The 55865-nt window shown below is 61.8% G+C and carries 54 protein-coding genes and 2 pseudogenes (2 of these 56 running past the window's edge); 28 read left to right on the top strand and 28 right to left on the bottom strand.

Annotated features, from left to right (window positions below):
• The 3 genes from BLL36_RS23560 to BLL36_RS23570 form a co-directional block, all read left to right on the top strand.
• A protein-coding gene (locus BLL36_RS23560) for a DUF3156 family protein (protein ID WP_076954003.1) crosses the window boundary here: on the top strand, window positions 1–351 show its 3' portion. The gene continues 273 nt to the left of window position 1, outside the view; the window shows 351 of its 624 coding nt (coding positions 274–624); the start codon falls outside the window, past its left edge; the stop codon is at window positions 349–351.
• Window positions 352–462: 111 nt separating this feature from the next.
• Window positions 463–1425 (top strand): transcriptional regulator FeaR, encoded by a 963-nt coding sequence (feaR, locus tag BLL36_RS23565; protein WP_076954004.1) that lies wholly within the window; start codon window positions 463–465, stop codon window positions 1423–1425.
• Between the two features lie 15 nt (window positions 1426–1440).
• Window positions 1441–2046, top strand: a complete 606-nt coding sequence (locus BLL36_RS23570; RefSeq protein WP_076954071.1) for a TetR/AcrR family transcriptional regulator — start codon at window positions 1441–1443, stop codon at window positions 2044–2046.
• Window positions 2047–2681: 635 nt separating this feature from the next.
• On the opposite strand, the gene BLL36_RS23575 is transcribed toward BLL36_RS23570, so the two are convergent.
• From BLL36_RS23575 to BLL36_RS23600, 6 genes are all read right to left on the bottom strand, one after another.
• On the bottom strand, window positions 2682–3452 hold the full coding sequence (locus BLL36_RS23575) for an SDR family oxidoreductase (protein WP_076954005.1): 771 nt from the start codon (window positions 3450–3452) through the stop codon (window positions 2682–2684).
• Window positions 3445–4245: an SDR family NAD(P)-dependent oxidoreductase gene (locus tag BLL36_RS23580; RefSeq protein ID WP_076954006.1), complete on the bottom strand. Its 801-nt coding sequence runs from the start codon at window positions 4243–4245 to the stop codon at window positions 3445–3447. Before BLL36_RS23580 ends, BLL36_RS23575 begins: the two co-directional genes overlap by 8 nt.
• Complete coding sequence (locus BLL36_RS23585; RefSeq protein WP_076954007.1) at window positions 4238–5059, bottom strand: molybdenum cofactor biosynthesis F family protein; 822 nt, start codon at window positions 5057–5059, stop codon at window positions 4238–4240. The genes BLL36_RS23580 and BLL36_RS23585 overlap by 8 nt, the downstream gene beginning before the upstream one ends.
• Before the next feature lie 84 nt (window positions 5060–5143).
• The gene (locus BLL36_RS23590; protein WP_076954008.1) at window positions 5144–5803 is read right to left on the bottom strand and encodes a response regulator transcription factor; all 660 of its coding nucleotides are present in this window, start codon (window positions 5801–5803) and stop codon (window positions 5144–5146) included.
• A 58-nt stretch (window positions 5804–5861) separates the two neighbouring features.
• On the bottom strand, window positions 5862–6227 hold the full coding sequence (locus tag BLL36_RS23595; protein WP_076954009.1) for a cupin domain-containing protein: 366 nt from the start codon (window positions 6225–6227) through the stop codon (window positions 5862–5864).
• A 31-nt stretch (window positions 6228–6258) separates the two neighbouring features.
• The gene (locus BLL36_RS23600) at window positions 6259–7557 is read right to left on the bottom strand and encodes an NAD(P)/FAD-dependent oxidoreductase (protein ID WP_076954010.1); all 1299 of its coding nucleotides are present in this window, start codon (window positions 7555–7557) and stop codon (window positions 6259–6261) included.
• A gap of 238 nt (window positions 7558–7795) precedes the next feature.
• Here BLL36_RS23600 and hpaR (BLL36_RS23605) point away from each other — a divergent pair, with 238 nt between their 5' ends.
• A complete protein-coding gene (hpaR, locus tag BLL36_RS23605; protein ID WP_057722536.1) occupies window positions 7796–8218 on the top strand; it encodes a homoprotocatechuate degradation operon regulator HpaR in 423 nt (140 codons plus the stop codon).
• Between the two features lie 201 nt (window positions 8219–8419).
• Here the strand turns inward: hpaR (BLL36_RS23605) and hpaI are convergent, their stop codons facing one another.
• From hpaI to BLL36_RS23645, 8 genes are read right to left on the bottom strand one after another with little or no spacing between them, the layout of a single operon-like run.
• Window positions 8420–9223, bottom strand: coding sequence for a 4-hydroxy-2-oxoheptanedioate aldolase (hpaI, locus tag BLL36_RS23610; RefSeq protein WP_076954011.1), 804 nt, complete (start codon window positions 9221–9223; stop codon window positions 8420–8422).
• Between the two features lie 15 nt (window positions 9224–9238).
• On the bottom strand, window positions 9239–10042 hold the full coding sequence (hpaH, locus tag BLL36_RS23615) for a 2-oxo-hept-4-ene-1,7-dioate hydratase (protein WP_076954012.1): 804 nt from the start codon (window positions 10040–10042) through the stop codon (window positions 9239–9241).
• Between the two features lie 12 nt (window positions 10043–10054).
• On the bottom strand, window positions 10055–11359 hold the full coding sequence (locus BLL36_RS23620; protein ID WP_076954013.1) for an MFS transporter: 1305 nt from the start codon (window positions 11357–11359) through the stop codon (window positions 10055–10057).
• Between the two features lie 51 nt (window positions 11360–11410).
• Window positions 11411–11803 (bottom strand): tautomerase family protein, encoded by a 393-nt coding sequence (locus BLL36_RS23625; RefSeq protein ID WP_076954014.1) that lies wholly within the window; start codon window positions 11801–11803, stop codon window positions 11411–11413.
• A 45-nt stretch (window positions 11804–11848) separates the two neighbouring features.
• Complete coding sequence (gene hpaD / locus BLL36_RS23630) at window positions 11849–12706, bottom strand: 3,4-dihydroxyphenylacetate 2,3-dioxygenase (protein ID WP_076954015.1); 858 nt, start codon at window positions 12704–12706, stop codon at window positions 11849–11851.
• A gap of 47 nt (window positions 12707–12753) precedes the next feature.
• On the bottom strand, window positions 12754–14214 hold the full coding sequence (gene hpaE, locus BLL36_RS23635) for a 5-carboxymethyl-2-hydroxymuconate semialdehyde dehydrogenase (protein ID WP_076954016.1): 1461 nt from the start codon (window positions 14212–14214) through the stop codon (window positions 12754–12756).
• Between the two features lie 5 nt (window positions 14215–14219).
• Window positions 14220–14990 carry a fumarylacetoacetate hydrolase family protein gene (locus tag BLL36_RS23640; RefSeq protein ID WP_076954017.1) on the bottom strand — a complete coding sequence of 257 codons (771 nt, stop codon included), beginning with the start codon at window positions 14988–14990 and terminating at the stop codon, window positions 14220–14222.
• A complete protein-coding gene (locus BLL36_RS23645) occupies window positions 14987–15661 on the bottom strand; it encodes a fumarylacetoacetate hydrolase family protein (RefSeq protein WP_076954018.1) in 675 nt (224 codons plus the stop codon). Before BLL36_RS23645 ends, BLL36_RS23640 begins: the two co-directional genes overlap by 4 nt.
• A gap of 173 nt (window positions 15662–15834) precedes the next feature.
• Here BLL36_RS23645 and hpaA point away from each other — a divergent pair, with 173 nt between their 5' ends.
• From hpaA to BLL36_RS23675, 6 genes are all read left to right on the top strand, one after another.
• A complete protein-coding gene (gene hpaA, locus BLL36_RS23650; protein WP_076954072.1) occupies window positions 15835–16740 on the top strand; it encodes a 4-hydroxyphenylacetate catabolism regulatory protein HpaA in 906 nt (301 codons plus the stop codon).
• Window positions 16741–16903: 163 nt separating this feature from the next.
• Window positions 16904–17326, top strand: a complete 423-nt coding sequence (gene hpaR / locus BLL36_RS23655) for a homoprotocatechuate degradation operon regulator HpaR (RefSeq protein ID WP_076954019.1) — start codon at window positions 16904–16906, stop codon at window positions 17324–17326.
• A 163-nt stretch (window positions 17327–17489) separates the two neighbouring features.
• Window positions 17490–18482: a helix-turn-helix domain-containing protein gene (locus tag BLL36_RS23660; protein ID WP_076954020.1), complete on the top strand. Its 993-nt coding sequence runs from the start codon at window positions 17490–17492 to the stop codon at window positions 18480–18482.
• 68 nt (window positions 18483–18550) lie between these two features.
• Window positions 18551–19483 (top strand): SphA family protein, encoded by a 933-nt coding sequence (locus tag BLL36_RS23665; RefSeq protein WP_076954021.1) that lies wholly within the window; start codon window positions 18551–18553, stop codon window positions 19481–19483.
• A gap of 10 nt (window positions 19484–19493) precedes the next feature.
• On the top strand, window positions 19494–20726 hold the full coding sequence (locus BLL36_RS23670) for an MFS transporter (RefSeq protein WP_076954022.1): 1233 nt from the start codon (window positions 19494–19496) through the stop codon (window positions 20724–20726).
• A gap of 16 nt (window positions 20727–20742) precedes the next feature.
• Window positions 20743–22191 carry an amidase gene (locus BLL36_RS23675; protein WP_076954023.1) on the top strand — a complete coding sequence of 483 codons (1449 nt, stop codon included), beginning with the start codon at window positions 20743–20745 and terminating at the stop codon, window positions 22189–22191.
• Between the two features lie 109 nt (window positions 22192–22300).
• Here BLL36_RS23675 and BLL36_RS23680 read toward each other — a convergent pair whose 3' ends face one another.
• From BLL36_RS23680 to BLL36_RS23690, 3 genes are all read right to left on the bottom strand, one after another.
• Window positions 22301–22864, bottom strand: coding sequence for a cytochrome b (locus BLL36_RS23680; RefSeq protein ID WP_076954073.1), 564 nt, complete (start codon window positions 22862–22864; stop codon window positions 22301–22303).
• Window positions 22865–22962: 98 nt separating this feature from the next.
• Window positions 22963–24417 carry an aldehyde dehydrogenase family protein gene (locus BLL36_RS23685; RefSeq protein WP_076954074.1) on the bottom strand — a complete coding sequence of 485 codons (1455 nt, stop codon included), beginning with the start codon at window positions 24415–24417 and terminating at the stop codon, window positions 22963–22965.
• A gap of 38 nt (window positions 24418–24455) precedes the next feature.
• Complete coding sequence (locus BLL36_RS23690; RefSeq protein ID WP_076954024.1) at window positions 24456–25832, bottom strand: aspartate aminotransferase family protein; 1377 nt, start codon at window positions 25830–25832, stop codon at window positions 24456–24458.
• 214 nt (window positions 25833–26046) lie between these two features.
• Here BLL36_RS23690 and BLL36_RS23695 point away from each other — a divergent pair, with 214 nt between their 5' ends.
• Entirely contained in the window at window positions 26047–27009 is a 963-nt protein-coding gene (locus BLL36_RS23695; protein WP_076954025.1) for a helix-turn-helix domain-containing protein, read from the top strand.
• 66 nt (window positions 27010–27075) lie between these two features.
• Here the strand turns inward: BLL36_RS23695 and BLL36_RS31775 are convergent, their stop codons facing one another.
• Both BLL36_RS31775 and BLL36_RS31780 read right to left on the bottom strand, forming a co-directional pair.
• Window positions 27076–27831, bottom strand: coding sequence for a methyl-accepting chemotaxis protein (locus tag BLL36_RS31775; protein WP_408003752.1), 756 nt, complete (start codon window positions 27829–27831; stop codon window positions 27076–27078).
• Between the two features lie 102 nt (window positions 27832–27933).
• Window positions 27934–29214: pseudogene (locus BLL36_RS31780) on the bottom strand (HAMP domain-containing protein); the annotation flags it as partial.
• Window positions 29215–29598: 384 nt separating this feature from the next.
• Here BLL36_RS31780 and BLL36_RS23705 point away from each other — a divergent pair.
• The 3 genes from BLL36_RS23705 to BLL36_RS23715 all read left to right on the top strand — a co-directional run bounded on the left by BLL36_RS23705 (window position 29599) and on the right by BLL36_RS23715 (window position 33973).
• Entirely contained in the window at window positions 29599–31047 is a 1449-nt protein-coding gene (locus BLL36_RS23705; protein WP_076954027.1) for an APC family permease, read from the top strand.
• Between the two features lie 90 nt (window positions 31048–31137).
• Window positions 31138–32559 carry an aldehyde dehydrogenase family protein gene (locus tag BLL36_RS23710; RefSeq protein ID WP_076954028.1) on the top strand — a complete coding sequence of 474 codons (1422 nt, stop codon included), beginning with the start codon at window positions 31138–31140 and terminating at the stop codon, window positions 32557–32559.
• A 91-nt stretch (window positions 32560–32650) separates the two neighbouring features.
• Window positions 32651–33973: an alginate export family protein gene (locus BLL36_RS23715; protein ID WP_197678465.1), complete on the top strand. Its 1323-nt coding sequence runs from the start codon at window positions 32651–32653 to the stop codon at window positions 33971–33973.
• A gap of 26 nt (window positions 33974–33999) precedes the next feature.
• Here the strand turns inward: BLL36_RS23715 and BLL36_RS23720 are convergent, their stop codons facing one another.
• Window positions 34000–34758, bottom strand: coding sequence for an IclR family transcriptional regulator (locus tag BLL36_RS23720; protein ID WP_076954029.1), 759 nt, complete (start codon window positions 34756–34758; stop codon window positions 34000–34002).
• A gap of 303 nt (window positions 34759–35061) precedes the next feature.
• Here BLL36_RS23720 and BLL36_RS23725 point away from each other — a divergent pair, with 303 nt between their 5' ends.
• The 9 genes from BLL36_RS23725 (at window position 35062) to BLL36_RS23765 (ending at window position 44628) form a co-directional block, all read left to right on the top strand.
• A complete protein-coding gene (locus BLL36_RS23725; protein WP_076954030.1) occupies window positions 35062–36603 on the top strand; it encodes an acetolactate synthase large subunit in 1542 nt (513 codons plus the stop codon).
• A gap of 11 nt (window positions 36604–36614) precedes the next feature.
• Window positions 36615–38105 carry an aldehyde dehydrogenase family protein gene (locus BLL36_RS23730; protein WP_076954031.1) on the top strand — a complete coding sequence of 497 codons (1491 nt, stop codon included), beginning with the start codon at window positions 36615–36617 and terminating at the stop codon, window positions 38103–38105.
• 27 nt (window positions 38106–38132) lie between these two features.
• Window positions 38133–38927 carry an SDR family NAD(P)-dependent oxidoreductase gene (locus tag BLL36_RS23735; protein ID WP_076954032.1) on the top strand — a complete coding sequence of 265 codons (795 nt, stop codon included), beginning with the start codon at window positions 38133–38135 and terminating at the stop codon, window positions 38925–38927.
• A gap of 12 nt (window positions 38928–38939) precedes the next feature.
• On the top strand, window positions 38940–39980 hold the full coding sequence (locus tag BLL36_RS23740; protein ID WP_076954033.1) for a VPS10 domain-containing protein: 1041 nt from the start codon (window positions 38940–38942) through the stop codon (window positions 39978–39980).
• A gap of 11 nt (window positions 39981–39991) precedes the next feature.
• Window positions 39992–40450 (top strand): VOC family protein, encoded by a 459-nt coding sequence (locus tag BLL36_RS23745; RefSeq protein ID WP_076954034.1) that lies wholly within the window; start codon window positions 39992–39994, stop codon window positions 40448–40450.
• 15 nt (window positions 40451–40465) lie between these two features.
• Window positions 40466–41068, top strand: a complete 603-nt coding sequence (locus BLL36_RS23750; protein ID WP_076954035.1) for an amino acid synthesis family protein — start codon at window positions 40466–40468, stop codon at window positions 41066–41068.
• A 159-nt stretch (window positions 41069–41227) separates the two neighbouring features.
• Window positions 41228–42835 (top strand): bifunctional 3-(3-hydroxy-phenyl)propionate/3-hydroxycinnamic acid hydroxylase, encoded by a 1608-nt coding sequence (locus BLL36_RS23755; RefSeq protein ID WP_076954036.1) that lies wholly within the window; start codon window positions 41228–41230, stop codon window positions 42833–42835.
• Window positions 42832–43611, top strand: a complete 780-nt coding sequence (locus BLL36_RS23760) for a 2-keto-4-pentenoate hydratase (RefSeq protein WP_076954037.1) — start codon at window positions 42832–42834, stop codon at window positions 43609–43611. The genes BLL36_RS23755 and BLL36_RS23760 overlap by 4 nt, the downstream gene beginning before the upstream one ends.
• Before the next feature lie 75 nt (window positions 43612–43686).
• On the top strand, window positions 43687–44628 hold the full coding sequence (locus BLL36_RS23765; protein WP_076954038.1) for a helix-turn-helix domain-containing protein: 942 nt from the start codon (window positions 43687–43689) through the stop codon (window positions 44626–44628).
• Here BLL36_RS23765 and BLL36_RS31505 read toward each other — a convergent pair.
• From BLL36_RS31505 to BLL36_RS23790, 5 genes and pseudogenes are all read right to left on the bottom strand, one after another.
• A pseudogene (locus BLL36_RS31505) lies at window positions 44617–44748 on the bottom strand (ABC transporter six-transmembrane domain-containing protein); the annotation flags it as partial. The gene BLL36_RS23765 and the pseudogene BLL36_RS31505 overlap by 12 nt on opposite strands.
• A gap of 34 nt (window positions 44749–44782) precedes the next feature.
• On the bottom strand, window positions 44783–45145 hold the full coding sequence (locus BLL36_RS23770; protein ID WP_076954039.1) for a hypothetical protein: 363 nt from the start codon (window positions 45143–45145) through the stop codon (window positions 44783–44785).
• 300 nt (window positions 45146–45445) lie between these two features.
• Window positions 45446–46537, bottom strand: a complete 1092-nt coding sequence (locus BLL36_RS23780; RefSeq protein WP_076954041.1) for an ATP-binding protein — start codon at window positions 46535–46537, stop codon at window positions 45446–45448.
• The gene (locus BLL36_RS23785; RefSeq protein WP_076954042.1) at window positions 46534–47262 is read right to left on the bottom strand and encodes a response regulator; all 729 of its coding nucleotides are present in this window, start codon (window positions 47260–47262) and stop codon (window positions 46534–46536) included. Before BLL36_RS23785 ends, BLL36_RS23780 begins: the two co-directional genes overlap by 4 nt.
• Window positions 47263–47431: 169 nt before the next feature.
• Window positions 47432–48259: an AraC family transcriptional regulator gene (locus BLL36_RS23790; protein WP_076954043.1), complete on the bottom strand. Its 828-nt coding sequence runs from the start codon at window positions 48257–48259 to the stop codon at window positions 47432–47434.
• A 184-nt stretch (window positions 48260–48443) separates the two neighbouring features.
• Here BLL36_RS23790 and BLL36_RS23795 point away from each other — a divergent pair, with 184 nt between their 5' ends.
• From BLL36_RS23795 to BLL36_RS23815, 5 genes are read left to right on the top strand one after another with little or no spacing between them, the layout of a single operon-like run.
• Window positions 48444–49583: a tyramine oxidase subunit B gene (locus BLL36_RS23795; RefSeq protein WP_076954044.1), complete on the top strand. Its 1140-nt coding sequence runs from the start codon at window positions 48444–48446 to the stop codon at window positions 49581–49583.
• A 33-nt stretch (window positions 49584–49616) separates the two neighbouring features.
• Complete coding sequence (locus BLL36_RS23800) at window positions 49617–50039, top strand: RidA family protein (RefSeq protein ID WP_076954045.1); 423 nt, start codon at window positions 49617–49619, stop codon at window positions 50037–50039.
• Between the two features lie 58 nt (window positions 50040–50097).
• Complete coding sequence (locus tag BLL36_RS23805) at window positions 50098–51390, top strand: NAD(P)/FAD-dependent oxidoreductase (RefSeq protein WP_076954046.1); 1293 nt, start codon at window positions 50098–50100, stop codon at window positions 51388–51390.
• A gap of 34 nt (window positions 51391–51424) precedes the next feature.
• Entirely contained in the window at window positions 51425–52273 is an 849-nt protein-coding gene (locus BLL36_RS23810; RefSeq protein ID WP_076954047.1) for an alpha/beta fold hydrolase, read from the top strand.
• Window positions 52270–53478, top strand: a complete 1209-nt coding sequence (locus BLL36_RS23815) for a multidrug effflux MFS transporter (RefSeq protein ID WP_076954048.1) — start codon at window positions 52270–52272, stop codon at window positions 53476–53478. Before BLL36_RS23810 ends, BLL36_RS23815 begins: the two co-directional genes overlap by 4 nt.
• Window positions 53479–53816: 338 nt before the next feature.
• Here the strand turns inward: BLL36_RS23815 and BLL36_RS23820 are convergent, their stop codons facing one another.
• The 3 genes from BLL36_RS23820 to BLL36_RS23830 all read right to left on the bottom strand — a co-directional run.
• Window positions 53817–54521 carry a helix-turn-helix transcriptional regulator gene (locus BLL36_RS23820; protein ID WP_076954049.1) on the bottom strand — a complete coding sequence of 235 codons (705 nt, stop codon included), beginning with the start codon at window positions 54519–54521 and terminating at the stop codon, window positions 53817–53819.
• Between the two features lie 2 nt (window positions 54522–54523).
• A complete protein-coding gene (locus tag BLL36_RS23825) occupies window positions 54524–55456 on the bottom strand; it encodes an NAD(P)-dependent alcohol dehydrogenase (protein ID WP_076954050.1) in 933 nt (310 codons plus the stop codon).
• Window positions 55457–55672: 216 nt separating this feature from the next.
• On the bottom strand, window positions 55673–55865 hold the 3' portion of the coding sequence (locus tag BLL36_RS23830) for a carbohydrate porin (RefSeq protein ID WP_076954051.1). The gene runs 1130 nt beyond the window's last position; the window shows 193 of its 1323 coding nt (coding positions 1131–1323); the start codon falls outside the window, past its right edge — the gene reads right to left on this strand; its stop codon occupies window positions 55673–55675.

Raw genomic sequence — 55865 nt, forward strand, 5'->3', positions numbered from 1 at the left:
CCTGCCCTGGAGCAGGGCGCCGCGCGCCTGGACCTGCACCACAGCGGGTCGATCAGGCGCACGGGCCTGGCGTGTCGCCAGCGCACTGGCGAAGCGGGCCTGCGCGCCAGGCTCATGGCCGCTCTGGAGGCTGATCAGGCCTTGTTCCCGGCGCTGATGGTGCTGGACTTCAAGCGCTTGCGCATAGACCTGGACGGGCAGCACTGGCAGGTGCGGCTTGAGCACATGGGCGGCAGTGAAGTGGTCAACCGCATGCCGGCGTTTCGTCGCTACATCGCCCTGAGCCCCGCCCAGCGAGCAGCCTTGTTCACGGTACTGGCGGGCTTGCAGCGGGTGTTGGGCGGGTTGTGATCGGTTGGCATCATTACTGCTTCTGCAGTGGGTATGACGTGCTTGTTGCGCCTATATAGATAACATGTTAACTATTGGCCAACAAAAACAAGAAGCCACTGTGGAGTTGCCATGAGCACCTATCAATCTGCGCACCCTGGATTGGAAACCTGGACTCGGGATTTGCGAGCCGCCTGCGGCCATTTCGACACGGAACTGGCGTTCAACCGCTCGCTGTTCATCGGTGAGGTGTCCAAGCTCGAGCGGGGCGGCCTGTCATTGGCCAGCCTGCGCACCAACGCCGGGCTGATCAAGCGCGAACGCCCCAACGCCGATCACGATATGGACCAGCATTGTTTCCTCGTCAGCCAACGCAGCGGTTATTGCCAGATCACCCAGAACGGCCAGGTGGTGCAACTGGCCCCCGGCGACATGTTGCTGATGGACTCCACCGGTTCGATCGAGATCAGCCCGTTTGGCCTGATCGAGCATGCATCCCTGTCGCTCTCGCGCAACGAAGTGTGCAAGCAACTGCGCGGCGCTTCGAAAACCTTCGGCAAGATCTCTTCGAGCAAGGCCTGTGGCCGCATGCTCCATGTGCTGATGGATCAACTGTGCAGGGACGGGCTGGGCGACCAGGATTCGAATGAGCAGGCGCAGGCCCTGCAAGCGGCATTTGTATCCTTGCTCGGTTCTGCCTTTGAAGTGCATGACGCCCCTGGTGAAAGCATCGCCTCCCTGCAGGGCAGCAGCCTGCGCAGCTATGTGCAGAAAGTCATCGACCAGTCCCTGACCCAGCCCGGCCTGAGCCCCGTGGGCCTGGCCAGCCGTTTGAACATCTCGGTGCGGCACCTGTACCGTTTGTTCGAGGAGCAGGACGACAGCGTTTGCCGCTACATCCAGCGTGCACGGCTCAAGCGCAGCGCGGATGATTTGACCAACCCGTTTCTCAAGAGCGAGTCGATCACCTCGATTGCCTATAAGTGGGGCTTCACCGACTCGGCTCATTTCAGCCGCTCGTTCAAGAAGCAATTCGAGCTGTCGCCCAAGGAATTTCGTTCTACCCACCTGCAACAGGCGGTGGGTGCGGCCTAGGTGATCCATCGCTCCCTGAAACCGCTCAGCCTGTCGGCCAGTAATATTTGCGCCGTCGCGGTCGAACACTTCGCCGATCACGGCTACGACGCCTCATCGCTCAACGAGATCGCGGTCGGGGCGGGCATGCGCAAGGCGTCGTTGTATGCGCATTTTGTCAGCAAGGACGCGTTGTTTCTGACGGTGTTCGAGATCGCCCTGGCGCACGAGCACGGCTGCATCGAACGTTGCTTCGGGGACGAGGCCGGGCATGCCGGTGTACCGGGGCAGTTGCACCTTGAGCGGTTGAGCGCACGCTATGAAGCGTCGGCGCACCTGCGCTTTCTGCTGCGCACGGCGTACTTTCCACCGGCGGATATCCGCAGCGTCATTACCACCGGCTTTGAGGGGTACCTGACGCGCATTCGCCATGACTTCCAGGGGGCTGCGCAAGCTCGGTATACGGCTGTACACCCTGAGGCGCTGGAGGTGTATTGCGACGCGTACCTGGGCATTGTCGACAGCCTGCATGTGGAACTTATCTATTCGACGTCGCAGGGTTACGTCAAACGGCTTGCAGCCTTGATGCGGGTGTTCCGTGATTCACTGGCGATGCTCGAAAGGGCCGACCGGTTCAACTGATGCACTGCGGTCAAAAAATGTGGGAGAAGGCAAGCCTCCCACAGCATAGGTATCTACACATTTTTTGTAGTGAGCGGGCTTGTCCCGCGCTGGGCTGCGAAGCGGCCCCAAACCAGGTGAACTGGGTTTGTCTGAAACCGCGCGGCGTCTTTATTGGGGCGGCTTCGCCACCCAGCGCGGGACAAGCCCGCTCACTACAGGGAATTGTCAGCCTCTGAAAGTTGTGTAGATACCTATGCTCCCCCAGGGGATCGGCTGTGTGGGTTGGATTTGCGGTTCAGCGACTGGCGCCATTTTCAGCAGCACCGCAGCTCAACTGTGGGAGCTGTCGAGCCCCGGCGAGGCTGCGAAGGCGGCGGCACCGCTGGCATTTACGTCGCCTGACACTCCGCTTTCGCAGCCTCGCTAAAGCTCGACAGCTCCCACAGGGGGTCGGCTGTGTGGGTTGGATTTGCGGTTTAGCGACTGGCGCCAATTTCAGCAGCACCGCAGCTCAACTGTGGGAGCTGTCGAGCCCCGGCGAGGCTGCGAAGGCGGCGGCACCGCTGGCATTTACGTCGCCTGACACTCCGCTTTCGCAGCCTCGCTAAAGCTCGACAGCTCCCACATCGATTCGGTTTACACCCCCAAAGACCTCACTTCACCTCTGGCAACGTCGAGCCGCCATCCACAATGATGGTCTGCCCGGTGATGTAAGTCGCCAGGTCCGACGCCAGAAACAGCATGGCCCCGGCAATATCCTCCGGCGCGCCGAGCCGGCCCAGTGGCACGCGGTTGGCAATGTCGGCATTGACCTGGCCATCGCCCAGGTTGCCCATGGCCGGCGTGGCAATCATTCCCGGTTCTACACCGTTGACCCTTACCCGGTCGCCGGCCAGTTCCAGCGCGGCACTGCGGATGAACCCGTTGACCCCCGCCTTTGACGCCGCGTAATGGCTGAGTCCCGGATAAGCGACCCGTGGCCCGGTGACCGAGGAGGTGACCAGCACACAGCCGCCACCTTGACGCTGAAACATCGGCAACGCGGCCTGGGTCAGCCAGAACAGCGCGCAGAGGTTGACTGCCAACGTGCGCTCCAGCACGGCGGGGGTGATCTGCTCGAATGCAGTCAGCGGGAAATAACCGGCGTTGTGCACCAGGATATCCAGGCGCCCCCAGTCTCGTTCGATGCCCTTGATCGCGTCGAATACCGCCGCCGCATCGGCCAGATCGAGCTCGATGGCTTCGACCTGGCACCCACGTCCTGCCAATTCGTCGGCCAACGCCTGGGCCTGCGGCCGGCGCAGGTCAACGATCATCACACGCGCGCCACGCAGCGCAAACGCTTCGACGATGGCTCGGCCGATGCCTTGCGCGCCGCCGGTGACCAGCACGCTTTTGCCGCTGAAATCGAGGTCTTCAGACATGGGGCTGCTCCATATGGGCATAGGCCAGGGTCGGCACATCGACGATGCTCGAACCGCCGTCGGCGACCAGGCTGGCGCCGGTGATGATCGAGGCGTCGGGGCTGGCGAGGAAACGGCACACCCTGGCGATTTCTTCGGCGCTGGCGGGGCGTCGCAACGGTACGTCGGCGCACACGCGGGCATAGGCTTGGCGCAGCGTATCGCCGTGGAAACTCATCAAAGGCTGCATTTCCTCGTCGGCCATCGGCGTAGTGACCCAGCCCGGGCATACCGTGTTCACTCGCACGCCACGTGGCCCATAGTCGCGCGCCAGTGAACGATTGAGCCCGAGCAGCGCATGCTTGGCGGTGGTGTAGCCGCACACTTCGGGCCCGGCGGCGAGCGACGCGATGGAGCCCAGCAGCACGATGCAGCCGGCGCTCTCGATCAGCAGCGGCAGGCAGGCGCGGGCGCTGTAGAACGCACTGTCCAGGTTGCTGCGCAACGCCGCCTCCCAGGTGGCCGGGCTGGTTTGGCTGGCGCTGCCCACGCCATGCCCGCCGGCACAGGCCAGCAGCACATCGAGTCGGCCGTAGCGCGTGCGAATCTGCGCAATGAAGCCTTCCCAGGTGTCCGGGCTGGCTGCGTCGCCGACCAGCACCAGGCCGCCGGTCTCTGCGCCGACCTGCTCCAGCGGCTCGCGCCGCCGGCCGATCAGCACCAGGTTGGCGCCCTCGGCGGCGTACAGCCGCGCGCAGGCGGCACCGATGCCGGTGCCGGCACCGGTGATGACCACGGTACGTGGATCAGGCATCGGGATACTCCGTGCGGTTGAGGACCTGGCAGTAGGAGCTGACCGGAAAGTTCGACAGCGCATCGAAGGACGCACCGGCATAACCGAAGATCTTGCCGTCGCTGCGGTGCTGTTGCAGGTCGATCAGCACCAAGCCGAGGGTCGGGATGATTTTTTCGCGCCAGACGAACAGGTACAGCTGGTCGGCAATCTTGTAGTAGTGGCAGCGATCGGTGTCGCACAGGCCCTGTTCGACACCCTTGAGGCACTGCCAGGAATAGAACTGATCGTTCAGGTAGATGTGCTCGTAGACTTCGCTGGGGCTGTAGCGATACAGGTTGCGCAACCCGGTCAGTTCCTGGGTCGGCGCGTGGGGGCAATGGCCGGCCTGCCAGGGTTGATTCAGGCTGCCATGCAGGAACTGCACTTCAACCGAGGTCAGCGCCTTGCCGGCCAGGGCGCGGCTATAAAGGCCTTGTTCGGTATGTTCGCGGCTCGGCATGCTGCCGATCACGGCGGTGAACGACGACGTGGCGGTATCCAGCACCAGGCTGATCGACCAGGCTTGCCCGGCTTCGTGCTTGATGAAGTCGACCAGGTACAGGCCCGGACGCACCGACGTGGCGCGGTACGCAGCCGAACCACTCGAGTGACCGTCGGCGGCGTTCCAGTGCAGCGTGGCGGCGTCGAAACGGTGTTCGATCTGCCAGCCGTTGGCGAAGTACAGCGTGAAGGTCTTGCCGTTGAGGTCGGCCAGGTTGGGCAGGATGAACGCTTCAGGCGCGAAACCGTCGGCGAGGGCGCCAACGGTGATCCAGTCGGATGGGGTGGTCATTGCAGGGCTCCAAGGGTTGAGTTGACAACCCGGAGCATGCGGCGGGGAAGGGCGCGCGCCTATCAACCGAATGGTTGAGCCCGCTTAAAGAAACAGCGCGGCCACCAGCTCGGTACGGCTGCTGACGCCTGCCTTGCGGAACAGGTGAATCAGGTGGGTTTTGACCGTAGGCAGGCCGACGTCCAGCTCCAGGGCCAGTTGTTTGTTGCTCGCGCCTTGGCGCAGCAACCAGGCGATCTGGCGCTCCCTGGGGGTAAGCCCGGCCAACGCGTCGTCAGCGGGCTGCATATTGGCCACGGCCATTTGCAGCAACGCCTGCAAGGCATTCAGTTGCGCCAATTGGTCGGGGGTGAACACCCCTTGTCCAGCGGTGCGCAGTAACGAGATGGCAGCCTGGGGCTGGTCGGCGCGATGGGCGACGATCTCCACCACATCGACCACCCCGTAGCGCGCCAGAAAGTCGCGATAGCGGCGGCTGTCACGCAGCGGCTGCCTGGCCATGGCCAACCCCAACGGCACTACGGCCAGCCCGGTGGACAGGCAATTGCGCGGCTGCAAGGGATCGAATTGGCGGTAGTTGTCCAGATAGTCGCGGTGCATCTCGCCGCTCATGCCCTGCAGCCTGAAATCACGGGCTTGCAGCTGGCGGTCAACACAATAGAACGCCGCCAGGCTGGCGGGTACGAGACGGGTGAAAGCCTGCAGGCAATGGCCGGCGACTTCCTGAGCGGGGATGGCGTGCATGGTCGGTTACCTGCGCCGGGAAAAAACGCTGCCGGCCCAAACCGGCAGCCAGGAGCGATCAGACTACCGCAAAATAGTGCTTCACGAAGCTGTCGCTGACCACCTCCCACAGCACCGGCGTGCCTTTGGTCACGAACCAGCTATCGCCCGCCTTGTAGCGGGTGCTCTGGCCGTTGCTTTCGTCGGTCAGGATCACTTCGCCGGTGACCACGGTGGCCTGTTCGGCGAACGGGTAGACCATGCGGAATTTGCCTTGGGTGGTGCCGAAATAGGCGCTGCTGACCGCGTCGGTGGGGGCGCCATAAGTCATCTTGCCGAAGGCCTTGACCTCGCCTTCGAGGATCTCGGAGCCGAGGTCGGCAACGGTGCCCCAGGCGTCGAGGTCCGACAGTTGGATATCTTTGTTGAGCGTTGTGACGGGCATGGCGGTGCTCCTGTGATGGATAGAATGGGAATCAACGGCGACCGTTGAAGTAGCCTGACAGTTGGTGGAGGCTTTTGCCGGCGGTGAGCAGTAGTGGACGGATATGGTCCTTGCCGAGAATCTGCGCATGCTTGACCGCGCTGATCAGGTCGTAGCGCGAAGAACCTTCGCTCATGCCCTCGGCCAGGACCTTGCAGATGATGTGGCTGGGCGTCACCCCAAAACCGGCGTAACCCTGTACATAAAAGGCGTTGGGGCGGCCACTGAGCGTGCCGATCTGCGGAAACAGGTTGGCGCCGGTCGCCATCGGCCCGCCCCAGGCCAGGTCGATCTTCACGTCCTTGAGGTACGGGAAAATCTTCAGCATCAAGTGACGGTTCCAGGCCTTGAGGTCCTGCGGGATGTGCTCGACAAACGGCGTGGCGGCCCCGAACAGCAAGCGGTTTTCGTTGGTGACGCGGTAGTAATCGATCACCGGGCGGATATCGCTGTAGGCGCCGCGTATGGGGCTGATGCGGTTGATCGTTTCGTCCGACAGCGGTTCGGTCATCAGCTGGAAGGCGTAGGTGTTGACGGTGGTCTTGTGCAACTCGGGTTCAAGCTTGTTGAGGAAGCTGTCGCAGGCCCATAGCAATTTGGTTGCCTTGACCGAGCCTCGACCGGTGCGCACAGTGATGCGCTCGCCATAGCTCACCTCCAGCGCCGGGCTGTGTTCATAGATACGCACACCGTGGCCGGCCAGTGCCTTGGCTTCGCCCAGCAGCAGGTTCAACGAGTGCACGTGCCCGCCGCCCATGTGTAGCAACGCGCTGGTGTAGGCGTTGGAGCCGATGATCTGCTTGACCTCGGAGCCTGCCATGAAGCGGATCTCGTCCTTGGTATTGATCGACTTGAAGTCTTTCTCCCAGGCGCGCAGGGTTTTTTCCTGGCGGGCGTTGAAGCCCATGTAGCCGTAGCCGTGGCAGAAGTCGGCGTCGATCGAGTATTTGGCGATGCGGTCCTTGATGATACCGGCGCCCAGCTCGCTGATTTCAAAGATCTGGCGCAGGCCTTCGTCGCCGACTTGTTTTTTGATCTTTTCCAGGTCATGGCCGATACCCGCCATAATCTGCCCGCCGTTGCGGCCGGTACCGCCAAAGCCCAGGTAACGCGCTTCGAGTACCACGATGTTGGTGATGCCTTTTTCAGCGAGTTCCAGCGCGGTATTGATACCGGAGAAACCGCCGCCAATCACCACCACGTCGGCTTCCACGTCGTGTTCGAGCGTCGGGAAACTGAGGTTGTATTTCTTGGTTGCCGAATAGTAGGTAGGCGTTTCGATAGTGATCATGGCGCAGCCTGGAAAAGTGAAGGAGAACTCACTGCAGAGCCGGGTTGAGGCTCTGTGCCTGTTGGGTGCTATTAAGTGCCTTCCGAGCGGTAGGTGTCTTGGTTCTGCGTGCCGCGGCTTTTGACCGTGGCTGCCACTATCAGCCATCAAGCCTGCCTGGATGTAAAGCGGCACACGGCGATCAGTTGCCAATGCTAGAATGTTGTTAATCTGTTAACTAATTGCGACGCCACTGCCCATGTCCAAGCCGCGCCAATCCTTGACCCTCACGTTGCTCCAGGCGCGTGAAGCCGCCATGGCTTTTTTTCGTCCTTCGCTCAATCAACACGGGCTGACCGAGCAGCAATGGCGAGTCATTCGGATCCTGAGCCAGCACGAAGAGTTGGAGATCAACCGCCTGGCGGAGCTGGCGTGCATCCTCAAGCCGAGCATGACCGGCGTGCTGGCGCGTATGGAGGCGGCGGGCATGGTTGAGCGGCGCAAGGCGCAACAGGATCAACGGCGCGTACTGGTGCGGCTGGCCGGGAAGGGGCAAGCCTGCTTCGACTCGATGAGTCAGAGCATGGAAGCCAATTACCAGCGCTTGCAGGCGGGGTTTGGCGAGGAGAAGTTGCAGACGTTGCTGACCTTGCTCAACGAGCTTAAAACCCTCAAGCGCTGAAGCGGGGGGACCGGATCAGACAAGCCTGTGGCGAGCGGGCTTGCCCCGCGTTGGGCTGCGCAGCAGACCCAAGACCTGACACCCTCAACTACCTGACACACCGCAGTGGCTTTACTGGGGCCGCTACGCGTCCCAACGCGGGGCAAGCCCGCTCGCCACCGGGGGCCTCCCTCTCTACAGGTCACTTTTCGTTCGCACTACCTAATAGATAGCACCGGCCGCGCTTGCAGGCGCCAGTGACCCCTTGAACGCCGCCGCCAGGCTTTGCAGCCCGCGCATCAGCACCGTGGTGTCTACGCCTACCGCGACAAACGCGGCGCCCAGCTCGATGTAACGCCGCGCCAATACCGGGTCGGCGCTGAGAATGCCGGCGGCCTTGCCCGCTTTGCGGATGCGGGCGATGGCGTCTTCGATCGCCGCCTGCACCTCAGGGTGCCCCGGGTTGCCGCGAAAGCCCATCGAGGCGCTCAGGTCCGCCGGCCCGATGAACACACCGTCGACGCCGTCCACGGCCGCAATGGCGTCCAGGTTGGCCAGGCCCTCGCGGTTTTCGATCTGCACCAGCAAGCACATTTGCTCATCGGCGCGGTCGAGGTAGCCGGGGATACTGTTCCAGCGTGAAGCGCGGGCCAACGCACTGCCGACGCCGCGCACGCCGTTGGGTGGGTAGTGGATGGCCCTCACCAGTTCCTGCGCCTGCACTGCGCTTTCGACCATGGGCACCAACAGCGTCTGCGCGCCGATATCGAGCACTTGCTTGATCAGCGCGGTGTCGCCGATGACCGGGCGAATCACCGGGTGGCTGGGGTAGGGCGCCACGGCCTGGAGCTGGCCGAGCATGCCGCGCAGATCGTTGGGCGCATGTTCGCCGTCGATCAGCAACCAATCGAAGCCGGCATTGGCGGCCAGTTCCGCGCAGTAGGCATCGGCCAGCCCCAGCCACAGGCCGATCTGGGCTTCACCGCTGCGCAGGCGCTGTTTGAAGATGTTGACAGGCATATCCATCGAGACGTACTCCGCTTAAACAAAACGACAGGCAATCGACCCGAGCATGTCGTAGTCGACATGGAAGGTATCGCCAGGGTTGGCCGCCACGGGGCGGGTAAAGGAGCCGCCCAGGATGATCTGCCCCGGTTGCAGGGTGACGTCATAGGCGGCCAGCTTATTGGCGAGCCAGGCCACGCCCTTGGCCGGGTGGTTGAGCACGGCGGCCGACACGCCGGATTCTTCGATCACACCGTTGCGGTACAGCACCGCCGGCACCTTGCGCAGGTCGATCTCGGTAGGGCGCACGGCGCGACCGCCCATCACCACGCCGGCGTTGGCCGCGTTGTCGGAAATGGTATCGAACACCTTGCGGGTCGCCTTGGTGTGCGGATCGACCTGCTGGATGCGCGCGTCGATGATCTCCAGCGCAGGGATTACCCATTCGGTGGCGTCCAGCACATCGAACACGGTCACGTTCGGGCCTTTCAAGGGTTTGCCCAGGATGAACGCCAACTCGACTTCAACGCGCGGCACGATAAAGCGCTCGAAAGGAATATCCGTGCCCTCATCGAAGAACATGTCATCGAGCAGCGCGCCGTAATCCGGCTCGGTGATATTGGAGGACACCTGCATGGCGCGGGAGGTCAGGCCGATCTTGTGGCCGACCAGTTTGCGTCCGTCCTTGATTTTGCGGGCTACCCACGCGCGCTGGATGGCGTAGGCGTCATCGAGGGTGATTGCCGGATGCTCCAGGGAAAACTGGCGTACCTGCTCCCGTGAGCGTTCCGCCTGGTCGAGGCGTGCGGCGGCTTGTTGGATAAGCTGTTGATCAAGCATGGCAAGGGTCTCTTAGTGAGGGTTGACGACAGTTGCCTGGGTGCGCAGCACCAGCAAGCCGCCGAGTGCAATCAGCACTGCCAGGGCGTAGAGGGCCAGGCTGGCGCTGTGGGTGGTGTCGCGCATCCAGCCTATGAGGTAGGGCGCGAAGAACGACGCAATGCTGCCGAAGGAACTGATCAAGGCAATGCCAGCGGCCTGGGTGTGGTTGGACAGAAACGCCGGGGGCAACTGCCAGAACATCGGCAACGCGGCGCTGGCGCCCATGCCGGCGATGATCAGGCCGCCGAGCACCAGGGCCGGGTTGGCAGGGGCGAGCCCGGCGATGGCGATGCCGCCGGCGGACATCAGCAACGGCACGCACAGGTGCCAGCGGCGTTCGCGGTGCCGATCGGACGAACGCCCGCAGCCGATCATGAAAAAGCATCCGGCCAGGTACGGCACCGCACTGAGCAGGCCGACCTTGCCGTCGCTGCCGACCCCGGCGCCATGGATCAGCGTCGGCATCCAGAACGCCAGGGTGTTGACCGCCAGCATCACCGCGAAATACACCGCCACCAGCAGCCACACCTGTCGGTTGCGAAGAATGACGGAGAACGAGGTGATGGATTTGCGCTGTTCTTCGCTGTGCAGTTGCTCGCGCAGGTGTTGTTTTTGCACAGGTGTCAGCCAGCTGACACTCTCGAAGCTGTCCGGCAGGCACTTGAGCACCACCAGCCCGAGCAGAATGACCGGCGCGCCCTCGATCACGAACATCCACTGCCAGCCGCGCAGGCCGCCCAGGTCATGAAAGTGCTCCAGGATGCCGCCCGAGAGCGGCCCGCCGATCACCCCGGCCATGGGCACCGCAATCGCAAACAAGGCGGTGATTTGCGCACGCCGACCGGCCGGGTACCAACGATTCAGGAACACCAGGATGCCCGGGAAAAAACCCGCTTCGGCGACCCCGAGCAAAAAGCGCAGCACATAGAAGCCCGTCGCGCTGTCGACCAGGAACATGCAGGTCGACAGCGCGCCCCACACCACCATCAGCGTGGCGATCCAGCGCCTGGGGCCGACGCGCTCAAGGGCCATGTTGCTGGGCACGCCGAACAGTGCGTAGGCGACGAAGAACAGGCCGGCACCGAAGCCATAGACGGTGTCGCTGAAGTTGAGGTCGGCGCTCATCTGCATCTTGGCGAAGCCGATGTTGATGCGATCGAGATGGGCGAACAGGTAACAGATCAGTAACAGCGGCATCAGCCGCCAGGTGATGGCGCTGTGGGTGCGGTCGCGGGCGACGGCAGTGCAAGTGTCGGCGGTATTGGCTGTGCTCATGGTTTTATACTTTTTGTTTGAGAGGCCGATGGAACGAACGGGCAGGGCGGGTTAGTTCACCTGTGCCTTGAGGAAGGCATGCACATTGTTCTGCTTGAAATTGAGGTGTTCGTGCAGTTCGATCATTTCAAACGACAAGGCCAGCAGGCGTTGGGCTTGCAGCTCGGCAAAGTGCGCGGTGATCACCTCGAAGAGTTTTTCGGCGACTGCCTGCCGTGTCGCCAGGTCGCGGCCATGGCCGACCTTGAGGGTCATGTGCACGAAGGCGTAGTCATGCTTGCCGTCGGCCATGCGCCAGGTGTCCAGGCGCACACCGCGGCTGCGGATACCGCCCAGAGGGAACACGCCGCTGTCGCTCAGGGTGGCGTGGACTTTTTCAAACAGGCCGGGCAGGTCGGCCTGCTGTTCGATATTGTCGGTGTACTCAGCGATAAAGTGGGGCATGAACGGCTCCTTCAGGCCGCGCGGGAAAGCCGTGCGGCCATGTGGTCAAACAGGGAATATGGCGTTGATCTGCCCGGTACCCGAGCTGCCGAAGGGTTCGGTGATGATCTCGGCCGGCTTGCTGTAATCCGGCCCGCCGAGCAAACCCAGGAGCATGGCGGTGTCGTGCATCTTGCCTTCACCAAAGCAATGCTCGGCGTAGTCGGGGAGCATGGCGCAGAACTCTTTCCAGCGGCCCTGGCGCCACAGTTCCACCACGTGCAGGTCGACCTGTTTGTCGAACTCGCGCGTCCAGTTATGGATATTGGCTTCGGCATTGCGATCATCCGAGAAGCGGTGCGACAACGACCCCGAGGCCAGCACCACGACTTTGCGGTCGCTTTTTTCGATGGCCCGGCGGACGGCGGCGCCGAAGGTGAAGCTGTCTTGCAGGCGATGCCAGGCGCACCAGGCGGCAATCGACACCACGTTGAGTTTCTGATCCTCCGGTACGCCCATGTGCATGTAGCGCATCGGCACCAGGGTGCCGTATTCCAGTTCCAGGCTAGGGATGTTATGGGCCAGGGTGCGCACATCGGCGGCGTTGGCCTCGGCCGCAATCAGCTCGCCCAGCTCAGGGCAGCCGGGGTACTCGTACGCCATGTTCTTGATGAAATGCGGCAGCTCGTTGCTGGTATAGATGCCCTTGAAGTGCTCGCCGCTGTTGACGTGATAGGCGCTGTTGACCAGCCAGTGCACGTCGAACACCACGGCGGTGTCGGCGCCCAGTTCGCGCGCGCGCCGGCCGATTTCCTTGTGGCCGGCAATCGCCGCCTCACGGCAGCCATGGTGTTTGCCGGGCAGCTCCGACAAATACATCGAGGGAACGTGGCAGATTTTCGCGGCCATGACGACTTCGCCCATGATGATTCTCCTGAAATTGTTGTTGTCTTAGGGAATTTTGGTGTTGCTCAGACGCCCCAGCGTGGAATGTGATGACTGCCCATCGAAATGCACACGTTCTTGATCTCGGCGAACACCTCGAAGCTGTATTGGCCGCCTTCACGGCCGGTGCCGGAACCTTTCACCCCGCCGAACGGCTGGCGCAGGTCGCGCACGTTCTGACTGTTGATGAACACCATGCCGGCTTCGATGCCATGGGCCAGACGATGCGCCTTGCCGATGTCCTGGGTCCAGATGTAGGACGCCAGGCCGTACTCGGTGTCGTTGGCCAGCTGCAGGGCTTGCGCTTCGTCCTTGAACGGAATCAGGCACACCACCGGGCCAAAGATTTCTTCCTGGGCAATGCGCATGTTGTTGTTCACATCGGCGAATACCGTCGGCTGAATGAACTGCCCTTTGCTCAAGTGCGCCGCCAGGTTGTCCGGGCGCTCCAGGCCGCCGGCCAGAAGCGTAGCGCCTTCTTCGATGCCGATCCTGATGTAGCCAGTGACCTTGTCGTAGTGGGCCTGGGTGATCATCGAGCCGACCTGGGTCTTAGGGTCTTGCGGGTCGCCGACGATCAGGCGTTTGGCGCGCGCGGCAAATTCGGCGACGAATTGCGGGTAAACGCTTTCCTGGATAAAGATCCGGCTGCCGGCGGTGCAACGTTCGCCGTTGAGCGAGAAAATCGTGAACAGTGCCGCGTCCAGCGCACGTTCCAGGTCGGCGTCTTCGAAGATCAGCACCGGCGACTTGCCGCCCAGTTCCATGGAGTATTTTTTCAGGCCGGCGGTCTGCATGATCTTCTTGCCGGTGGCCGTGCCGCCGGTGAAAGAAATTGCCCGCACGTCGGGGTGGCGCACCAACGCATCGCCCGCCGTGGCGCCGTAACCCTGGATCACGTTCAACACGCCGTTGGGGATGCCGGCTTCGACGGCCAGGCGCCCCAGCTCGTTGGCGGTCAGCGGCGACAGCTCGGACATCTTCAGCACGGCGGTGTTGCCCAGCGCCAGGCACGGCGCGGTCTTCCAGGTGGCCGTCATGAACGGCACGTTCCATGGCGAGACCAGCGCGCACACACCCACCGGCTGGTACAAGGTGTAGTTGAGCATCTGGTCATCGACCGGGTAACTGTGCCCGTCCATGCGTGTGCAGACTTCGGCGAAGAAATCGAAATTGTGCGATGCGCGCGGGATCAATACGTTTTTGGTCTGGTGAATCGGCAGGCCGGTGTCGAGGGTTTCCAGTTCGGCCAGGCGCGGCACGTTCTGTTCGATCAGTTCACCGAGCTTGCGCATCAGGCGCGCGCGTTCTTTCGCCGGTGTGCCGGCCCACTTCGGAAAGGCTTCCCTGGCCGCCGCCACGGCCTGCGCCACTTCGTCGGCACCGCCGCTGGCGACTTCGCCGATGGCTTCGCCGGTGGCCGGGTTGTAGTTGACGAACACGTCTTTGCTTTCGACCTCACGGCCGTTGATCCAATGTTTGATCATGCTGTTCAAGCCTCTTTACGGGCGTTGAAGAACGCCGTTTCGCTGACAATCCGATTGACCAGGCGGCCGACGCCTTCGACTTCCACCACCACTTCATCGCCGGGCACCACATCGGCCAGGCCCTCGGGCGTGCCGGTGGCGATCATGTCGCCGGGCTGCAAGGTCATGAAGCCGGACAGGTATTCGATGAGGTAGGGAATGTCGAAAATCATGTCGCGGGTGCTGCCTTCCTGGCGCAGTTCACCGTTGATCCAGGTGCGCAGCTTCAGGTTGCTCGGGTCCGGCACATCGGCCACATCAACGATCCAGGGGCCGACGGGCGTGGTGGCGTCGCGGTTTTTCACGCGCAGATTGGGCCGGTAGTAGTTTTCCAGGTAATCACGAATCGCGTAGTCGTTGCACACCGTGTAACCCGCCACATAGTCCAGGGCGTCTTCGCGCTTGACGTTGCGCGCCGCTTTGCCGATGACGGCCACCAGTTCGCACTCGTAGTGCATGTAGGCGACGTTATCCGGGCGCCAGCTCACCTGGTTGTGGCCAGTGTAGGTGCCTGGGGATTTGATGAACGCCAGCGGCTCGGTGGGCGGTTTGAACGCCAGTTCGGCGGCGTGGTCGGCGTAGTTCAGGCCCAGGGCGAACATGCTGCCGGTGGCCGGTGGCAGCCATTGCACCTGGTCTTCGGCCAGCAGGCGGCCGTCAGCCAGGCGCACGGCGTTGTTGTCTTCGACTTGAACGCGGTGAATTTCGCCTTCAAAGCGGATACGGGCGTGTTTCATGAGTGCTCCTGCGGCTGGGCCACGATGTGATTGACGAGACGCCCCAGTCCGCTGATTTCAACGGCGACGCTGTCACCCGGCAGCACATCGACGCGACCTTCAGGGGTGCCGGTGATCAGCACATCGCCCGCGTGCAGGGTCATGAACTCGCTGATTTCGGCGATCAACAACGCAATGTTGCGCACGAAGTTAGCGGTGCTGTTTTGCTGGCGAACCTCGCCGTTGACGTACAGCGTGATCGCCAGGCTGTGCGGGTCGTTGATCTGTGCAGTAGGGATCAGCTCAGGCCCGACGGCACAGAAACCATCCCGGCATTTGGCTTTGACGGCAGGGCGGTAGTAGCTGTCTTCCGGCAGGCTGAATTCATTGACGATGGTATAGCCGGCCACGTAATCGAGGGCTTCGGCCGCGCTCACACGGCTGGCGCTCTTGCCCATCACCACGCCCAGGGCCGGGCCGGGTTGCAAGCGTTCGCCCGGGCCTGGGTGCACAACCTCGGCACCGTGCTGATTGCGCGTGTTGGGCGTCTTGATGAACAGCACCGGTTTGACCGGCGGCTTTTGATACGGCGGCTGTTCGAATTCGGCGAGGCGCTGCTTGAGCAGCCCCTGATAGTTCAGTGCGACACCGAACAGAGTGCCGGTCGCGACGTCATGCAAGGCACGGCTCATGCTTTCTCCTGGCAGAGCCATGGGGCGGCTCCGGATATTGTTAATGTGTTAACAGTTATAATTAAGATGTTAACTATCGTCAAGCGTGGCACACTCATTTCGCGGTGGTTGCGCTGTGCGAATCGGTGCAGGATGAGCGCCACCGCCATCACAAAAACAACGAGCAGCGTGCGATGACCGACCGTCAACCCATCCCGAACATCAACATCGGCCAGGTCTATGACCAGCGCTACAGCGACGCGCAGGTGCATTACGACCGGCTGGCCAACCTGGCGGGTTTCTTCGGACGCAACATGCCGGTGCACCGGCATGACCGGTTCTTCCAGGTGCATTACGTCAAAAGCGGCGCAGTGCGGGTGTACCTGGACGACCAGCAGTACGTCGAGTCGGGGCCGATGTTCTTCCTTACGCCGCCCACCGTGCCGCATGCCTTCGTGACCGAGGCCGACAGTGACGGACACGTGTTGACGGTGCGTCAACAACTGGTCTGGCAATTGATCGAGACCGACCCCAGCCTGGCACCGGCCGGCGCGCAGCTGCCGGCGGCGTGTGTCGCGCTGGCGCATTTGGGGCCGCACAACGCGGGTGAAATACGCCGGCTGGATTTTCTGTTCGACGAATTGAGCGAAGAGGTGGACGCCAAGCGCCCAGGGCATGGCGCCGCCCTGGACAGTTTGACGCGCTTGATCATGGTGAGCCTGTTGCGGCTGTGCTCCCATTCGTTGAAAGCCACGCCGGCGCGGCACGAAGACTTGAAGATCTTCCACCGTTTCAACGAGTTGATCGAAGCGCACTATCTGCAGCATTGGCCGTTGTCGCGTTACGCGCAGGGTATCGGCGTGACGCAGGCGCGACTCAACGATGTGTGCCGACGCATCGCCGACCTGCCGTCCAAGCGCCTGATCCTGGAGCGCCTGATGCAGGAGGCCAAGCGCCTGTTGTTGTTCACGGGGGGCTCCGCCAACGAAATCTGCTACCAGCTCGGGTTCAAGGACCCGGCCTATTTCAGCCGTTTTTTCCAGCGCTACGCACAGCTCACTCCAGGGGAGTATCGCCAGCGGCAATTGGGTTTGCGTTGAGCCAGGCATGGGGGATTTCGCCTTGATCTTGTAGGGGTCAGCATGACCGGCCCGGCAAGCCGGCAGAATGGCTTTTACGCGGAACCGATTGCACTTTTCACAGGCTTGCGCGCGCTGTCCGGCGACACTAAGCTGCCGACTCGCTCATCCACGTGGTGCCGATATGACCAACCCTCGACCTTCGTTGACCCTGACCTTGCTGCAAGCCCGTGAAGCGGCCATGGCGTTTTTCCGTCCTGCGCTGAACCAGCATGAACTGACCGAACAGCAGTGGCGGGTGATTCGCATACTGCGTCAGCAGGGAGAGCTGGAAAGCCATCAACTTGCCCAGCAGGCGTGCATTCTGAAGCCGAGCATGACGGGTGTATTGAACCGCCTGGAGCGCGATGGCCTGGTGCGTCGGCAGAAGTCCAGCCAGGATCAGCGACGGGTGTTCGTCGGCCTCACCGAGCGCGGCCAGCAGTGCTTCGTGTCGATGAGTGAAGGCATGGAAAGCAACTACCGCAAGATCGAGGAACAGTTTGGCGCGCAAAAAATGGAGCAACTGCTGGGCCTGCTCAACGAGCTGAAGAATATAAAGCCTTGATGCGAAAAAATTAGTTAATAGGTGAACGTTTTCATCTGTAGACGGTGTGCGATCGCCTGCTCCACTATCCATTTTCGGCACACATTCACGACTCACCCTGAGTTCGGAATGAAACTTGCGTTGTAACTGACCCGTTAGCCTTGCAACTGAAAAAGGTCGGGTCATGAACAACAATAATCAGCTGATACCTGCGGTCTCCAAGCGCGTGTGGTCGACGTCGCCCCTCCAGCGTTTCCTGACGAGTGATATCGATGAACACGCGCGCAACATGCGCGGCTGGCAGGTCCGCTACGATCAGTTATCGCCGGGCGCCTTTGAAGGCGAGTTGATCGAGTTCCGTTCGGACTGGATGCAACTGGCCCGCGACCGCTCTAATCAAGCCATGATCAAGAGCGGAACGGCCTGGGACGGCGCAATCACCTTCAGCTTGCCGTTGAGTGCGCAAGGCCCGGTGTACTGCGCGGGGCATCCGATTCACGAGCCCAGCCTGTTGGTCGCCCACGGGCACAACCTGCCCGAGCTGCACACGCCCCAGCACCTTGACCTGCTCAGCGTGGCGATTGACGAGCGTGTGCTGGAACATGTGCTGGAACGTCAGGGCAGCGCTTTTCGAATTACCGATCTTCCCAAGTGTTACCGCTTGGGCGACTCGTCCGTGCAACATGAACTCGCGGCATTGTTCGATGAACTGGCGCGCTGCGACCAGGGACGGGATGCGTTGCTTGGACACGACTCGATCCGCCGCGGCATACGCGATACGGTGATGCTGCACATCCTGGAATTGATTGCGCCGGATCAAGCGCCACCGCTCAACCCCACCGCGCGTAAAAGAATGGTCGACCGCGCCCGCGAATATGCGCTGGGCCACCTTGACGAGCCTTTGTCGATCCTCGACCTGTGCAACCACATCGGCGCCAGTCGGCGCAAACTCCAGTACTGTTTCCAGGAAACCCTGGGGATCAATCCGGTGGCCTACCTGCGTGCATTGCGCCTCAATGCGGTGCGTCGTGAACTGCGTACGAGCACGCAGTCCCAGGGCGTACAGGAAGTGGCGGCACGCTGGGGGTTCTGGCATTTGAGCCGGTTCTCGGGCGATTACCGCACCATGTTTGGCGAAAGCCCTTCGCAGACCCTGCGGCGTACTCAACTCTGCTGAAAACGGATAACCCGCTCACGAGGCTGCTCCATAGGATGGCCCACACCACTTGATGGGAGGGGCATTCGATGATTCATAACAATAATGCAAACGCCGCACGCATGACGCTGTTCACCCTGGGGCTGCTTGGCTGCTGCGCCGGCGCCCAGGCCACCGAGAACGGTGCGCCGACCACCGCCGTCGGGGTCTACGATTTCGGCGCGGGGATGATGCCGCCGGCCACACCGTTCGGCACACTGGGGCTGCGAACGGCGTTTTATTCGGCCAACGTGCAGAAGGACCGCCACGGGCGCACCGTCGACAACCACTTCTCGCTGGATGTGTTGTCTATCGGCGTCGCCTATATGCGCATGACGGATCACACCGTGCTGGGCGCCCAGTATGGTTTCGGCGCGGTGGTGCCGTTTTTCAAGATGGACGCTTCCGTCAAGGTGCCGACGCCGGTCGGGCCGCTGAGCCTGGAGGCCGATCCATTCCGAATGGCCGACGTGCAGTTGCTGCCGGTGATCCTGCAGTGGAACCTGTCGCCGAATCTGTTCATCAATACGCAATTGCAGATCCAGATGCCCACCGGTGACTACGACAAGAATCGCCTGATTTCCCCAGGGCTCAATCACTGGACGTTCTCGCCGATCGTCAACGCCACCTACATCACCGACAGTGGCTTGGAGGTGTCTTCAAGCTTTGAAGTCGACGTCAATACCCGCAACCCCGCGACCGACTACAAAAGCGGCGTCGAGTACCGCCATGAATTCGCCGTGGGCCAGCATGTGGGGCCATGGACCCTGGGCCTGGGCGGTTATTACTACCGCCAGTTCAGCGACGACGACGCGCCGGGGTTGCAGTCCGGCAATCGCGCACGGGTTTTGGCCGTCGGGCCGGCGGTGAGTTACTTCAAGCCCGGCCTGCCACCCATCTGGCTGCATGCCTACAAGGAAACCGACGCCCGCAACCGTGCCGAGGGTTACACCGTGGCGCTGCGCATTTCTCATAGTTTCTAAGGGGCTGACCATGAACCCATTACGTTCTGATTCCGTACACCCTCGCCAAGCCACCGGGCGCCGTGAAGGGCTGGTGCTGATGCTGGGCAGCAGCCTGACCATCATGGGGGCGGTCATGGTTGCACCGGTCCTGCCCAAGCTTGGCGCCGAGTTCGGCCCGCTGGACGCGCACGCCGACTTGCTGGTGCCGCTGGTGGTCACCGGGCCGGCACTGGCGATTGCGGTGTGCGCGCCGTTGGCCGGGTGGTTGGCCGACCGGGTCGGGCGCAAGGCCTTGCTGATCATCGCGACCCTGCTGTATGCCGTACTCGGCGCGCTGCCGGCAGTGCTGGATAACTTGTCGACCATCGTCGGCGTACGCCTGTTGTTCGGCTGCGCCGAAGCCGCGGTCATGACCTGCTGCGCCGCGCTGATCGCCGACTATTGGCACGGCGAGGAACGCATGCGCTACATCAATCGGCAAGTGGTGACCATCGGCCTGGTGGGCGCGCTGTTCTTCGTGGTGGGCGGGGCGCTGGGTGAGCATTCCTGGCGCCAACCGTTTCTGCTGTACCTGCTGCCATTGCTGCTGGTGCCGGTGATGATGAAAGTGCTGTGGGAACCTGCGGCCAGCCGACAGCCAATCGACGTGCCGGACGAGGGGCGGGTGGCGATCCTGCCCCTGGTGCTTGGTTACCTGCTGATTCTCAGCGGTATGGTCCTGACGTTTGTCGTGCCGATCCAGGCGCCGGTTCTGCTGGTCGGCCTGGGCGTGACGTCCAGCACCATGATCGGGCTGTCGGCGGGCCTGAGCCTGCTGTCGACCCTGGGCGGTTCGTTGGCCTGGCCGCTGCTGCGCCGTCGCATCGGTATTCCCGGTTGCAATGCAGTGTTGCTGACGTTGATGGGCCTGGGGCTGTGGCTGCTGATGCGCGGGCAAAGCTACAACGCGCTACTGCTGGCCATATTGATTCACGGTTTGGGTGCCGGGCTGCTGGTGCCCAACGCGATGGCGCCGGTCATGAATGCCCTGAGCGCCAGCACACGCGGGCGCGGCCTGGGCGGCTTCACCGCTTGCCTGTATGTCGGGCAATTTGTCAGCCCACTGGTGGTGGCGCTGATCACTGTCTACTCGGGCGACCTGCGTCTTTCCATTCAGTGGCTGGCGTTCGCCAGTGTTCTCTCGGCCCTGGTCTGGGCGCTGGCCGGCCTGCAAGCGCGACGCAAGGCGCTCACCCGTGTCGTCGGCACAAGTCATTCATAATCAAGAGGAGATGAACATGAGCATCCAGAACCTACTGAACAGCGAGGACGCCACGGGGTTGGCCGAGTGGATCCGGCGCGGCGAAGTGCAGCCCGGCGAGTTGCTGGAGGCGGTGATCGATCGTATCGAGCGGGTCGAACCGCAGCTCAACGCCGTGGCCGAGCGCCTGTACGATTCTGCCCGTGAGGCCGCCCGCACAGCGCGGCCCGGTGAAGGCGTATTTGCCGGGGTGCCGACCTTGGTCAAAGACTTGTTCTCGCCGGTCAACGGCGCGGCCATGACCAATGGTTCCCTGGCCCAGGGAAGCTTTCGCGCCGACTTCGACGCGGAGCTGGTGACGCGTTTGCGCCGTGCCGGTTGTGTGATTGTCGGCACCAGTACCTCGCCGGAATTTGGCACCTCGTACTCCACCGAATCGAGCCGCTTTGGTGCCACGCGCAACCCGTGGAACACCCATCACAGCGCGGGCGGTTCCAGCGGCGGCGCGGCGGCCCTGGTGGCGGCGCGTGTCGTGCCTTTCGCCCATGGCAACGATGGCGGCGGTTCCTTACGCGTGCCGGCGTCCTGCTGTGGCGTGTTCGGTTTAAAACCCAGCCGTGGGTTGCTGCCTTCCGGACCGATGATCGGCGAGGGCTGGGCCGGGATGGGCACTCCCCATGCCATCACCTTGTCGGTACGCGATAGCGCCGCGCTGCTGGATGCCACCGCAGGGATCGACCTGGGCGCACCGTATGCCGCGCCCACGCAGATGCAGCCCTATGTCGCGGCGCTGCAGCGTGACCCTCGGCCGCTGCGTATCGCGTTGGTTGAACAACTCGGGCCTTGGCCGACCTCCCGCGCGAGCGTCGACGCCGTCCGCCAGGCCGCCATGTTGTGCCAATCCCTGGGCCACCACGTTGAGCCGGTCAGCTTGCCCGTTGCGCTGCCGGAATTTCTCGACCAGGTTTTCACGATCATCGGTGCAAGTACCCGCCACTATGTCGACGTGCTGGGCCAGATGCGCGGTGTCGCGGTACAGCCTGAGGAACTGGAAGCCCGAACCCGGATTATCTTGCGCAGCAAGGGCGATGTAACGGGTGCTCAGTACGCCGGTGCGGTGGAGTGGATTCATGCCTTGGGTCGGCAGTTGGCAGTGTTCATGCAGGATTACGACCTTATTCTCACGCCAACCCTGGCACGCGAGCCGGCTCCCATCGGTGAGCTGGACCTGCAAGACGATAGCGTGAGCCTGGAAGAGCTGATTGAACGGTTCCACAGCTACTCACCTTTTACGGCGCTGTTCAATGCCAGCGGGCAACCGGCGATGTCGGTGCCGTTGTTCTGGAGCGCTGCCGGCTTGCCGATGGGGGCACACTTCGCCGGTCGCTTTGGCGAAGAAAGCACGTTGTTTGCACTCGCCGCGCAACTGGAGCGCGCCCAGCCCTGGCGCGGGCGTGTGCCGCCGGTGAATGCCTGCGGGTTGTGAGTCTGGGTGGTGTAAGCGGTAGCGCCGTAGGGGGAGTCAAGGCGTTTGTGCCCGCCCGCTCGCACCGGATGGCCGCGTGACCACGAACGGGGATCAGCGGCCTATCCATTCACAACATGCGGCGCAATACATTGTTGCGAGGGTCGCGGTCGAAGAACCGGTGCTTGAGCGCGCCCGCGATATGCAGCACGATCAACACCAATAAGGTATAGGCCAGCACTTTGTGCAGCCCTTGGAACACGACGAACCAATCGTCATTCTTCGCCAGCAGCTCCGGCAGGTTCACACCGAAAAAGAACACACCGTCGCTCATGGTGTAGGTGCTTGACATCGAGTACCCCATCAACGGGACGGCCACGATCAGCACGTACATGGAGCGTTGTACAAAACGTGAGAGAAAACGCTCATGCGCCGCCAGTGTTTGCGGTGGCTGCGGAAGCGCGGGGGTGCGAACGCGCAGGGCGATCTGCACCAGCACCAGCAGAAACGCCAGCACCCCGAACGATTTGTGCCACGGATAATAGAGTGTGTATTTACTCACCACTTCATCATCAAGCCCGGTCATGTGCCAGCCGGCCCAGAGCAGGCCGGCGATGACCACGGCGCGCACCCAGTGCAGGATGCGCAGGGCCACGGGATACCGATCAATTGTCGCTTGTTTTTGAGTGTTCATCGCAGTCTCTTCATTGATCATCAAGGCATCGAAAACGCACGATTGAATGCCACCCTCGGCGGCCATGGCCGCGAGGATGGCAGGTGCAGTGACTGTTCTCAGGCGGGCAGCAGCACGGTGATCACTTTCTCCTCGGTGTAGGCCAGCGCGCCGCCAAGCCCGCCTTCACGGCCAATGCCGCTGGCCTTGACGCCACCCCATGGCAGGTTGGCATCCAGCGGACTCCAGCAGTTGACGCCAATGGCACCAGCCTTTACGGCCGCAGCCACGCGGTGCGCGCGCGCCAGGTCGGTGGTCCACACTGTGGCTGCCAGACCGTAGGCAGAGTCGTTGGCCAGTGCCACGGCCTCTTCTTCGCTATCAAATGTGATCACCGTACCGACGGGGCCGAAGATCTCGTCCTGGGCGATCGCCATGTCATTGCGGGCGTCGGCAAAAATCGTCGGGCGTACGAACCAGCCCTGGTCAGGGGTTGATACGCCGCCGGCCAGCAGCGAGGCGCCCTGGTCGATGCCCAGCTGGATGTAACGGTTGACGCGATCGAATTGCGCTTTCTTGGCCACCGGCCCCATCTGCACGTCAGGCTGGCGAGGGTCGCCGACCTTGACCGCGCGCGCGGCGTCGGCCAGTGCACCAGCGAATCTCTCGGCGAGGCTGCGCTGGACCAGGATGCGCGAGCCGGCGGCACAGATCTGCCCCTGGTTGGCGAACAGGCCCAGGGTGCAGCCGAACAGCGCTTCATCGAAGGGCGCATCGTCGAACACGATCTGCGGGCTCTTGCCGCCCAGTTCCAGTGCCACGCGCTTGAACAGCACACCCGCGGTGCGCTGGATCTCACGCCCAGCCTCGGGACTGCCGGTGAAACTGATCTTGGCCACATGCGGGTGTTCGCATAAGGCGCGGCCCACCTGCGCACCGTAACCGGTGACCACATTGATCACGCCGTCAGGAAAGCCCGCTTCCTGCGCCAGCGCCGCCAGATGCAGGGCCGATTGCGGGGTTTCTTCCGAGGGTTTGATAACGACGGTGCAGCCTGCCGACAGCAATGCGGCGAGCTTCCACACAGTGATCATCAGCGGTGAGTTCCACGGCACGATGGCGCCCACGACGCCCACTGGCTCGCGTACGGTGTACGAGAGGGTCTTGCGACCGAAGTAGCCGCCGGTGGGAATGGTGCGTCCTTCAAGCTGGTTGGCCCAGCCGGCGGCGGCGCGCAGGTTGGCGATGGCGTTGGGCAGGTCCATCCGGCGCGGTTCGAGCGGTGAACGGCCGATGGCGTCGGCGTCCATGTCGGCCAGTGATTCGCTGTCGCGCTCCACCAGGTCAGCGAGTTTGGATAACAGCCGGCCGCGCTGGGCGCCGTCAAGCCGGCTCCAGGCGCCACCTTCCAGCTGGGCGCGCGCCGCTGTCACGGCCCGGTCCACATCCTCGGCGGTGCCGCTTGCGCAACTGCCGTACACCTGTTCGGTCACGGGGTTGATAAGGGGGATGCGCGCGCCGTCGCTGGCTTCGAAGGACGCGCCCTGGATAAAGTGGTTCAAATGCTGAGTCATGTGGATGTCCATGCGTGATGGGTCGGAGGCGACGGGCCTCATGCCTTGAGGGAAGCCAGGGCATCGCCGAAGATGTCCAGCGCCTTGAAGAACAGCGAGCGAGTGATCGTCAGCGAGGGCATCACACGCATCACGTTGCTGTAGCGCCCGCAGGGGATCATCAGTACGCCGTGGTTCATCAGGTAGCCCATGAGTTGGCCGATCTTGGCGCCCTCCAGCGGTGTCTTGGTGGCGGCGTCTTCCACCAGTTCGATACCGATCATCAAACCGCGGCCGCGGACTTCGCCGACGAACGGGCTGTTGAACCCACGGATACGTTCCTGAGCTTCCAGGCCCAGGGTGTGGGCGCGACCGAGCAGGCCGAGTTCCGGGTCCTGCAAGATACTGATATTGGTCAACGCCACGGCCGCAGACAACGAGTTGGCGGCAAAGGTATTGGGCATCGAACCGTCGGGAATCTGGGCGGCGAGGTCCGAACGCATGATCAGCCCGGCCATCGGCAAGTCGCTGCCAATACCCTTGCCGAAGGTGAGCATGTCGGGTTTGACCCCGGAGTGTTCGACCGCCCACATCTTGCCGGTGCGGCCCGCACCGGACTGTACTTCGTCAACGATCAGCAGCGCGCCGGCGCGGTCGCAGGCCTTGCGCAACAGTTGCAGGAACTCGGGGGAGGGCGGCACGTAGCCGCCTTCGCCCTGCACCGGTTCCACAATCACGGCAGCCACGTCATCGGCGGCGGTGTAAGGACTGTTCAGCAGATAGTCCACATAGTCGCCGGCAATTTGCTCGGCACTTTTTTGCGTGGTATCGAAAGGAAAGCGGTAGGCGTATGGGTAGGGGGCGTGAATCACGCCGCCCATCATCGGCCCGTAGCCCTTGCGATAGGCTGTGCCGGTGGTCAGGGCGCCGGAGGCGTTCCACACGCCGTGGTAGCCGCCGTGGAAGGCGAGGATCTGGTGGCGTCCGGTGATGCGCTTGGCAAACTTGATCGCAGCTTCCAGCGCATCGCTGCCGCTTTGCGTGAAGAACGTGATGCAGTCGCCGCGCAGCCCGTCGGGCGCGATCTCGGACATCTTGGCGGCCAGTTCGGTGCGGCGGGTGCTGTTGATTTCCAGGGCGTGCATCAGCACTTCGGACTGTTCACGGATGGCTTGCACCACCTGTGGGTGGCAGCGACCGACGCTGCTCACGCCCACGCCCGCGGACAGGTCGATGAAGGTGTTGCCGTCGGGATCCTTGAAGGTCGCGCCGAACGCGCGGTCCATGGCGATAGGCATGCGGCCGCCGCCGCGCGCCATCGATTCGGTATTCGCCGACAACGCCAGGGCCTCGCGGGTCAGGGGGCCGGGCAGGGTGCTGGAAATAATGCGCGGGGCATCCGCGAAGTGCAGGGATTCTAGTGTGGACTCAATCATGACGCACTCTCTGGGGTAGCGGTTTCAGTGTGTGGATCATTCTCATGGAGTGTCCTTGACCGTTAGCCCGAATCGGCAAGTAGATGAATCGGCCCGTGCGCAGTTGTCGACAAAGAGGATGTTGAGAAGAAATTTCGCGGGGTTTGATCTTTGTGCGAATATCGCAAAGGAATGCGAACTAAAAACAAAAATTGGCAGAGGCTTTTCGCACATCATGAGAAACCACCACATAAGCCATTTTCGCGATATCCATGTCCATGCGGCCACCGTCCAGGAGTGGAACCAGGATTACAGCCAGTTAACCGCCGGCCTGGCCGAGAGTTCGCTGATGCAGCTGACCACTGCGCGTTGCCACGTTTTCCGCGAGCAGATCAACCAGAGGGTGGTGCAGCGCGGTGTGGCGCCGCGCGGCAAGATGTGCTTCGCCGTGCCGATCAGCGTGCCGGGTTCGACGCGCATGCAGGGGCGCGAAGTGGATGACAGCAGCCTGTTCTTTCTGCAGGGGGGCGAGGAGTTCATGTTCCATATGCCGATGGGCATGGAGCTGCTGTCCATCACCTTCGAGCGCGAATGGTTCGAGCAGGCGCTGGCGCAAACGGCGTCGGCCAGTGAGATCAGTCGGTTGCTGCGCCAGCCAGTGATCCGCGTGTCCGCCCAGCGCTTCACCCAGGCTCGGCTTCGATTGCTCGCGGTGCTTTCCCTGGCTGAGGTCGACGACGAGCTCGACAGCGTGCGCGAGCAGGGGCTGGAACGGGCCTTGCTCGGTGAGTTGTTGCAATTGCTCACCGACCCGGCTTGCGACAAGCAGCAACGCAGTCCGAGTTCCACGCGCAGCTTCATTGTCGAGAAATGCCACCGGCTGACGACTGCCGAAATGATCAACGTGCCCAGCGTTAACGAGTTGTGCCAACGCCTGCAGGTGAGTCGGCGCACCGTGCAAAACAGTTTCCGCTCGGTGGCCGAGACCACGCCGCTGAACTACTTGCGCTCGGTCCGGCTCAACGGTGTGCGCCGCACCCTGATGTGTACCCTCGCGTCCCACCTCTCGATTGGTGATGTCGCCGCTCAATGGGGTTTCTACCACCTCAGCCATTTTGCCGAGGAGTACCAGGCGCTGTTTGCAGAGTTACCCTCCCATACCCCTCGCGCCTCCATCCCCGTCTGCGCACGCGCCTGAAGGCCTGCATGGCGGCGCCACGTAGCGCACGCCTGGCCGCGCAATGCGGGCGATACCCGCCATGCCCTAAGCGCGGAACTGGTCCATCAGCTTCATTTGCTGGTTGGCCCGTTCGTTGAGCTGACTGCTGATCTGCGCCGACTCGGCGGCCTGTTCAGTCAGTGTCTCGGTCACGCCGCGGATGGTCGACACGTTGCGATTGACCTCCTCGGCCACCGCGCTCTGCTCTTCCGCCGCGCTTGCAATCTGCAGGTTCATGTCATTGATCACCGTAACCGCGTCGCTGATCTTACCGAGCGCCTCTACGGCCTGATGGATCTGGCTGGCGTTGCTCTGGGCCTGGGTCTGGCTTGAGTGCATGGTTGCCACTACGCCACGCGTGCTGGTCTGGATACGCTCGATCACCAGGCGAATTTCCTCTACCGAATCCTGGGTGCGCTTGGCAAGGTTGCGGACTTCGTCGGCAACCACCGCGAAACCTCGGCCGCTTTCCCCGGCCCGCGCGGCTTCGATCGCAGCGTTGAGGGCGAGCAGGTTGGTCTGTTCGGCGATGCTGCGGATCACCTCCAGCACCGAGCCGATCTGTTCGCTGTTGACCGCCAGCGCTTCGACCTCCGTCACGGCCTTGCTGACTTCGCTGACCAGCGCATTGATGTCACGGGTGCTTCGCTCGATGATGGTGATGCCTTCCCTGGACGCCTGGTCTGCGCCCCGGGCCGCCATCGCTGCGCTTGATGCACTGTTGGCGACTTCGTGGGCTGTGGCGCTCATCTCGTTGGAAGCCGTTGCCAATTGATCGATCTCGCGAAATTGCACCTGCATCCCTTCGCTGGTCTGGCGCGCGATGTGCGAAGACTGGTCGGCGGTGCCGCGCGCAGCGGTGATGCTCTGCTTGAGTTGCGCAATGGTGGGTTGCAGTTTGTCGAGAAACCGGTTGAACCCGTTCACCAGCTCGCCCAGTTCATCTTTCTTGCGGTAATCCAGCCGTTGCGTCAGGTCGCCGTCGCCGCTGGCAATCGCCTTGAGCATCCGAGCGACACTGTTGATCGGGCGTGTCACACCGGAGGCGGTGAACCAGATGAGTAGCAAGCCCAACAGCCCTGCGCCGACGGCGACCAACAGCGACTCCAGTGTGTCGCGGGTTTGTGTCTGGTCAAGCAAGGCCTGAAGCTTCATTGAGTCTGCCAACAGGACGCCCTTTGGCAGGTCGATAGCCACTCCCCAGGCCGCCGCTTCGGGCATGGGCGCAACGGGGTAGACCGCGCGAATCAGTTCATTACGTGCCAGCACTACTGGCTTTTGTTGCTTCAATGCCGTGAGCACCGCCTTGCCTTCCTCTGCCAAAGGAACGCTGATGTCTTTGCCGATCTGGCTCGCGTCCGCGCTGTAAGCGGCAAGTACACCACTGTCGGAAACAATCAGCATGCGCCCTGAACCATTGAACAGCGTACGTTGAGCATCGCTCGCGGCAGCTTGCAGAGCGCCGAGCGCGAGGTCGACCCCGAGGGTGCCGACGACCTTGCCATCGGCGATCAGAGGCATCGACAGCGTGGTCATCAGTTGAACCTGGCCGGCCTGGGTGTCTGCGTAGGGTGCCATCAGGCAGGTGCGTCGCGTGTCTCGCGGGCAGGTGTACCAACTGTTGTAAGGCGTACCGCTGATGCTCAGTTCGGTTTTCTGCAAGTCGCCTTCAGGGATCAGAATATTCATCGCTGCGCCTGCGCCGCGATTCCAGGCGCTGGCAAACCGTCCGGTTTCGTTGGAGGCGCGTGCGGCGTCGTTGGCGAACTCACGGTCTTTTCCATCCAGTGCATCCGGTTCGTAAACCAGCCAAAGCCCCAGAACCTGCGGGTTGCGTTCGAACGTCGTCTTGAGTGCCAGGTTAAGTTCTTCACGCAATGTAGCGGCCGCCAACCCCCGCTGGGGGGCCATGGTGCGTAGGTTGGCCGCCTGGTCGGAAAAAGCGCTGATGATCTGCAGGCTGTTGCCGAAGACGCTTTGCAGGTTCGTCGCCTGCTCCGCGGCCCTGGCCAGCAGCAGGGTTTCGCCACTTTGGGTCAGCATCCTGCTGCTCGAGGTGCTGATCAACCGGTTGTTCTGGTTGCCCTGGTAGAGATTCATGCCGACGATCAGGCCGATCACGCCAAGCAGGCACAAACCGGACAAGAGGACGATTTTCAAGCGGATGGAAAGGGCGTCGAGCATTGGGCTATCTCACAGATGAACAGCGTGTTGATCGATCATCGGTTGGTTTGGGGCCACCGATTTTTTATTGGAGGTGTCATGACAAAAGCTTGCGCGAGTATGACCAGCAGCGCGAAAGGGCATGGCTGGCAGCCGGGAACAGGGCTGACCTAGCATGCCTGACTGCGCAAGCGCCTCGTTATCCCAAATCGGCCAGGAGGGTAGGAACCGGTCGGTTTGGTGCGATGCCGGCGATGTTACCGATTTGGGATAGCGAGTTGTTCGTGGGCGGGCATAGGATCGAATACGGCGTGCAATCTCAAGAATAAAAGCGCTACCTGGTACCGATAGAGTCTTGATCGGACCAGCCCACCAGCGACTGCCTCATACAATAAGGTCAAGAACATGAGTCTATCTATCCCGGTCAACAGCTCCACGGAGCTCAAGCGTGGCGCCTTGGGTGTCGGCTTTATCATCTTCTTCGTGATTTCGGCGGCGAGCCCACTCAGTGTCATCGCCGGTGGCTTCCCGATTGGCATCATGCTGGGCAACGGTGCCGGCACCCCGGCGTTGCTGTTGCTGGCGTTGTTGGTGCTGGTAGCGTTCTCGGTCGGCTACACCACCATGGCTCGCCACGTTACCAACGCCGGTGGTTTCTACGCCTTTACCTCACGTGGTTTGGGCGGGCTGGCCGGAGGCGCGGCGGGCGTGTTGGCGATGTTTGCCTATAACATCCTGCAAGTTGGCCTCTACGGGATGTTCGGCGGCGTGGTCAGTGGCACCATGGAGAGCGTGTACGGCTTGGTGTTGCCGTGGTGGTCCTACTCGCTGATGGCGATGGTCAGCATCGCGATCCTCGGCTATCGCAAGATCGATCTGTCGGCCCGCGTATTGTCGGTGGTGGTGATTGCCGAATACCTGGCGATCCTGACCCTGGATATTGCGATTCTCAAGAGCGGCGGCGACAGCGGTGTCAATCTCGACTCGTTCAGCAGCCAGCATGTGCTCAGCGGTACCCCGTCGATCGGCCTGCTGTTCTGCTTCGCGGCGTTTATCGGCTTCGAGGCCACTACGATCTACGGCGAAGAAGCGAAAAACCCGCACCGCACCATTCCGATTGCCACCTACAGTTCCGTGCTGTTGATCGGCGGGTTCTACGCGCTGTCAGTCTGGTCGATGGTGGTGGGGGTAGGCGCGGATAAAATCGTGCCGATGCTGCAGGCCTTGCAGGACCCGACCACCTTTATCTACGGCATGTCGGACCACTTTGTCGGCCCATATCTGACGCAAATCATCCGGGTGCTGTTCATGGTCAGCATCTACGCCGGGCTGCTGGCGTTTCATAACGCCGCGGCGCGCTATTTCTATGCCATCGGGCGAGACGGTCTGCTGCACAGTTTGTTGGGCACCACCCACCGTGTGCATCAAAGCCCGCATATGGGTTCGGCGTTGCAAAGTCTGATCGCCGCGGTTGTGGTGCTGATCTTCGCCGCCATGGATGCGGATCCGATCCTGCAGCTGTTCGCCTGGTTCTCCAACCTTGCCACGCTGTGCGTCATTTTGCTCATGGCGATGACTTCGATTTCCGTGTGCGTGTATTTCCACCGGCACCCTGAACTCAATGTCGGCCTCTGGCGGGGGCGCATTCTGCCGGTTTTCTCCTGCCTGGCCTTGCTGATGGTGCTGCTGCTGGCGGTCGTGCATTTCGATGTGCTCACCGGCGCCAGCCAGCTCTTGTCCTACGCCTTGTGTGCCGTCATTCCAGCGGCGCTGCTGGGCGGCGTTTTTCTCGCCGCGCGACTGCGCAAGGTTTCGCCGCAGCGCTTTCTGGCGCTGGGCAGCCACAAGCTCTAACACATTGAGCGATACCGCCCCACTGCACCCAACTGACTGTTCGCTTGCCGGTGTCCGGCAAGGCTTGCCAGCGTTAAAGGAAGATGACACATGCACCACTACAAGATGCTTATCAATGGGGTTCAGGTTGCCGGTGAAAACGGGCAGTTCGAGGTGATCAATCCGGCCACCGGCGCCGCATTCGCCCAATGCCCGGCCGGCTCGCTGGCTCAATTGGACGATGCGGTGGCCGCCGCCCAGGCGGCGTTCAAGGGGTGGCGTCACGTCTCGCACGCTCAGCGTTGCGAGCGTCTGTTGGCGATAGCCGAGGGTATCGAGCAGGGCGCCGATGAATTGGCCCGATTGATCGTGCAGGAACAAGGTAAGCCGCTGGAACTGGCATTTTCCGAAGTCATGGGCGCCGCCGCCTGGACCCGCTATGCCGCCGAACAGCACATTGGCGTGGAGCTGGTGGAAGAAACCCCAACCCAGCGCATTGAGCTGCACCGCAAACCTTTGGGCGTGGTGGCTTCCATTACGCCATGGAACTGGCCGTTCATGATTGCCGTGTGGCACATCATGCCGGCGCTGCGGGCCGGCAACTGCGTGATCAGCAAACCGTCGAGCCTGACGCCGCTGAGTACCCTGCGCCTGGTGGAAATCATCGCGCGGCATGTGCCCAACGGTGTGATCAACTGCGTGACCGGCGAGCAGGGGTTCGGCAGCGCGATCACCTCGCACCCGGGGATCCAGAAGATTGTCTTCACCGGTTCCACCGCCACTGGCCAAAGCGTGATGCGCGGCGCGGCCACCAATCTCAAGCGCCTGACCCTTGAACTGGGGGGCAATGATGCCGCGATCGTATTGCCCGGCACGTCGGTGGAGGAGGTGGCCGAGGAGATTTTCCAGGCCGCTTTCCTCAACATGGGCCAGACCTGCGCTGCCCTCAAGCGGTTGTACATTCACGAATCCCAGTACCAGGCCTTTGCCGATGCGCTGACGCTGATCGCCGAACGCCAGGTGGTGGGCGATGGCCTGGAGCCTGGCGTCAACTTCGGGCCGGTGCAGAACCTGGATCAATTGCAACTGGTTGAAGCCTTGGTCGCCGATGCACGGGCGCAGGGCGCACGGGTGTTGTGCGGCGGCGCACGCCTGGACCGTCCTGGGTTCTTTTACCCACCTACGTTGGTCGCGGATGTGACCGATGGGCAGCGTCTGGTGGACGAGGAACAATTCGGACCGGTGTTGCCGCTGATCGCTTACAGCGACGTCGAGGATGTGCTGCGGCGTGCCAACGCCGGTGACATGGGGCTGGGCGGCTCGGTATGGGGGCCGGATGTCGAACAGGCCCAGGCGTTGGCCAGTCGCTTGGAAAGCGGCGTGGCCTGGGTCAACTGTCATGCCCGAATCCAGCCGAACACACCGTTCGGCGGCAGCAAGATGTCCGGATTCGGCGTCGAGTTCGGCCTTGAAGGTCTGTTGGAATTCACCGGCCAGCAATTGCTGTTCGTCAATAAGCGCGCCGGCGAATAACGCCTCGACGAACCAGGTGCAGCGCGGCTGCGCCCCTGTAATGCCAATACCTGAGACAGCCTTTAAAGGCGCACTTCAAGGAGCTTCGATCATGCGGTATCCCTCCACTTCATTTCTCAGCGGCACATTGGCCTGTACCTTGACGCTCTGCGCCATCAGCCAGGCCCAGGCCTATGAGCTGTACGGCGACGAGAGTCGCCATCTCAACGCAGACATGACCGCCGTGTTCGGCATGTTCAACAGCCGCAAGAACTATGACGGCACGTCGGGCGGCTCAACTTGGCGCGAAGGCTTTATCAAATACGGTTTGAGCGGCGACCAGTCCCTGGCGGGCAACGGCACCGCCTATGGTGCATTCGCGCTGGTCAGCTCAGCCACCTGGGGCGATGGCGACCCGGCCGGCAACACCCTGGGCACCGAACGCACCACCAAAATCGAAGACGCTTACCTGGGGTGGCGCTCCGGCGATCTGTTCCCGGCGTTGGGCCAGGATGGTGTGGATATTTCCGGTGGGCGCCAAGTGGTCAAGCTCGGCAGTGGCTTCCTGATCAACGACGACGGGCCGAACCTGGGCAAGGGCCCGGCTGATGGCAAGCTGAACCGGGGTGGTGCGTACTACCTGGCGGCGCGGCATGCTTTCGATCAGACCGCGTTCCTGCGTCTGGGCGGCAAGGATGGCCTGCATGGCAGCCTGTTGTGGCTCAAGTCCGACAACCGCGCTCAGGCTGAAACCGAAGTGGCCGCCGGTACGCTCGACTACACCACCAAACCCGGCACCCTGGGGTTGACCTGGGTGCATGGCATTGATGTGAATGATCGTTGGGCGAGTGATTTTCAGCGCCAGCGCAAGGGCATGAATATCTACAGCGTGCGCGGCGAAGGCGATGCGGGCCTGCCGAACGTCAGCCTGGCATTTGAATACGCCTGGCAGGACAAAGACAGCGGGCCGGAAAAAGCCTGGTACGGCGAAGCCGGTTATACCTTTGCCGATGTGGCCTGGGCACCGAAGGTCACCTACCGTTATACCCGTTATTCCCAAAAATGGGATTCGCTGTTCACCGGTCTGAGCTCGGGCTACGGCACCTGGCTGCAAGGCGAAGTCGCCGGCAACTATGCCGGGCCGTTCAACAGCAACACCCGTGTCCAGCATGTGGGCCTCAAAGCCATGCCGCTGGAAAACCTGACCCTGGGCGCGTTGTACTTCGACTTCGACACGCTGCGCAAAAGCAATGCGCTGAACCTCAGTGCGCGGGAGCTGGACGTATACGCCGAGTGGGCCGTCAACCCGCACCTGATCATCACGCCCCTGATCGGTCTCTACAAACCGAAACAGGACTCCACCACGGGCGGGAACCAGGCTGTCGGCAATGGCACCAACCTGTACAGCCAAGTGACCGTCGCCATCCCGTTCTGATCCACCCTGGCTGTCGCGCCTCAACTTCAGGACGCGGCGGCGCCCGGCTGATTGCGCATGTTCTCGGCAATCCGTCGCGTGGTGTCCATCACCATCTCGATCACGGTTTCCTGACGCAGCAGCTTGAAGCTCTGGGTACTGCCGACGGCGGACAAGCTGCCCACCACCTCGTCCATATCCGGCTGGATGATCGGCGCCGCGATGCCGGTCAGGCCCAGGTTGAGTTCATCGTGGGTCAGGCAATAGCCGTCCTTGCGAATCTTCTTCGTGGCCTTGGCAAAGCTTGCCCAGTCATAGGCACTTTCCGGGTCGCCGGCCATATGTTCTTCGAACAGGCGTTGCAAGCGCCGACCTTTCTGGTAGGCGATCAATACCTTGGATTGCGCACCGCGAAAAAACGGCAGCGGGTGCCCGCGCCCGAAGGAGAAGTGGTAAGTGTCGGTGGGTTCGGCGATGTAGGTGTTGATGATGCGTCCGTCATAGAAAACGCTGGCGAACACCGCAAGGCCGGTCTGCGCCGACAGTTCATGCATCAGTTCGCGCCCGGCGAGGAGGATGGGGTCGTACTGGCGCATCATCCAGTCCAGCTCGATCACCCGGGGCCCCAGGCCGTAGTTGCCGGCGTCCACGCGCGTCAGCAGCCCGGCGTCACACAGGTCCTTGACGTAGCGATACGCCGTGGCGCGCGACAGGCTCATGCGCTCGGCGATGGTGTCCGGGTCGATCTTCAACGTCTGTGGACCGAACAGGTCCAGGACACTCAACAACTTGCTCAAACTGCTCATTTCGTTCCTAGAGAAGGGGAGACGTGCGGGTAAGCACTATAGGCGAAAACGCCCCAGATCCACTGTAGGAGCGAGCTTGCTCGCGAAAAACTTACAGGCACCGCGTTCCTTCAGGAGGCACGCGTTATCGTTAACGTTTTTCGCGAGCAAGCTCGCTCCTACAGGTCGTCACACTAACTTGTTTTGGTTTAAATTTCGCATAAATCTCAACATAAGAGATTTGATGCAAATTAAATCTTGTGATGAATGTTTTTATGTGTGATAAATCTCACCAAAGAAAACGCTCAAGTGAGAGGGCTGAGAATGAATGGTGCACAACTGATAGTGAATGCGGCTGCGGCAAGCGGTATCGAATACTGCTTCGCCAACCCGGGAACCACCGAGATTCCACTGGTGGCCGCCATGGCCAGTGCACCTGCTCTCAAGCCGGTGTTGTCGTTATTCGAAGGGGTGTGTACCGGTGCGGCGGACGGTTACGGCCGCATCGCCGGCAAACCGGCAATGACCTTGACGCACCTGGGCCCGGGTTTTGCCAACGGCATCGCCAACCTGCACAACGCACGGCGCGCCAACACGCCCATCGTCAATGTGATCGGCGACCACGCGTCATGGCACGTCAATTACGACCCGCCTTTGGCCAGCGACATCCAGGCCCTGGCCGGGACTGTTTCCAGTTGGGTACGCACCTCGCGCACCGCGTCCGGTGTGGGCGAGGACTTGCAGGAAGCCATGCGCGCCGCCTGGCAAGCCAAAGGCCAGATCGCCAGCTTGATCCTGCCCATGGACCTGCAATCCAATACGGTGACCCACAATGGCCAGTTCAGCCCGCTGCGTGCGCCGGTCCGGCGCTTTGCCGGCGACCGCATCGAAGCCGTGGCCCAGGCGCTGCGCGATGGCCTGCGCCTGGTCTTCATTGTCGGTGACCAGGGCTTGTCGGTGGCCGGCCTGGAAGCGGCGGGGCGCCTCGCGCAACTGCCCGGCGTGCGCATGTTTGCCGAGACCTTTCCGCGGCTGAGCTACCGTGGCGGCGGCTTGCCCGACCTGGATCGCCTGCCGTATTTCCCGGAAGTGGCCATCGAAATCCTCGAGCAGTACGACAAGGTCGTGTGCGCGGGTGTCGTGGAGCCCATCAGTTATTTTGGCTACGAAGGTATTCCGTCACGCTTGGCTGAGCGCGAGCGTCTGCTGTCGCTGGCCGAGGTGGGCGACGACGTGGCCGGAGCGCTGACCGCCCTGGCCGATGCCCTGGAGGCGCCCGCCTATGTGCCGACGCCGCAGGACATCCAGCTGCCGCCGGGCGAGGCCGCTTTGAGCCCGCAGTCGGTGGGGCAAGTGTTGGCCGCCGCGCTGCCGCACGACTGCATTGTCTCGGTGGAGGGCGGCACCTGCGGCTATCCGTTTTTTACCGCTTCTGCCCGTGCAGCGCGGCACCGCGTGTTGACCAATACCGGTGGCGCCATCGGCCAGGGCATTCCGGTGGGGTTTGGGGCGGCACTGGCTGAGCCGGGCAACCGGGTGTTCTGCCTGCAATCGGACGGCAGCGCCCAGTACACCATCCAGACCTTGTGGAGCATTGCCCGCGAGCAGTTGCCGGTGGTGATCCTGATTGCCGCCAACCACCGCTACGCGATCCTGCAGAACGAACTGCGCCGTTTCGGCATGACCGAGCTCGACCCGCAGGCGCTGAAGCTGACCGTGCTCGACAGTCCGCGCATCGACTGGAAGGCCCTGGCCAAAGGGTATGGCGTGCCGTCCTGCACCGTACACACCAACGCCGAACTGCAACGGGCGCTGGCCAATGCCGCCGCCAATGCCGGGCCTTGCCTGATCGAAATGGCGCTGTGAAGGAGTCGACCATGAACCTGCCCCCATTATTGCCTGCCGTCCAGGCGTTCCTGGACCAGCCCGGTCGCCTGTTCATCGGCGGTACCTGGCAGGACGCCGCCAGCGGTCGCCGCTTTGCCGTGGAAAATCCGGCCACCGAACAGACCCTGACCGAAGTCGCCCAGGGCGATGAGCGCGATGTGAACGCGGCCGTCGCGGCTGCCCGTGCAGCCTTTACCGGCGCCTGGGCCTTGCAGTCACCGGCGCAGCGCGGCCTGTTGCTGTTTCGCCTGGCTGATCTGTTGGATCAGCACCGGGAGGAGTTGGCGCAACTGATCACCCTGGAAAATGGCAAGCCGATCGCCAATGCGCGCGGTGAAGCGGCCAGCGCGGCGAACATCATTCGCTACTTCGCCGGCTGGCCCACCAAAATTGAAGGCAGCACGCTGCCCGTCTCGCCGGCCAGCGGCGCGCCAATGCTCAACTACACCCTGCGCGAGCCGGTGGGCGTGTGTGCGCTGATCGTGCCGTGGAATTTCCCGTTGACCATGTGCGTGTGGAAGCTCGGTCCGGCGCTGGCCACCGGTTGCGTGGCGGTGCTCAAGCCCGCCGAGCAGACGCCGCTGGTGGCGATTCGCCTGGTGCAACTGATCGAGGCCGCCGGTTTCCCCGCCGGCGTAGTCAACCTGATCACCGGCCTGGGCGCCGACACCGGCGCACCGCTGGCGCAGCACCCGGACGTGGACAAGATCGCCTTCACCGGCTCGACCCAGGTCGGTCGGCTGATCGCCCAGGCGGCCACCGGCAACATGAAAAAGGTCTCGCTGGAATTGGGCGGCAAGTCGCCGAACATCATCCTGCCCGACGCCGACATCGTACGCGCCGCCAAGGGCGCCGCCGATGGGATTTTCTACAACCAGGGCCAGGTGTGTACGGCCGGCTCGCGCCTGTATGTGCACGCCAGTGTGCTCGACCAGGTGCTCGAAGAGCTGCAGCGCCATGCCGCCGCCTATGTGCTCGGCAATGGCCTGGACCCGGCCAACAGCATGGGCCCGCTGGTGTCCGCGCGGCAATTGAACACCGTCAAGGGTTACCTGCAGCGGGGCCAGGAAGAGGGCGCCGAACTGATCTGTGGTGGCGGCCGCCCTGAGCACCTGGAGCGTGGTCACTTCATTGCTCCGAGCGTATTCCTCGACCGCACCGAGCGCGCCTGCGTGGCCCGCGAAGAAATCTTCGGCCCGGTGCTGACCGTGATGGCCTGGACCGAAATCGACGACCTGGTGCTGCGCGCCAACGACTCGCCCTATGGCCTGGCCGCCGGCCTGTGGACCCGTGACCTGCGCTCGGCGCACCGCGTGGCCGCGCAGCTCAAGGCCGGCTCGGTATGGATCAACTGTTGGAACGTGGTCGATCCGGCCTCGCCGTTCGGCGGTTACAAGCAATCCGGCTGGGGCCGGGAAATGGGCAAGAACGTGATCGACGCCTACACCGAAACCAAAAGCGTCTTCGTCGATCTCGCCTGAATCGAACAATCACAAGAGGAAATGGCAATGGATCTGGAATTGAAAGGCCGCGTGGCAATCGTCACCGGTGGCGGCATGGGCATCGGCAAGGAAGTCGCACGGTTTCTGTCCGAGGAAGGCTGCAAGGTGGTGATCTGCGCGCGGCGCATGGCGTTCCTGCAACTGGCTGCCGAAGAGATCACGGCACAGACCGGTAATGAAGTGCTGCCGCTGTTCTGTGACACCAACGACATGAAGGCTGTGTCCGAGATGGTCGATGCTGCGTACAAGCATTTCGGCCGTATCGACATCCTCGTCAACGGTGCTGCCGCGCCGTCTGGTGTGGTGCGCAATGACATTGAACACGCCGGCGACGATGAATTGCTGTCGGACCTCAACACCAAGGTGATCGGCTACTTCCGTTGCGCCAAGGCCGTGACCCCGCACATGAAGGCTGCCGGCTTCGGTCGCATCATCAACATCGGCGGGCTCACCGGGCGCAGCAGCAAAGTGCTCTCGGGCATGCGCAACCTGGCGATTGCCCACATGACCAAAACCCTGTCCGACCAGCTCGGCCCGTCGGGCATCACGGTCAACCTGATTCACCCCGGCGTGGTGGATACCCCGCATATCCAGGAGCTGTACGAGCGCGAAGCGGTCAAGCAAGGCAAGACCGCGGAACAGGTTGAACAGGCGTACATCGACGCGACGCCAATTCGCCGCACCCTGGCGCCGATCGAAATGGGCTGGCTGATCGGCTTCCTGGCGTCGGCGAAGGCCGGCGCGGTAACCGGTGAGTCCATCGGTATCGACGGTGGTTTGACCCGTGGCATCTATATCTGAGGAGGATCAGAGATGAGTAACGGAACCCTTTTAGTCGCCACTGTCGGGCAGGCGGTGATTCGCAGTGCCGACGATGGCAAGACCTGGCATCGCCTGGGCCTGGGGCAAGACCTGGAATTCGACGCGATCACCCGTTCGTTGAGCGTGCATCCCGACACGCCCGAGCGAATCTATGCTGGCACCGACGTGGGCTTGTGTGTCAGCCACGACACCGGTGGGCACTGGCAGCGCGTCGATTCGCCGTTCAACGGCGAGACGGTGTGGAAGGTCGCTGTGGACCCGCAGGATGCCCAGCGAATCTTTGTCGGTACCGGTGCGCCCTCGCGCGCTGTGCTGTGGCGCACCCTGGACGGCGGCCTCAGCTGGGATCGCGCGCCGGTGGAGATTCCTGAATTCTGTGACGGCGTCAGCCGCCCACGCTTGCTGGCCTTCGCCTACGACCCCACCGACCGCAATCAGGTGTGGTTCGGCCTGGAGGAGGGTGGGCTGTTCCATTCCCGCGACGGCGGCGACAGCTGGACTCGGGTTGATGACCGCCTGCTGTGGGACTTCAATTCGGACATCCACAACATCCTGGTGCTGCCCAACCATGGCGAAAAAGTCATCGTGGTGGTGTGCGTCAACGCGGTCTACCGCAGCCTGGATGAAGGCTTGACCTGGACCGGCATCGTTGGCCGGGAGGCGTTCGGCCTGTACTACATACGCGCCATGAACGCGCCGCTGGGCACCGAGGACACGTTGTACCTGAGCATTTCCGACGGCACTCCCGGCACCACCAGCAAAATCCTGGTTTCCCGTAATGCCGCCCTCAGTTGGGAGGTATTGCCGCTGCCGCAGCAGCCCAACTCCTGCGTGTGGGCCATTGCCTTCAACCCGGCCAACCCGCGCCAGATCGTGGCGGGCACCAAGTATGGGCACTTGTTCACCTCCGACAATGGCGGGGACGGCTGGCAGAAGCACTGGCGCGAATTCAGCGAGATCGCGGATGTGCTCTGGACGCCTGCCGTGGCGCAGATCAAGGCCGGGCATCAATCCATCGTCAAGAAGAACTGAGGTACTCGGTGATGAAAGTCAAAATCCTTCGGACTCACTTATCGCTATTTGTGAGTGATCCTGATGTGTCGGCGCGCTGGTATGCCGACATCCTGGGCATGCATGAAAGTGCCCGGGGCGAAAGTTGGGTCATGATGGCGTTTGGCACCAAGCATCACGACATCGCCTTGATTCGTGCAGAACCGGGCGCCCACCAGGGCGGCCTGGGCCTGCAGCACTACGGATTGGAAATCGAAGGTGACATGACCACCTTGCGCCAGCTCTACGGCATGTTGCTGAAGAAGGGGGTGGAGGTGGTGAAAATTACCGATCATGAAATCGGCAACGGCCTGTATTTCAACGACCCCGATTGCAATCGCATGGAATTCTTTCTCGAGACCGAGCATGACGATGCGTGCGGCAAGGCCCGCTTCAAGGCCGCCCGTGCGCCGAGTCGCAACATCACGCTTGACCCCCTTGACCCGATTTGAACCGAGGTTCACCTGATGAAAACCGCGAATTTTGCCAGCTATCACATCCGCAAATGGTACAGCTTCGTCGAAGAAACCCTGGCCAACGAAAGTGGCCAGCTGGCCGATGGCGAGCCGCTGTTCAAATACGCCGTGGCTGCCGTCATCGCCAACCCTTATGCCGGGCGCTACAGCGAGGACCTTTCGCAATTGATCGACCCGTCGCCGTTGCTGGGCGAAGAGTTCGGCCGGCGCATCAATGCGTTGGCCGGCGCACATGAAATTGTCAGCTATGGCAAGGCCATCCTGGTGGGCAGCGCGGGTGAATACGAGCACGGCAACGCGTTCCTCACCAACCCGGCCGCCGATCCGATCCGCGTCGCCCTGGGCGGTGGCAAGTCGTGGGTGCCCTCGACCGGCAAGCGCGGCGGGCCAGGTTCGACCATCGACGTACCGCTGGCCCACAAAGACGCGCTGTACGTGCGTTCGCACTACGACAGCTTCTCCCTGATGTTCGGTGACGGCCCTTCGGCTGATGAGGTGGTAGTGATTTGGGCGTTCGCCACCCGCGGCCGTTTGCATGCGCGGTTGGGCGGCCTGAAGGCCGAGGATGTAAAAGGTATTGACGGCTTGCATTGATAAAAGCTCATGTAGGAGCGAGCTTGCTCGCGAAAAACCTCAACGATAACGCGTGCTTCCTGAGCGAACGCGGCGCCTGTGAGTTCTTCGCGAGCAAGCTCGCTCCTACGCAAAGGCCGATGCAGGATCCAACTCACAACAAGAAAGCGGTGAATAGCGATGAAGCAGGAGAAGACCCAGGTTGTCATCGTGGGCGGTGGCCCAAACGGCATTACGGCCGCGCACTATATGGGAATGTACGGTATCGACTGCATCGTCCTTGAACTGGCCGACGGCATCCTGCCTTATCCCCGTGCCGTGGGCATGGACGATGAGGCATTGCGGGTGTTGCAGGGCATCGGTATCGCCGAACGGGCGGTACGCGACATGATTTGCGATGTGCCGCTGCGCTACTACAACGCGCGCGGCGTGTGTTTTGCCGAGGTTAAGCCAAGTGCGGCGCACTACGGCTGGCCGATGCGCAATATTTTCATGCAGCAACTGCTCGAAGGCACCTTGCGCGAGCATCTCGGGCAGCACGCCAGCGTCGAGTTGCGCCAGGGCCACGAACTGCTCGAGCTTGCGCAGGACGATCAGGGCGTGACCCTGCAGGTGCGCGGTGCCGACGGCGAGGTCTACCCACTCCAGGCCGACTATGTGATCGGTGCCGACGGCGGTCGCTCCACGGTGCGTAAAAAACTCGGTATCGAACTGCTGGGGTTGACCCATCCACGCAAGTGGGTGGTGGTCGATACGGCCAACGACACGCTGGACGCACCCTACACGGCGCTGCATGCCGACCCGCAGCGGCCCTTCGTGTGCATATATTTGCCGTACCAGCAACGGCGCTGGGAATTCATGCTGATGGAGGGCGAGGACGAAGCGAAAATGTGCGAAGAGGCAACGATTCGCACGCTGATCCACGGGCATATCGGCGACGCCGTCAACGACCTCAATGTCATTCGCATTCGTGCCTATACCCACCACTCGCGCGTCGCGGCGCGCTTTGTCGAAGGGCGCGTGGCGCTGGTGGGCGATGCGGCGCATATTTCCCCACCCTGGGCCGGGCAAGGCCTTAATTCCGGCCTGCGCGATGTGGCCAACGTGGCCTGGAAGCTCGCGGCGATCATCCAGGGCCGAGCGGCGCCCTCGATCCTGGCCAGTTATGACCAGGAACGCCGTGGCCACGCCACTGAACTGGTGGCCCTGGCCGACAATATGGGCGCCGTCCTTGGCTTGACCAACCCGCTGATGGCCGGTGTGCGCGACTGGCTGTTCCAGGCAGTCAACAGCGTCGACAACCTGCGTTCGCACTTGCTGGAGTTCAAGTTCAAACCCAAGGCGACCATCACCAAAGGGCTGGTCTATCACGAGCGGGCCGAATTGCGTGAGGATGATCTGGTCGGGCAACTGTTCATCCAGCCGAATATCGAAGATGCGCAAGGTCAGCGCCGGCGCCTGGACGAAGTGCTCGGCAACGGCTACGCCGTGCTGGGTTATCGCGTGAACCCGCGCGAACACCTCAGCGAACCGATGGCGGATTATTGGGCACGTTGGGGCACCTGTTTCATCCAGGTCAACCGGTCGCGCAGCGGCGTGGGGCGTAACCAGCCGTTGACGGCCCGCGACGCCCTGAGTGTGGAAGACGTGGATAACCGCCTGGGCGAATGGTTCTCCAAGGTGCGTGACTGCATCGTGGTGGTGCGTCCGGACCGCTTTGTCGCGGCGATTACCACCCCAGAGCGGCTCGATGGCGTACTGCGCAAGCTGGCGGAGCAACTTTCATGAGTGGCGCCAACACACTGCTCGGCCAACTGTACGAGGCCTTGCGCACCGCCCAGCCCATTGCACCCTTGCCGCCCGAGGCGCTGGACCGGCTGGAAGGCTATGGTCTGCTGCTTCAGGGGCTGGCACGGCGCCAGGCAGGTGGCGAGCGGCTGAGCGGTTGGAAGGTCGCCTTTGCAGGCCGGGCGGCGCAAGCGCGCTTTGGCCTCGACGAACCGGTGTATGGCGGCCTCACGGCGGTCATGGAGGTCGAGCCGGGCAGTACCGTGTCATTCGAGCGATTAATCCAGCCCAAGCTTGAGGTCGAACTGGCGTTTGTGTTCGGGCGCACGCTGGTAGCGGGCGACTACGGGGATGAGGAGATTCTGGCGGCCATCGCCGAGGTGGCGCCAGCGTTCGAAATCGCCGACTGCCGCTGGCAGGGCTGGCGTTTCGGGCTTGGCGCGTTCCTGGCCGATAACGCCGCCGCGGCACTTTACTGTGTCGGGTCGCCTGTGCCGTTCGATCCTGTTCGGCATGCGTGCGTGGCGTATCACGTGGAGCATGAAGGTGTGTATCTGGGCAGCGGCGATACCCAGGACCGTGAGGACAGCCCCCTGTTCAACCTGTGCTGGCTGGTGCGACGCTTGCTGGCCGATGGTCATCGCGTGGAGGCCGGGCAGGTGGTGCTTTCCGGTGCGCTACTGGCGCCGATGGATATTCACCCAGGCACTTATCATCTGCACATGCTTGGCACGGAACTGGCTTTGGTTTTCCAGGCGGGCGTTGCGCCTGTGTAACGCCGACCGATGTCACGGATGACTGAGCCCCCTTCAGGCCAAAAGCAAGAACCCGGCCGCCGAGGAATGACGAATATGCTCGCTGAAGTCCGAACCTTCAATGACTCTCAACAGCACGCCGGCTCGATCCAGGGTTGGCAGCAGGTCTATGACCAGCTCGGTCGCGGCTGCCTGACCAGTGAGCTGCGGCAACTGTCCGGTGATCGCTTCCAGATCTTCCAGGAGGTGCTGGACAAGCGGGTGGTGCAGCATGGCCGTTCGCCCCAGGGCCGCTTGTGCGCAGCCATGTCACTGGGCAGCCCTCCGGTGGTCCAGGGGCAACGGGTAAGCGCTCAAAGCGTGGTGCTGCTGCGTGATGCCGAAGAGTTCGTGCTGCATGCGCCGCAAGGCACGCATTTTTTTGCGTTCAATGTCGATGCCGTGCGTTTCGCCAAACTGGCGGCCTTCGAGCTATCCAATGATCAGCTCAAGCGTTTGACCAGCGTGCCCGCGCTTAACGTGGATGAAACGTCACTGCTGCGTATTCGTCAGCGCATTCACCTCTTGTTTCGTCACTTTCTGGAACACGCGGATGCCATCAGCCCAGCGTCGGAAAAAATCCTGGAAGATGAGCTGCTCGGTGCGTTCCTCGATCTGTTCACCCACGCAGGCGACGAAGTGCGTGGCCGGCGTGGCAATTTCGCGGTCAGCGCGTATCTGGTCAGACGCAGCCAGGAATTGATCATTGCCAGTGGCGATACCCCGCTGAGCATCCTGGACCTTTGCGAGCAGTTGCGCGTCAGTCGCAGAACCCTGCAGAACAGTTTTCAGGCAGTGACCGGCATGCGGCCCGTAGAGTACTTGCGCAATTTGCGTCTCAACGCAGTCAGGCGACGCCTGATCGCAACCTGCCCGAGCAAGAAAAACGTCGGTGAAATCGCCGTGGCCATGGGCTTTTTTCACCTGAGCCATTTCGCCACGCATTACCGCGAGCTGTTCGGCGAATCGCCGTCCGAAACGCGCAGGTCACCGCGCTGAATCCGCCAGGCCTGGGTCCACCCGCTTGCCGATATCCTTGAGCCGCGCCAGCTGGTCGATCATCGAAGGGGCTTCATCCAGGCAACTGACGAAGGTCCACAGGTAGGTCATCACCGCATAAGTTTTTTACTTTCTTCGAGCAGAATCGGCGGTGTTACGGACGCCATGGTGCACCTGTGCCGCGCGTTGCGCGTTGATGAAAGTCGCGGGAGATGCCGAGCCGATAACGTACTTCATCGGTCATCAATAACAGATCAGTCTGGAGTTCTTCGATAACGATCTCCACGGCGATCAGGATGCAAATGGCCGGCGCCATCAACAGCCAGTGATAATAGGACTGAGTTATCAGCGACGCACACACGCCCAACAGCCACAGGGCCAAGACACAAGAAGGTGCGTACTTCTGCAGGGGAATACAGAAGCGCTGCAACTTTTTGAGTTTGAACGTGTAGAGCGTCAGTGACGCTTCCAGTTGTTTAAGGGCGATAGGAGTCCGCGCTGAATGCAGTGTCGGCATAACAGTTATCCACGTTGGAACGTTAAACAAGGGGGCCAGGCGTTATACTGTGCGGCTGTTCGCTGCCCGGCGTTCAGGGCCTGGCAGCGTTTGATTGAGCCAGGCGAGATTGACTGCTTCGACTTCCACCCATTCACCTCTGCTGGGGATTTCTTCGCAACTCATGAAAGCGATACAACGTCCTTGTAGGTCCAGTAAGGCAAAGTGGCGATATTTAATTGCTCTCTTGAATAAGGAGATACAGAGGCGCATGCCATCACCTTGGTGGATGTTAATAAAGCAAACTTCGCTTCAGGGTGGTCAGGGTTCGATATTCAAAAGGGTTGCCGTTGGCCAACTCAGTTCAAATAAAGTGCCGCCATTTACAAGTGTCCGACAGGCCACGGCGCCGCCATGGGCCAGCGCGATCGAACGCACCACGGCCAGGCCCAGGCCACTGCCGCCCTGGGCGCGGGAACGCGAACTGTCGCCCCGCTGAAACGCATCGAAAATAAGCGTGGCGAACGGCTCGTCGACACCCGGACCCTCATCCGCGACCCTCAGGAAGTTGCCGCGCTCGTCACTGCCGAGCTTAACGCTGACGTTGCCCGGCGTGGCATGTCGGCGAATGTTGTCCAGCAGTGCCAGCAAGGCCTGGCGGATGCGGGCGGGGTCGCAGTGCACGGGGCCCTTGCGCAGGTCCAGCAGCAGGACGAAACCGGCGCTGTTCAGGCTGGGCTCGAACAACCGCGCTTCGGCCTTCAGCGCGTCGGCCAGTTCGACATGCTTGATGTCCAGCTCCAGGTAGCCGTTGTCCCCCATGCCCACCACGCGCAGGTCTTCAACCAGGCGCGTCAGCCCTTCGACCTGGCTGAGCAGGCTATAAAACTGCGACTTTTCCGGCTTGAATACACCCTCGGCCAAGCCTTGCAGACGGCCGCGCAGGATGGTCAACGGGGTGCGCAGTTCATGGGCAATCGCGGCATTCCAGAAGGCTTGTTCTTCAGCCATGCGTTTCAATCGGTTCGCCATGCTATTGAAGTCATTCACCAGCCGGGCAGCTTCGCCCGGAGAAACGTCGGGCGCCACTGCCCGTGCATCCAGGTCGCCGTCGGCCAGGCTGCGCAGGCTGGCCGCCACCGAGTTCAGCGGCATGAGAATGCGTCGGGACAATTTGACGGCCACCGCCACGCCGACGCCCAGGCTGACGCAGGTGATCAAGCTCATCCAGGCCCATTCCACGCCGCTGGGCAACCATTCATCCGCCTCCAGCTCCAGCTGCGTCGGTGGCGACAGCGTCCAAAGCAATGCATAGAACACATAGGTGCCGACGACCGCGAGTGCGATTACGCACAGCACCACGGCGGTCATCGACAAGATGATCTGCCGGCTCATGCTGTTGCTGACGTTCATGCCTGGCTCCCGAACCGGTAGCCGACCCCACGGATGCTGGCCGGCACGCCGCGCAGGCCGAGGTCTTCGATCTTGCGGCGCAATTTGCTGATATGGCTGTCGACCGTACGCTCCAGGCTGTCGCTCTCAGGTGAGCAGAGCACCAGCAGTTCGGCGCGGCTGAACACCCGACGCGGCGACTTTGCCAACTGGGCGAGCAACCTGAATTCGGTCACCGTCAGCTGCAACGGCTGTTTTCGCGTGCCGATGCGCACGCTTACCTCATGGTTGTCGATGTCGATCTCGAATGGGTCGACGCGCAGCACACTGTGGCCGCCGCCCTGTCCCTGATTGGCGCATCGGCGCAGCACGGCCTGGACCCTGGCGATGACCTCCGCCGGGTTGAAGGGTTTGACGATGTAGTCATCGGCGCCTATGCGCAGCCCCATGAGCTTGTCCATGTCCTGGTCCTGGGCCGTCAGCATGATCACCGGCGTGTTGCCGCGATGACGAACTTCCGCCAGCACCATCCAGCCGTCGAGCTTGGGCATCAGCACATCGAGCAGCACCAGATCGGGCTTGAGCGTTTGATGCAGCTCAAGCGCGCGTCGCCCGTCCTGCGCATGCACGGTTTTAAAGCCGGCGCGCTTGAGATAGGCCGCGAGGATATCGGCAATCTCCGGCTCGTCTTCGGCGATCAGGATCAGCGCCTGGTTGGCGCTCGATGCAAGGGATGATTCAGTCATGGTCTGCTCGGTCGAAGTGCTATGCCGTGGCGCAATGCTGCAACGGTGCGCAGTTTTTCAGCAACGGATTGGATGATGCCTCGTCAGCATGCACGTTCAGCGTAGGGTTTATGGAGAAATGATGGAGGCCGAAAATTAATTTTCCCGGCGAGGGCAGGGAGGGCGGGATTCAGGCGAAGCTGATGCGCTCGTTATAGGCGTTTCGCAGCATTGTGCGTTGGTATTCGCAGGGCGTTGTACTGACCAGCTTCTTGAAGTCGCGCAGGAAGTGCGACTGATCGGAAAAGCCCAGGTCCAGGGCGAGTTCCGAGAACGATACATCGCGCTGGGTATTGAGGGTTTCCAGCGCCGCCTGGCAGCGAATGATCCGGCAGAAGGTCTTGGGCGACAGGCCGGTGTCCTGGCTGAACTGGCGATGAATGCTACGGCTGGTGTAGCCACTAAGGTGTTCAAGCTGCTGGATGCGCAGGTCGCCGCGGTGGGCGAGCGCCTGTTGAATGACCATGGCCGTCAGCTTTGAGGTCCTGCCCATCAAGCGCGGGATCAGGTAGTCATTGAACAGCTTCATTTGCTCCTGCAACTGCGGGGCCTGGACGATGCTCTCGAAAATGCGCTGGGCAAATGCAGACACCTCCAGCAGGTCCCATTCCTGTTCGGTCAGGTCCTCGGCCATGACGTTGATGAAGCCTGGAATCACCCCCGGCGAAAAGCGCACGCCGAAGTAATGATGACCCTGCAGCAACTGGACCCGCTGTGCCTCCAACGGCGTGCCACAAATCCTTACGCTGGGGCGCGTGGCATCACAGTCGAACACGATGTCCACACAGCCATCCGGGACCGCCAGCAGGTCGGCTGAGTCGGCAACGTCAAAGGCATAGAAATGCGAAATCGCCGGGTGATCGGAAGGCACTACCGAATACCGCGACGAGTTGAGCACGAACCAGGGTTGTTCGTACGCGGTGTGCTGCCGCAGGGGCGGTGAACACAGGTTGAGCATGACCGGACCTTCAAGTGGAAAGATGCGGGAATATTACGCACTTATCGCGCCAATACCTGCGCGCGGAATAGACGTTGATGTCCGAAATTTACAATACCGCCCAAATTCGTCCGCTGATACTCAAGGTCGATAGCGTGGGAGCAGCGCCTACCGCAGCGATATCACCTTCAGCCCGAGAATAATTATGTCCATTACTACAAAAATAGACTTCATCTACCTGTCCGAGCAGGACATGATCCGCGCTGGCGTGACCGACATGCTCGCCTGTGTGAACACCATGGAAGAGATGTTCGGCCTGCTGTACAGCGGCGACTACCGCATGGCCGGGCCGAACAATGATTCCCATGGCGCCATGGTGATATTCCCGAAAGACTCGCCGTTCCCGAACATGCCCAAGCCCACCGCTGATCGGCGCATGATGGCGATGCCGGCCTACCTGGGCGGCAGCTTTTGCACCGCGGGCGTCAAATGGTACGGCTCCAATATCGCCAACCGCGACAAAGGCCTGCCCCGCTCGATTCTGATGTTCACCCTCAACGACCCCGACACCGGCGCGCCGTTGGCACATATGTCCGCCAACCTGCTGTCGGCCTATCGCACCGGCGCGATTCCCGGCGTGGGCGCGCGCCACCTGGCCCGCAAGGACTCGAAAGTGGTCGGCCTGCTCGGCCCGGGCGTGATGGGCAAGACCACGCTCGCCGCCTTCATCGCTGTTTGCCCGCAAATCGATACCTTGAAGATCAAGGGCCGTGGCGAGAAAAGCCTGAATGATTTTATTGCCTGGGTGAAGGAAACCTACCCTCAGGTGACCACGATTAAAGTGGTCGATAGCCTCGAAGACGTGGTCCGTGATTCCGACCTTGTTACTTATTGTAGCTCCGGTGAAACAGGCGACCCCTCGATCTACCCAATTGTGAAGCGCGAGTGGGTCAAGCCGGGGGCGTTCATGGCAATGCCGGCGTCCTGCTCGCTGGATGAGGGGATGGAGCGCGCCGACGTACGCAAGGTGCTGGACAACACCGGCCTCTACGAAGCCTGGTTCGAAGAATTGCCCAAGCCTGCGCACCACTGCGTGCCGGTGATCGGCGTGCGTTTCATGGACATGATCGCCGAAGGCACGATGAGGCCCGAACAGCTTGAAGACATCGGCAAGATCATTGCCGGCGAGGCCCAGGGCCGCAGGAACGATGAAGAGATCATCATCATGTCGGTCGGCGGCATGCCCGTGGAAGATGTGGCCTGGGGCACCGTGGTGTACCGCAATGCCATCGAAAGAGGCATCGGCGTGAAGTTGAACCTGTGGGAAACCCCGGAGCTGCGCTGAGCCATTCCCTATCCAACTGACGAGTCCTTCGACATGACAAAAATCATCAAGCTCAAGACCGGTTCCCCGTTTGAAGACCAGGCCAGCTATTCGCGCCTGGTGGTGGTGGACAACTGGATCTACGTGTCCAACACCGCCGGCCGCAATCCGCAAACCAAACTGATCCCGGAAGACGTCCTCGAGCAGGCGCACCAGGTCTTCGCCAACATCGAAACCGCGCTGGCCGCCGTCGATGCAAGCCTGGCCGATGTGGTGTGCTCGCGCGTGTTCATCCAAGACCCCAAGGACGTGCCGGCGGTGATGGCCTTGATCGGCGAGAAGTTTCGCGGCGTCGATCCGGCCAGCACCGTTACGTGCCCGCCGCTGGGATCGACGGTCTACAAGGTGGAACTGGAAGTGACGGCTTATCGCAACGCCTCTAAAGCTCAGGTCGAAGTGATTCGCCTGGCGCAGTAATCCGTCACGCGGCCGTGCATTCGCACGGCCGACCTTTATTGTTTTGCGAGTCTTGATCATGGCCCCGACTATTGCGCCCGTGAATACGTGCACCGAATTTCCCACCGCCACCTCCGTCGTCATCATTGGCGGCGGAATCATCGGCCTGACGGCCGCGCTGACCCTGGCCGAACGCAACATCCCGGTGGTGGTACTGGAGAAGGGCCGTATCGCCGGCGAACAGTCCTCGCGCAACCTGGGTTGGGTGCGCAAGACCAGCCGCCACGCGCACGATATACCGCTGGCCCTGGCTGCAGACCGCTTGTGGGCACAAATGCCCGAGCGGGTGGGCGCGGATGTGGGCTACCGGCAAGAGGGCATCATGTTTGTCGCCCGCAACGACACGCAGATGGCCATGCATGAAGGCTGGCTCAAATCGGTCGAGCATCTTTCCCTTGATTCTCGATTGCTGAGCAAGCGCGAGATCGAGCAGTTGGTGCCGGGCGGCGAGGGCGATTGGGCCGGTGGGATCTACACGCCGTCCGACGCGCGTGCGGAACCGACCCTGGCCAGCAGTGCGATTGCCAAGGCGGCCATGGCCCTGGGCGTGGTGATCATCGAGCAGTGTGCGGTGCGTACGCTGCAGATGTCTGCCGGCAAGGTCAGTGGCGTGGTCACTGAAAAAGGCGAGATCCGCTGCGATCAGGTGTTGCTCGCCGGCGGCATGTGGTCGCGGCGCTTTTTGGGCAACCTCGGTGTGTCCTTGCCGACCCTGGCCTTGACCTGCTCGGTGTTGCGTACCCATCCCATGCAAGGCCCCACTGAAATTGCCGTGGGCGCGCCGGACTTTTCGTTTCGCAAGCACAAGGACGGCGGCTTCATCATTACCCAGCGTGGCAAGCTGGACGCTTTTCTGACCCTCGATCACCTGTTGCTTGCCAAGCAATACATGCCGCAATTTCGTGCGCAGCGCAGCGTGTTGAACGTGTCGTTGGGCAAGTATTTTTTCAACGACCTGGCGCTGCCCAGGCGTTGGTCGGCCGACAGCATCAGCCCGTTCGAGCGTGTACGCATGCAAGACCCCGCCGCCAACCCGCGGCTGAACAATGATGCGATGAACAACCTCAAGGCGGCCTGGCCGGTATTCGAGCAAGCCCGGATCGCCCAAACCTGGGCAGGCACTATCGATGTGACCCCGGATTCCAACCCGGTAATAGGCCCGGTCGCGCAGATTCCCGGCCTGACCGTGGCTACCGGTTTTTCCGGGCACGGCTTTGGTACTTCACCGGCGGCGGGTCACCTGGCGGCGGATATTGTCAGCGGGCACGCGCCCATCATCGATCCCAGCCCTTATCGCTTCGATCGTTTCTAAGTCGACCCAGGCCCTGCATTCACGGAGCAAAATCATGATCCCAGACAGCCGCTTTTTCACCAATCGCGTCGGCTTGCGTTTGCATTTTCTACGTTGGGGCGACCCGAGCGGCGTGCCGCTGGTGCTGTTGCATGGTTTGCGTGCTTATGCGCAGACCTGGGAGTCGCTGGTCGAGGCGTTGGGGGGTGGTTATTGCATCTACGCCCTCGACCAGCGCGGTCGCGGGCTGAGTGACTGGGCCCCGGCCGCGAGCTATCACACGCAATCTTATGTGGAGGACCTGCAGGATTTCGTCGCCCATGCCGGCTTACAGCGCTTCGTGTTGCTGGGGCATTCACTGGGCGGCGCCAATGCCCTCGAATACGCACGGCAGGCACCTGGCCGCTTGATTGGCCTGATTATCGAAGACATCGGGCCCGGGTCTTCGAGCCAGGGCGACGGTGCGGCGCGCATCCGCCGCGAGATGAACCAGACCCCAATGCGGTTCGACGACTGGCAAACCGCCCGCGCTTTCTGGCAGGCGGCACGCCCTGGCCTGTCGGAGCAGGGCCTGGCGTCACGCCTGGCGCATTCGATGAAAGAGAGCGAAGGCGCGATCCGTTGGCGCCACGATCAGCAAGGCATCGCCGAGGCGCGCCTGAGCATCGAACCGACTGACTTGTGGCCGGCGGTACGGGCCCTGGATTGCCCGACCCTGTTCATCCGCGGCGCGCGCTCGGATTTTCTGCCGGCGCCGACGCTGCAAGCCATGCGCGACTGCAATGCACAGGTGCGCACCGCCGAAGTGGCGGACGCCAGCCATTATGTCCACGACGACCAAGGCGAGGTCTTCAACCGGCTGGTCACCGAGTTTCTTGAGAACCTCGCGACGCCGGGCCGATGAATGCCCAGGCGCGGCTGATTGTATTGCTGTCATCGCTGACGGCGTTCGTGCCGTTCTCAATCGACACCTACTTGCCCAGTCTTGCGCAAATCGCCGAAGACCTGTCGACCAGCGCCGCACAGGTACAACTCACCATCAGCGCCTTTCTCTGCGGGCTGTGCCTGGGCATGTTGGTCTACGGCCCGCTGTCCGACCGTTATGGTCGGCGTCCGCTGTTGCTGGGCGCTCTCACCCTGTACGTAGTGGCGACCCTGGGTTGTCTGTTCGCCGGCAGCGTCGAGCAACTGATCGCCTGGCGCTTTGTCCAGGCACTGGGCGGCGCGGGCGCGGTAGTGCTAGCGCGGACGGTCGCCAGGGACTTGGTGGGCCTGGTACAAGCGGCCAAGGTGCTGTCGTGGATGCATATGCTGACCATGATGGCGACATTGTTCGCGCCGATTATCGGCACCTGGCTGGTACTGATCGAGGGCTGGCGTACGATCTTCGCCACGTTGTTCATCCTTTCCAGCCTGTGCCTGTTGATGGTGGCGCTGGGCTTGAAGGAAAGCCTGCCGGTGCAGCAGCGGGGTACGTCGGTGAGGGCATCTTTCGAGGCCTATCTGGCCATTGTCCGAGAGCCCAGGGCGGTGGCGCTGATCCTGTGCATGTCGATGGCGTTCGGCGGCGTATTTGCCTTTATCACCGCTTCGCCTTTTGTGTACGTTGTGTACTTTGACGTGTCGCCGCGGCTCTACAGTGGATTATTCGCCCTGAACATCCTCGGCATCATTCTGGTGACGTTCATCAATGCGCGCTGGGTGGGCCGCTACGGGCCGCAACGCATGCTGGGCGTAGGCGCGATGCTGGCGGCAGGGGCAGGGGCGGCGCTGATCGGCGTGGGGATGACCGAGTGGGGCGGACTGACAAGCATCGTGTGTTGCCTGGTGATTTACATGGGCGTTACCGGCTTGCTTGGGGCCAATTGCACCGCCAGCCTGATGGCGCTGTTTCCACGTCAGGCCGGGGCGAGCGTTGCGCTGGGCATCTCGGTGCAATTTGCGACCGCCGCGCTGGCCAGTCTGTGGGTCAGCCACCTTGCCGACGGCACGGCGTGGCCCATGTGCCTGGTCGTGGGGTGTTGCGGCCTGGGTTGCCTGGTGGCTTATGGGTTCACCCTGCGGGGTGGAGCCACCGCACAGGATAAGGCCTGTGCGCCGTTTCAGTAGCGCTGGCTGAAGGTCTCATCAGCATGCCCTCGGATGTGCCCCCAATGTAGCAATCCACTGGAAATGAATGGATCTCCATGGTTTGTGGAAAGACAAAGATGATCAGATGAACAGCCTGCCCTACGACGCCTAAAGACTCTCAGGGTCGCCAACAGACCCTGCTCATGGACTCGGGGTCGGACGTCCAGCAGCCGCAGCACTTGCATTCGTAATGCTTGCTCAATTTCCGGCTCCATTGCTGCTTCTCTTTATTCAGGCAGCCGCTGTCGCGTTCCCCCTGGGTACCTCCAGAATCGTCTACATGGGCCTCTCCATAGGGCCGTCGTTTATTCCTCCGATCAGCACTCCTTGCCAGAGCCGTTACAAGGCAAGACCTCATGAGCTCGCCATTCCTTGATAAGCTGGCGTCGGTTACGACTGTAGCGCTCGGCGAGCACTTCCAGTTTTGCGATGTCATCCATCGCTATCACGCGGAACCGGTTGTCCGCTTCACACCACGCCGACAGGAAGCGCTTTGCGTCTATGAAGCCCAGCATGATCGGCCAGATAATTTGTTTATCTGCAGGTGCGTGGGATATCGACAAGGTGATCAGCAGTTTGCGCTGGTCACGCAATGCGAATCGGACTTCACTCAGGTCGATTGAAGTGCAAAGGTTGGAGCGGGCGCCCACGTAGAACGTTTCGTCGTCAAAGGTGTGACGCATATCCAGAGGCAACACGGCGTTGATTTTGGCCAACGCGTTCTTTACCGCGAGGGCAAATTTATCGTCTGTCTGTCGACTGACCCACTGGGCACCGACTACAAGCGCCTGTATTTCTTCTTCTGTAAATGCAAGCGGGGGTAACAGAAAACCAGGTTTCAAAATATAACCTAAGCCAGGCTCACCCTCGATGTCGGCGCCCATCCCCTGCAAGGTCACCACATCGCGACGTATGGTGCGTAAAGAAACGCCCAATTCCAGCGCAAGTGTCTGACCTGACACCGTTCTACGATGTCGGCGCAGCACTTGCATTAGCTCAAACAAACGGTGACTCCTGGCCATGTCTACTCCATCGCGATGACACCTTTACCTCCGAGCTTACGGCCTTTCTCAAGCTCGGTGATAAGTCGAATCGCTTCGGCCATCGAAACGGTTTCCGCTACTCGGACGTTGTAGCGCCTATCACTGGCAGCCTTGGCAAGCTGATCCAATATCTCGGCGCGCGGTGAACCTATGATTATTTTGAGTCTGCGATCAAAAAAAGCGCGGACAAACTTGCCTGGGCCGGGGTTTAGATCCAGAAATACGCCGCCCGATTTTAGCGTCGCAACGCCTTCAGATATCGACAGCGTTGCCGCAGTGTCGTAAACCACGTCGAATCGAGTGGCAATACTCGATAGCTGCAGGTTCCGATAATCATAAACAGTGTGCATACCCAGCGACTTTGCTCGCTGCATGTCCCTGTCGCTGCAACTGCCCGAGACGACGGCTCCCTGCATCAGAGCTATTTGTACAGCGGCTTCGCCTACGGCACCGGCACATCCATTGACGAAGACATGCTGGCCGGCGCGCAGCTTGGCCTTGTCTATAAGCCCGTTCCAGGCAGTCACGCCAGGGGTACCCAAACAGGCGGCGTGCTCGAATGACACATCATCCGGCTTATGGGCTAAAAACGCCTCTTTTGTGATAAGGGCTTGGCCGAACGCTCCGCTTTCTTTAAATCGGGCGAGTCCGAACACCGAGTCCCCGATTTTGAATCGCGTGACGTCGGCGCCGATCGATATAACCCTGCCAGAGAAATCCATTCCCATCGCGCGAGGGAATTTCCTACCGGTAACGATCTTCATTTGCCCAGTCCGCAGCTTCCAGTCAATGGGATTGATCGCTGAAAACTTGACGCTGACACCGACCTCACCTTCGCCTGGGTGAGGGAGCTCAAAGTTCTGGACCTGCATGACCTCTGGCCCGCCATATCTGCTGTACTGAATGCGTTTCATGATGCGTCTCCAAATTCCGGCATACGACTGGGGTTGTCACCGAGTGGAATCTACAGAGCAAGGCGGTCAGTTTTTGTCACCATTCGATCAGTTTTCTTCCTGGTTCGCCTGTGCCGAACTATTGCCGATTTCGATGGCGTGCAATAGTTCGTTGAGGGGGTTGAAGCCGATGGTTTTGCAATGCCGGCAAACGACATGCTCGCACTCGGAGGCTAATTAAAAATCAGCAATAAACTGCACCCCCCCGACCACCGCGCCCGTGGTTTGCGCAAGCCCGCCGGGGTATTTCACATACTGCAGGTTGGGACGCACCATCAGCCATTGGGTTGCTTGCACGCCGTAGTTGACCTCGTAGCTGTACTCGCGGCGTTGCTCAGGCACGTACAGCGGATCGTCGATATCGGTAACG

The organism is Pseudomonas cedrina subsp. cedrina (assembly GCF_001983175.1).
Classification (GTDB): Bacteria; Pseudomonadota; Gammaproteobacteria; order Pseudomonadales; family Pseudomonadaceae; genus Aquipseudomonas; species Aquipseudomonas cedrina.

Bases quoted from the DNA above. Each gene is read 5' to 3' on its own strand.
- feaR (WP_076954004.1), top strand. From the start codon at position 463: ATGAGCACCTATCAATCTGCGCACCCTGGATTGGAAACCTGGACTCGG.
- BLL36_RS23575 (WP_076954005.1), bottom strand. From the start codon at position 3,452: ATGTCTGAAGACCTCGATTTCAGCGGCAAAAGCGTGCTGGTCACCGGC.
- BLL36_RS23580 (WP_076954006.1), bottom strand. From the start codon at position 4,245: ATGCCTGATCCACGTACCGTGGTCATCACCGGTGCCGGCACCGGCATC.
- BLL36_RS23585 (WP_076954007.1), bottom strand. From the start codon at position 5,059: ATGACCACCCCATCCGACTGGATCACCGTTGGCGCCCTCGCCGACGGT.
- BLL36_RS23590 (WP_076954008.1), bottom strand. From the start codon at position 5,803: ATGCACGCCATCCCCGCTCAGGAAGTCGCCGGCCATTGCCTGCAGGCT.
- BLL36_RS23595 (WP_076954009.1), bottom strand. From the start codon at position 6,227: ATGCCCGTCACAACGCTCAACAAAGATATCCAACTGTCGGACCTCGAC.
- BLL36_RS23600 (WP_076954010.1), bottom strand. From the start codon at position 7,557: ATGATCACTATCGAAACGCCTACCTACTATTCGGCAACCAAGAAATAC.
- hpaR (WP_057722536.1), top strand. From the start codon at position 7,796: ATGTCCAAGCCGCGCCAATCCTTGACCCTCACGTTGCTCCAGGCGCGT.
- hpaI (WP_076954011.1), bottom strand. From the start codon at position 9,223: ATGGATATGCCTGTCAACATCTTCAAACAGCGCCTGCGCAGCGGTGAA.
- hpaH (WP_076954012.1), bottom strand. From the start codon at position 10,042: ATGCTTGATCAACAGCTTATCCAACAAGCCGCCGCACGCCTCGACCAG.
- BLL36_RS23620 (WP_076954013.1), bottom strand. From the start codon at position 11,359: ATGAGCACAGCCAATACCGCCGACACTTGCACTGCCGTCGCCCGCGAC.
- BLL36_RS23625 (WP_076954014.1), bottom strand. From the start codon at position 11,803: ATGCCCCACTTTATCGCTGAGTACACCGACAATATCGAACAGCAGGCC.
- hpaD (WP_076954015.1), bottom strand. From the start codon at position 12,706: ATGGGCGAAGTCGTCATGGCCGCGAAAATCTGCCACGTTCCCTCGATG.
- hpaE (WP_076954016.1), bottom strand. From the start codon at position 14,214: ATGATCAAACATTGGATCAACGGCCGTGAGGTCGAAAGCAAAGACGTG.
- BLL36_RS23640 (WP_076954017.1), bottom strand. From the start codon at position 14,990: ATGAAACACGCCCGTATCCGCTTTGAAGGCGAAATTCACCGCGTTCAA.
- BLL36_RS23645 (WP_076954018.1), bottom strand. From the start codon at position 15,661: ATGAGCCGTGCCTTGCATGACGTCGCGACCGGCACTCTGTTCGGTGTC.
- hpaA (WP_076954072.1), top strand. From the start codon at position 15,835: ATGACCGACCGTCAACCCATCCCGAACATCAACATCGGCCAGGTCTAT.
- hpaR (WP_076954019.1), top strand. From the start codon at position 16,904: ATGACCAACCCTCGACCTTCGTTGACCCTGACCTTGCTGCAAGCCCGT.
- BLL36_RS23660 (WP_076954020.1), top strand. From the start codon at position 17,490: ATGAACAACAATAATCAGCTGATACCTGCGGTCTCCAAGCGCGTGTGG.
- BLL36_RS23665 (WP_076954021.1), top strand. From the start codon at position 18,551: ATGATTCATAACAATAATGCAAACGCCGCACGCATGACGCTGTTCACC.
- BLL36_RS23670 (WP_076954022.1), top strand. From the start codon at position 19,494: ATGAACCCATTACGTTCTGATTCCGTACACCCTCGCCAAGCCACCGGG.
- BLL36_RS23675 (WP_076954023.1), top strand. From the start codon at position 20,743: ATGAGCATCCAGAACCTACTGAACAGCGAGGACGCCACGGGGTTGGCC.
- BLL36_RS23680 (WP_076954073.1), bottom strand. From the start codon at position 22,864: ATGAACACTCAAAAACAAGCGACAATTGATCGGTATCCCGTGGCCCTG.
- BLL36_RS23685 (WP_076954074.1), bottom strand. From the start codon at position 24,417: ATGACTCAGCATTTGAACCACTTTATCCAGGGCGCGTCCTTCGAAGCC.
- BLL36_RS23690 (WP_076954024.1), bottom strand. From the start codon at position 25,832: ATGATTGAGTCCACACTAGAATCCCTGCACTTCGCGGATGCCCCGCGC.
- BLL36_RS23695 (WP_076954025.1), top strand. From the start codon at position 26,047: ATGAGAAACCACCACATAAGCCATTTTCGCGATATCCATGTCCATGCG.
- BLL36_RS31775 (WP_408003752.1), bottom strand. From the start codon at position 27,831: ATGCAGGTGCAATTTCGCGAGATCGATCAATTGGCAACGGCTTCCAAC.
- BLL36_RS23705 (WP_076954027.1), top strand. From the start codon at position 29,599: ATGAGTCTATCTATCCCGGTCAACAGCTCCACGGAGCTCAAGCGTGGC.
- BLL36_RS23710 (WP_076954028.1), top strand. From the start codon at position 31,138: ATGCACCACTACAAGATGCTTATCAATGGGGTTCAGGTTGCCGGTGAA.
- BLL36_RS23715 (WP_197678465.1), top strand. From the start codon at position 32,651: ATGCGGTATCCCTCCACTTCATTTCTCAGCGGCACATTGGCCTGTACC.
- BLL36_RS23720 (WP_076954029.1), bottom strand. From the start codon at position 34,758: ATGAGCAGTTTGAGCAAGTTGTTGAGTGTCCTGGACCTGTTCGGTCCA.
- BLL36_RS23725 (WP_076954030.1), top strand. From the start codon at position 35,062: ATGAATGGTGCACAACTGATAGTGAATGCGGCTGCGGCAAGCGGTATC.
- BLL36_RS23730 (WP_076954031.1), top strand. From the start codon at position 36,615: ATGAACCTGCCCCCATTATTGCCTGCCGTCCAGGCGTTCCTGGACCAG.
- BLL36_RS23735 (WP_076954032.1), top strand. From the start codon at position 38,133: ATGGATCTGGAATTGAAAGGCCGCGTGGCAATCGTCACCGGTGGCGGC.
- BLL36_RS23740 (WP_076954033.1), top strand. From the start codon at position 38,940: ATGAGTAACGGAACCCTTTTAGTCGCCACTGTCGGGCAGGCGGTGATT.
- BLL36_RS23745 (WP_076954034.1), top strand. From the start codon at position 39,992: ATGAAAGTCAAAATCCTTCGGACTCACTTATCGCTATTTGTGAGTGAT.
- BLL36_RS23750 (WP_076954035.1), top strand. From the start codon at position 40,466: ATGAAAACCGCGAATTTTGCCAGCTATCACATCCGCAAATGGTACAGC.
- BLL36_RS23755 (WP_076954036.1), top strand. From the start codon at position 41,228: ATGAAGCAGGAGAAGACCCAGGTTGTCATCGTGGGCGGTGGCCCAAAC.
- BLL36_RS23760 (WP_076954037.1), top strand. From the start codon at position 42,832: ATGAGTGGCGCCAACACACTGCTCGGCCAACTGTACGAGGCCTTGCGC.
- BLL36_RS23765 (WP_076954038.1), top strand. From the start codon at position 43,687: ATGCTCGCTGAAGTCCGAACCTTCAATGACTCTCAACAGCACGCCGGC.
- BLL36_RS23770 (WP_076954039.1), bottom strand. From the start codon at position 45,145: ATGCCGACACTGCATTCAGCGCGGACTCCTATCGCCCTTAAACAACTG.
- BLL36_RS23780 (WP_076954041.1), bottom strand. From the start codon at position 46,537: ATGAACGTCAGCAACAGCATGAGCCGGCAGATCATCTTGTCGATGACC.
- BLL36_RS23785 (WP_076954042.1), bottom strand. From the start codon at position 47,262: ATGACTGAATCATCCCTTGCATCGAGCGCCAACCAGGCGCTGATCCTG.
- BLL36_RS23790 (WP_076954043.1), bottom strand. From the start codon at position 48,259: ATGCTCAACCTGTGTTCACCGCCCCTGCGGCAGCACACCGCGTACGAA.
- BLL36_RS23795 (WP_076954044.1), top strand. From the start codon at position 48,444: ATGTCCATTACTACAAAAATAGACTTCATCTACCTGTCCGAGCAGGAC.
- BLL36_RS23800 (WP_076954045.1), top strand. From the start codon at position 49,617: ATGACAAAAATCATCAAGCTCAAGACCGGTTCCCCGTTTGAAGACCAG.
- BLL36_RS23805 (WP_076954046.1), top strand. From the start codon at position 50,098: ATGGCCCCGACTATTGCGCCCGTGAATACGTGCACCGAATTTCCCACC.
- BLL36_RS23810 (WP_076954047.1), top strand. From the start codon at position 51,425: ATGATCCCAGACAGCCGCTTTTTCACCAATCGCGTCGGCTTGCGTTTG.
- BLL36_RS23815 (WP_076954048.1), top strand. From the start codon at position 52,270: ATGAATGCCCAGGCGCGGCTGATTGTATTGCTGTCATCGCTGACGGCG.
- BLL36_RS23820 (WP_076954049.1), bottom strand. From the start codon at position 54,521: ATGGCCAGGAGTCACCGTTTGTTTGAGCTAATGCAAGTGCTGCGCCGA.
- BLL36_RS23825 (WP_076954050.1), bottom strand. From the start codon at position 55,456: ATGAAACGCATTCAGTACAGCAGATATGGCGGGCCAGAGGTCATGCAG.